Below are 56,812 nucleotides of genomic sequence, written 5' to 3' on the forward strand. Positions count from 1 at the left end.
CGGTGCCGGGCACCGGGCGGCTGCCCTCGGCCACCGACTGCGGGGGAGGGTTCCACGCGCTGGTGGGCCGGGACGCGGTGGCACGGCTGGCCGCGGAGCACGGCTGGACGGGGCCGGTCGAGGAGGCGGTGTCGGGTGCGGCCGGCGAGGGCTTCGTCGACGCGCTGGCGGAGCGGCTGGCGCTGGGCGCGGCGGCCGTCGCCGCGGTCCTGGACCCGGGCTGCCTGGTCCTGGCCGGCGGACTGGGCGAGGCGGGCGGCGCCGTCCTCGCCGCAGCGGTGGCCCGCCGCCTGACGACCCTGACCCCGGTCCCGATGGAGGTGCGGGCCACCGCCCTCGGTGACGCGGCGGTCCTGACGGGAGCGAGGCTGGCCGCCCGCGAGGCCGCCCAGGCGGAGCTCTTCACCCCCTGAGCCGCGCCGGCCGGCCGCCGGAGGTCCCGCCCCGGGCGCGCCCGGGCCGACGACGGGACGCGCTACTCGTCGTCGACGCCCTCGTCGTCGTGGAGCCGGCGCCAGATGCGGGTGCGGTGCAGTACGTAGAGCGCGCCGGCCAGGAAGAGCACCTGGAGGCCCACGGCGAGCACCCAGAAGATGACCCGGCTCTCCAGCTCGTCCGTCAGGTAGGCGAAGTTCATGCCGAAGAAGCCGGTCAGGAAGGTCAGCGGCAGAAAGATCGTGGAAACGATCGCCAGCCGGTTGATCACGCCGTTCTGCTCGCCGGACACCAGCGAGCTGTAGGTGCCGAAGCCCCTTCGGGCGGCCTCCTGGAGTGCCTCGATGTCCGTGAGGACCAGCTTCGACATGCGCTGGTACTCGCGGGCGAGCCGCTGGCGCTCCTGCGGGAAGTCGGGGTTCAGCACCCGCCGGGTGATGGCCTCCTCCGCGGCCTGGTGGTAGGGCAGGAGGGTGTGGTGCAGGAGCGCCGAGGTCCGGCGCAGCCGGGCCAGCCGGTAGAGCTGCTCGGGCTCGCGCCGGTGGAACATCTCGTCCTCCAGGTCCTCCACCTCCAGGAGGGCCTGGACGGCGGACCGCCGGTAGGTCTCCAGGGCCTCGCCCAGCAGCAGGAACAGCGTGGCCACGGCGTCGGGGGGCCGTTCGTGCGGGAGCCGGGCGATGAGGCCGTGCACCATCGCGACCGGCCCCCGGTGCACCGTGAGCAGGTACCGCTCGGTCGCCACGACGTGCAGGTGGACGACCTGGCCCGCCTCGATCGCGGGGACGACGAAGGCGGCGGCGTCGCCGAGGAACTCGGCGCGGGCGGATTCCCTCTCCCGGCCGAGCCACGGCAGGTCATCGGCCTCCAGACCGAGCAGGTGGGCGATCGGCTGCTCCCCGGGCGGTGCCTGCGCGGGCAGTTCCGCGTCCACGAACAGGAAACGTGACTCCGCGAGGCGCTCACGGGCCTCGGACACGGGGGTGCGCCGCACGGTGCCCTCCGGCATGGCCACCACTGAAACGATCATCGCCCCTCACCGTGGATCATGCCGTGGGTCATTCGTGGCGGTAACTACCACATTGTCCCCCATCGGATCCCGACCGGTGCACCGGAGGAAAGCCCCTAGCGCCGTGCCAGGAACTCCGCGAACGTGCCCTTGCCGGACGCGCGGGACGGGGCCAGGTTGCCGCCGCGGCGGAAGGCCGCGTACGCCTTCCCGGCCAGCGGCAGGGGGAGGACCCTGCGCCGGCTGCCCGTCGCCTCCAGGTACGCCCGGCCCAGCTCCACCAGCGTGTGGATCTGCGGGCCGCCCATGTCCGTGACCCGGCCCGCCGGGGTCGGCACGGCCAGTTCCGCCATCCGGTCGGCGACCTCCTCCACGGCGACCGGCTGCACCCGGACCCCCTTCGGCAGCGGCACCGGCAGCACCGGCACCTTCGTCAGCGCGTCCATCAGCATCGCCACCAGGTCGTGGAACTGCGTCGTCCGCAGGATCGTCACGCCCAGCCCCGAAGCCTCCAGCATCCGCTCGACCTCGTACTTCACCGTGTAATAGCCGAACGGGACCACGTCCACCCCGACGATCGAGATGTAGACGATGTTCGTGACCGTCCCGGCCCGCCGGGCCGCCTCGATCAGGTGCCCGGCGGCCACGTCGTCACCGCCGCGCGGGCTGCTCGCGCAGTGCACGACCACCTCGGCGCCGGCCATCGCCGCGTCCAGCCCGCTGCCGTCCCGCAGGTCGACCGGGTAGTCCTTCGCGCGGCGGCTCAGCACCCGTACGTCGTGGCCCGCCGTCCGCAGCCGGGTGACGACCAGCCCGCCGAGGTTTCCGGTGCCTCCGGTGACGAGGATCGTGCTCATGGTGTCCGTTCCTTTCCTGAAGGGTTCCGTTCACAGGTCAGGACCGGACAGCCCCCCGGAATGTGACAGCTGCCGCCGAAGGAATTCCAGCTTCTGCGGATTCGCCATGCTCCGCACCTCGCGGACCAGCCCGTCCTCGAACTCCACCTGCAGGACCACCACCCCGCCGAACAGCAGCGCGGGCTCGCCGTTGACCTCCGCGAAGGAGACCGGCAGACCGGCCCCGTACTTGCGCAGCGCGCCCACCAGGAACCGCGCCACCTTGTCCCGGCCCAGGACCGGCCGCCGGGCCGCGGACACGATCCCGCCGCCGTCCGCCACGTACCGCACGTCGGCGCTCAGCACGGACTCCAGCCGGGCCAGGTCCCCCTCGCGCGCCGCCGTCAGGAAGGTCTCCACCAGCCTCCGCCACTGGGCCGGATCCGGCGTGAACCGCGGCCGCGCCGCGGCCGCCGGTCCCGGCCCCACCCGCCCCGGTTCCGCCCGCGCCGCCTGCACCCGGCCCGCCGCCCGCCGGTAGAGCTGGCGGCAGTTGGGCTCGGTCAGGTCGAGCAGGGCGGCGATCTCGCGGTGGCCGTACGCGAAGGCCTCGCGCAGCACGTACACCGCCCGCTCCACCGGCGTCAGCCGCTCCAGCAGCACCAGCAGGGCCATGGAGACGCCGTCCCGCTGCTCGGCCGACTCCAGCGGGCCCAGTGCCCCGTCCCCGGTGAGGACGGGCTCCGGGAGCCAGGGGCCGGCGTACTCCTCGCGCCGGGCCCGCGCCGAGGTCAGGCGGTTCAGGCACAGGTGGGTGACGACCTTGGCGAGCCAGGCCCCGGGGTGTTCGACGTCCTCGCGTCCGGCGGAGCTCCACCGCAGCCAGGCGTCCTGGACGGTGTCCTCCGCCTCGGCGGCCGAGCCGAGCATGCGGTAGGCGATCCCGAACATCCGGGGCCGGTGCTCTTCGAAGTCCGCGAGCGGAGCGGGGTCCTGTGCGATCACCGCAGCAGCCTACGAGGGCCCCGGCGGCCGGACGTGCGAGGACCCGGTGGCCGCCGGGCCACCGGGTCCTCACGTCTGTTCACCTGCCCCGCGTACGAGGTCTCAACAGGCGCCCTGGTCCTTCCAGACGCCCCAGTCCCCCGTGGTGCCGGGTTCCTCGTTCTGCGTCCACCACTGGGCCTTCCAGTTGTGGCCCTTGTGCGAGACGACCTGTCCGCCCGTGTACACGCTGCCCGCGACGTACGCCGGGTTCGTGCAGGTCCCGCCCGGCGGGGTGGTCGGCGGGGTGGTGGGCGGTGTCGTCGGGGGCGTGGTCGGCGGGGTCGTGGGCGGGGTCGTCGGCGGGGTCGTCGGGCCCCCCGGCTCGACGAGCGCCGTACCGCGCGCCAGGTCCCCGGCGAGCGCGTAGGTGGTGCCGGAGATGTTCACCGTCCAGTTGGAGGGCGTGGAGACCGGCAGGTAGTAGTTGAACGCCAGGTCGACCGAGGCGCCGGGGGCCAGCGTCTGCCACGCGGGCAGCTTCAGGGAGACGCGCTGGAAGTCGCCCTTCAGCCCGCCGACGTTGGTGCCGGTGTGTCCGCTGCTGATCACCTTCGTGCCGAAACCGGACTGGTCGGAGGCGTTGTTCGGGGCCGAGGTCCCGTAGTCGAACTGGAACTCGGTGCCGCCGGGCAGCGTGGCCTTGGTGTTGTTGGTGATCTTGAGCTTCGGGGTGATCGGGTAGTTGGAGTCGCCCAGCTTGAACTCGCCGAACTCGGTCCTGATGTCCACGGCCTGGGCCGGCAGGGCGGTCGCGCCCGCCTTCTTCGCGCCGTACGGGGCGGCCGACTTGAACTTCTCGTACATCAGCGAGGTGAGCGTGTCGCCCATCTCGTACTGGCCCTTGGCGGCGTTGTACCCGTAGTCGCCCGCCAGCTCCCAGACCATCGTGCCGCCGATGCCCTTGTCCACCACGTAGTCGGCCTTGGCGGCGACGGACTGCTCGTCCTCCGTCGACAGGAAGACCTTCTTCTGGGCGTTCCACAGCCACGGCGCCACCAGCGTGGAGTCGTACTTGCGGGCGTAGGTGCCGGTCAGCGTGGTGTTCGCCGGGAAGCCGTACTTGGTGACGTAGTCGCCGACGACGCCCTTCTCCAGGTTCTTGGCGTGCCACATCGGGTTGGAGCCCGCCGGGGACTCGACCCCGTTGGTGTCCAGGTCGTGCCACAGGTTGTCGATGCCGACCGCGCCGTCACCGCACTTGGTCAGCCCCGCGCCGGCCGGGCAGGTGGTGGCCGGCGCCTTGCCCCACAGGCCGTCGGTGCCGCCCTGCACGTTCTTGAACCCGCGGGTGTAGTACGGCAGGCCCATGTTGATGCGGCCGGCCGGCATGGAGCCGCGGAAGTAGTGGTACGCCCAGTCGGAGTTGAGGTAGCCGATGCCGCCGTACTGGGAGGTGGAGTAGACCCCGGCGGCGGCCAGTTCGCCGTCCTTGCCGTCGTCGAAGAGCGAGGCGTTCGGGCCGACGTACTCGTTCCAGGCGCCGTGCAGGTCGTAGGACATGATGTTGACGTAGTCCAGGTACTTCTGCATCTGGAACGTCTCCATGCCCCGCAGCAGGTAGCCGGAGGAGGGGGCGGCGACGGAGAGCAGGTAGTGCTTGCCGTCGGCGGCGCCCGCGCGGTCCAGCTTCTCGCGCAGCGACTTCATGAGGGCGGCGTAGCCCTGGGCGAGGCCGGCCCGGCGGGCGTTGGAGAGCTGCCAGTCCAGCGGGTTGCCCGCGTCCTTCATCGTGGTCGGGTACTCGTAGTCGATGTCGACGCCGTTGAAACCGTACTTCCGGATGAACGCGACGGAGGAGTCCGCGAAGGTGTCGATGCCGGCCTGGTTGACGGAGCCGTCGGCGTTGGTGGCCATCGAGTAGAAACCGCCGGACGCGACGCGGTTGCCGTCGTCGCCGAAGTAGCCGCCGGTCTCGGCCCAGCCGCCGACCGAGATCAGCGTCTTGACGTTCGGGTACTGCTTCTTGAATTTGTTCAGCAGGTTGAAGTGGCCCTTGTACGGGAGGGCCGGGTCCATCTCGGCGCCCGCCACCCCCGGCCAGGTCATGCCGGTGGCGGCGTTGTTCGCGCCGTCGGCGCCGACGGAGATCTTGTTGTCGGCTCCGACGTGGGCGAAGGCGTAGTTCAGGTGGGTGACCTTCGACCACGGGACGTTGTTGGCGAGGTAGGCGGGGGTGCCGTCCTTGCCCGTCCGCCAGCCGGTGAAATATCCGATGACGCGGCGCTGGTGGTCGGCGCCCATCTTCTCGCGGCCCTCGGAGTCGTAGACGGAGCAGTACGGGACGTCGACGCCGGCCGTCTTGTACAGCCCGTCCGGGCGGCAGCTCTCTCCCCCGGACTCCGTCTGGGGGGACCCCCAGGCCGTGTGCGAAAAGGCCGTCGACACTGCGGGTAGTAGCAGTCCGGCGATCGCGGCGCCGGATGCCAGGAGCATCGCTCTCGTACGTGTGGGGGACAGCATGGTGCCTCCTGGGGAGGGGAGGATGGCAGACACATGGGACACAACAGGCTCAGAAGTGGTGCGTGTTGGCCCGTGACGTGCGCACATCTGACGGGCTGTCTCCCGGGGAAGATGAAGGGAACGTTAAGAGGACTAGACCAACCCGTCAATAGGTCTGGACCAATAACGGCCCCACCTGACGGACTACCGCGCGACGGGCCCCTTGTGACCCAGGCCACAGCACCTCGCCCGCATGGCCGACGATCGACCGTGGCAAACTGGCAGCAGTACCAGTAAGCAGCGCACTCCGGGGTCGGTGTAATTCCGAACCGGCGGTATAGTCCGCGACCCGTCCGCAGCCAGCGGCCGGTTGACCAGGTGAAATTCCTGGACCGACGGTGAAAGTCCGGATGGGAGGCAGTGCGCGGCGGGCCAGTGACCGGTACGCCGCCGTCGGCGGTTCCCCCGGCGCATCCCAGCGGATGCGTGCGGAAGGACCGTATTTTCGGCCTCGGCGTTCTTGCGTGTGCTGTACCGCTTCATCTGTCGTATCCCGACAGGCCCCGGAGTCCGTGCCCGATCGAGGCAGGAGGACCCGGTGGCGAACCACGCCGCGCACGCACCGTACGACGCCTTCGGCGAGGCCGAGAACCCCGCCGACGCCGGCGCCGTCGCCGACGCGCGGGCCATGCGCCGCGCAGTCGAGCTCGCCGCCCGCGGCCTCGGCTCCACCAGCCCCAACCCGGTCGTCGGCTGCGTCATCACCGACGCCGCGGGCACCGTCGTCGGCGAGGGCTGGCACGAGCGGGCCGGCGGCCCGCACGCCGAGGTCCACGCCCTGCGCGCGGCCGGCGAAGCGGCCCGCGGCGCCACCGCGTACGTCACGCTCGAACCCTGCAACCACACCGGCCGTACGGGGCCCTGCGCCCAGGCGCTCATCGAGGCCGGCGTCACCCGCGTGGTCTACGCCGTCCCCGACCCGAACCCGCAGGCCAGCGGCGGTGCCACCACCCTGCGCGCCGCCGGGATCAAGGCCGAGGGCGGCTTCCTGGAGGCCGAGGCCGCCGCCGGCAACGCCGCCTGGCTCACCTCCGTCCGCCTGGGGCGCCCGCACGTGACCTGGAAGTACGCCGCCACCCTCGACGGCCGCAGCGCCGCCGAGGACGGCAGCAGCCGCTGGATCACCGGCCCGGAATCCCGCGCAGACGTCCACCGGCTGCGCGCCGAGTCCGACGCCGTCCTCGTCGGCGGCGGCACCCTGCGCGCCGACGACCCGCACCTGGCCGTACGCGGACCCGCCGGGACCACGGCGGCTTCCCAGCCCCTGCGCGTCGCCCTCGACACCCGCGCCGGGCTGCTGCCGACCGCCCGCGTCCTCGACGACGCCGCGCCCACGCTGCTCGTCGTCGGCGAGGACGCCGACACCCGGCACCTGCCCGGGGTCGACCTCCTGCGGCTGCCCCTGCACGACGGCCGCGTCGCCGTCCACGACCTGCTCGCGCAGCTGTACGCCCGCGGCGTGCGCTCCGTGTTCCTGGAGGGCGGCCCCACCCTCGCGGGCGCCTTCCTCGAAGCCGGAGCCGTCGACCGCGTCATCGGCTACCTCGCCCCGGCCCTCCTCGGCTCCGGCCCCGCGGCCCTCGCCGACGCCGGCATCACGAACATCGCCCGCGCGGTGCGCCTCGACATCACCGAGGCCGTCCGCGTCGGCACCGATCTGCGCATCACCGCCGTACCCGTCACCGAAGCCGTCCCCACCGCCCCCAAGGAGCACTGAGTGTTCACCGGAATCGTCGAAGAACTGGGCGAGGTCACCGCCGTCGAGCAGCTCTCGGAGGCCTCCCGCTTCCGCCTGCGCGGTCCCGTCGTCACCGACGGCGCCAAGCACGGCGACTCCATCGCCGTCAACGGCGTCTGCCTGACCGTCGTGGAGACCGGCGACGGCGAGTTCACCGCCGACGTCATGCAGGAGACCCTGAACCGCTCCAGCCTCGGCGCCCTCCGGGCCGGCTCCCGCGTCAACCTGGAGCGCCCGATGGCCCTCGGCGGACGGCTCGGCGGCCACCTGGTCCAGGGGCACGTGGACGGAACCGGCGAGATCCTGTCCAGGACGCCCTCCGAGCACTGGGAGATCGTCAAGGTCTCGCTGCCGGGGAACCTGGCCCGGTACGTGGTGGAGAAGGGCTCCATCACGGTGGACGGCGTCAGCCTCACCGTGGTCGAGGCCGCCGCGGACTGGTTCACCATCAGCCTCATCCCCACCACCCTCGCGCTGACCACGCTCGGCCTCAAGCAGTCCGGCGACCCGGTCAACCTGGAGGTCGACGTCCTCGCCAAGTACGTCGAGCGGCTGCTCGCGGCGGGCGTGGACCCGCTGACCGCCAAGGAGGACCAGCCGTGAGCGCCCTGTCCTGGCTGAACTCCGAGGCCTTCACCGTCTTCGGCCAGCACATCGTGTGGTCCGACATGATCGGCAACACGATGGGCCTGATCGCCCTCGCCCTCGGCTGGCGCCGCTCCATATGGACCTGGCCGACCCAGTTCCTCTCCGGCGCGATCCTCTTCACCGCCTTCGCCGCCGGCCACCTCTCCGGCAGCGCCGGAAAGCAGGTCGTCGTCATGCTCGTGGCCGCCTGGGGCTGGCTGCAGTGGACCCGCGGCAGGCAGCAGGCCCAGGACGGCTCGCTCGCCGTCCGCTTCGCCACCTGGAAGGAGCGCGGCCTCCTCCTCGGGGCCGCCGCCGCCGGCACCCTGGCCGTCACGGGCCTGTTCACCCTCTACCCGTGGATGTCCTGGAACCCGCTGCCGGACGCCTACATCTTCGTCGGCACGATCGTCGCGATGTACGCCCAGGCCAAGGGCATGGTCGAGTTCTGGTTCGCCTGGCTGCTGGTCGACGCGGTCGGCGTACCCCTCGCCTTCACCAGCGGCTACGCGTTCTCGGCCTTCGTCTACGTGATCTACGGAGCGCTCGTCCTGTGGGGCGCCCACGACTGGTACCAGCGTTCGCGCACCACCCCCGCCCCGGCCCTGGAAGGAGCAACGGCATGACCACCCTCAAGCCCGTGCCCGACATCGACGACGTCCTCGAAGCCGTCTTCCGGCTCGACCCCGTCGAACAGGCCATCCGCGACATCGCGGCCGGCCGGCCGGTCGTCGTCGTCGACGACGAGGACCGCGAGAACGAGGGCGACCTCGTCATCGCCGCCGAGAAGGCCACCCCCGAGATCGTCGCCTTCATGATGAGCGAGTGCCGCGGCCTGATCTGCGCCCCCATGGAGGGCCCCGAGCTGGAGCGGCTCGAACTGCCCCAGATGGTCCAGCACAACACCGAGTCGATGCAGACCGCCTTCACGGTCTCGGTCGACGCGAGCGCCGCCCACGGCGTCACCACCGGCATCTCCGCCGCCGACCGCTCCACCACCCTGCGGATGCTCGCCGACGGCGTCCACGGCCCCTCGGACTTCGTACGTCCCGGCCACGTCTTCCCGCTGCGCGCCAAGCCCGGCGGCGTCCTGGTCCGCAACGGCCACACCGAGGCCGCCGTCGACCTCGCCCGCCTCGCGGGCCTGCGCCCCGTCGGCGCGATCGTGGAGATCGCCGGCGAGGACGGCGTCATGCTGCGCCTGCCCGAGCTGATCCCCTTCGCCCGCAAGCACGGCCTGACGATCATCTCCATCGAGGACCTGATCGCCTACCGCCGCTCCGCCGAGCCGACCGTGCGCCGCGAGGCCACGGTCACGCTGCCGACCGCCCACGGCGACTTCACGGCGTACGGCTACCGCTCCACGGTCGACGGCGTCGAGCACGTCGCCCTCGTCCACGGCGAGATCGGCGACGGCCAGGACATCGTGGTCAGAGTCCACTCCGAGTGCCTGACCGGCGACATCTTCCACTCCCTGCGCTGCGACTGCGGCCCCCAGCTGCACGCCTCCATGGCCCGCATCAAGGACGAGGGCCGCGGCGTGGTCGTCTACCTGCGCGGCCACGAGGGGCGCGGCATCGGACTGGTGTCCAAGCTGCGCGCGTACGAGCTCCAGGAGCGCGGCCGCGACACCCTCGACGCCAACCTGGAACTCGGCCTGCCCGCCGACGCCCGCGACTACGGCGCCGGCGCGCAGATCCTCGCCGACCTCGGGGTCAAGAGCGTCCGGCTGCTGACCAACAACCCCGACAAGTCCGGCGCCCTCGTACGGCACGGCATCGCGGTCAACGACCGGGTGGCCATGCCCACGGAGGCCGGCGAGCACAATCTGCGGTACCTGCGCACCAAGCGGGACCGGATGGGCCACGACCTGCCCTGGCTGGACCAGCCCGCCACCGCCTCCACCTGCGGCAACCAGTAGGCAGCGGCGCACCACGCGCACGAAGCACCACCAGCACGCACACCACGAACCGAACCAACCGAACCAACCGAACCAAGCACCGAGGAGCACAGCTGTGAGCGGCAAGGGCGCACCCGAACTGAGTGTCAGGAACTGCGGAGACCTCCGTGTCGCCGTCATCGCGGCGCAGTGGCACGAGAAGGTCATGGACGGGCTCGTCGACGGCGCCCTGCGCGCCCTGCACGAACTGGGCATCGACGAGCCCACCCTGCTCCGCGTCCCGGGCAGCTTCGAGCTCCCGGTCGTGGCGAAGGTACTGGCCGGTCGCGGTTACGATGCCATCGTCGCCCTCGGAGTCGTCATCCGCGGCGGCACCCCGCACTTCGAATACGTCTGCCAGGGCGTCACCCAAGGCCTGGTGCAGGTGTCGATCGACACCGGAGTCCCCGTCGGCTTCGGCGTACTGACCTGCGACAACGACGAGCAGGCGCTGGACCGCGCCGGGCTTGAGGGGTCGAACGAGGACAAGGGACACGAAGCGGTCATCGCCGCCGTCTCCACCGCTGCGACCCTGCGGTCCGTCAGCGAACCCTGGCGCTGAGTGGCGGCGGGGGACCCCGTATTCTGAGGACCATCATGGCGAACACACCCTCCAAGAGCTTCGAAGAGCTCTTCACCGAGCTCCAGCTCAAGGCCGCGAACGGCGACCCCGGTACCTCCCGCACCGCCGAGCTCGTCGGCAAGGGCGTCCATGCGATCGGCAAGAAGATCGTCGAGGAGGCCGCCGAGGTCTGGATGGCCGCCGAGTACGAGGGCAAGGAAGCCGCCGCCGAGGAGATCTCCCAGCTGCTGTACCACGTCCAGGTGATGATGGTCGCGCGCGGGATCTCCCTCGACGACGTCTACGCGCACCTCTAGGCCGGAGCTCCGCACCCCGGGCCCCCGCCCCCCAGCCCACCCCTTTCGCACTCCACGCACTGAAGGAAGCCCCATGCTGCGCATCGCCGTCCCCAACAAGGGTTCACTCTCCGGAGCGGCGTCGGCGATGCTCCATGAGGCCGGCTACCGCCAGCGCAAGGAGTCCAAGGAACTCGTGGTCCTCGACCCCGAGAACGGTGTGGAGTTCTTCTACCTCCGCCCCAAGGACATCGCGATCTACGTGGCCTCCGGCAAGCTGGACATCGGCATCACCGGCCGTGACCTGCTGCTGGACTCCGGCGCCAGCGCGGAGGAGATCCTCCCGCTGAACTTCGGGCGCTCCACCTTCCGCTACGCCACCAAGCCCGGCACCGCGAAGGGCCCCGAGGACTTCACCGGGATGACGATCGCGACCTCGTACGAGGGAATCGTCGCCAAGCACCTCGCCGAGCAGGGCATCGACGCCTCCGTCGTACACCTCGACGGCGCGGTCGAGACCGCCATCCAGCTCGGCGTCGCCCAGATCATCGCGGACGTCGTCGAGACCGGCACCAGCCTGCGCAACGCCGGCCTCGAAGTCATCGGCGAGCCGATCCTCACCTCCGAGGCCGTGGTCATCCGGGGCAACGGCGCCGACGCCGAGAACCCGCAGGCCCAGCAGTTCCTGCGGCGCCTGCAGGGCGTCCTGGTGGCCCGCAGCTACGTGATGATGGACTACGACTGCCGCGCCGAGCACCTGGAGCGGGCCGTCGCCCTCACCCCGGGCCTGGAGTCGCCGACCATCTCCCCGCTGCACAACGAGGGCTGGGTCGCCGTTCGCGCGATGGTGCCGGCCAAGGAAGCGCAGCGGATCATGGACGACCTGTACGAGCTCGGCGCGCGCGCGATCCTCACCACCTCGATCCACGCCTGCCGTCTCTGACCCGCCACACCCCGCAGAAGGCACCGAAAGCACCATGAGCGAGTCCGCCGCCCGGCCCGTACCGCCCGCCCTGCCGGTCACCTTCCGGCCGAACCGGACCCGGGCCGTCCTGCTGGGCGTCGGGTCCGCCATGTTCGTGACCATCGGATCCATCGCGTTCCTCCTGGAGAACCTGAGCCCGGGGGAGCGCGTCAGCTTCCTGGTCACCGCCGCGCTGATGACCTCCGTCCTCGTCCTGCTCAGCCGCCCCAAGGTGGTCGCCGACGAGGCGGGCGTCACCGTCGTGAACCTGACCAGCACCCGCCGCCTGGAGTGGGCGCAGATCCTGCGCGTCAACCTCCGCCCGGGCGACCCGTGGGTGTTCCTGGACCTCAGCGACGGTACGAGCCTGCCCGCCCTCGGCATCCAGCCCGGGGTGGCCAAGCAGCAGGCCATCGGCGACGCCCGCGCGCTGCGCGCGCTCGCCGAAGCCCGGGGAACCGGGCCGCACCACCACTGAGCCGTCCGCCGCATGGGCGTCCCCCTCACGGACCCCGGACGGCCGGAGCTCGAACACCCGGCGAACAGCCGTGGAACAGGCCTCGAACGGGCCTTGAGCGGCTCTCGTGCGAAGCACCGGAGCCACGGCCGACCGCTGCGTCCCATTGCGGCGGCGATCTCAGTGACTACCCTGGTGGCGGGGCGCACCCGTACGCCCCCCCACCGGCCCCGGGACCCCGAGGCCCGTGGGCACCTGCGACTTGAGGAGTGACTCCCTCCAGCAATGGACGGATCGTCCGGTAGTACCCGCGCCGCCCTCCCCACGGAGGCGGCGGCATGACCATCCCGCTACTTCTGCTCGTGGCGGCATTCGCCCTGATCCTCGCCAACGGCTTCTTCGTGGCGGCCGAGTTCGGCCTCGTCACCGTGGAACGGCCCGAGGCGGAACGCGCCGCTGCCGACGGCGACCGCCGTGCCCGCACGGTGGTCGAGGCCCTGCGGGAGCTGTCCTTCCAGCTCTCCGGCACCCAGCTCGGCATCACCATCACCTCCCTCGTGGTCGGCATGCTCGCCGAACCGGCCCTCGCCGGACTGCTGACCGGGCCGCTCGCGGCCACCGGCCTGCCCGCGGGGGCCGTCTCCGGCGTCGCCGTCTTCATCGGCATGCTGCTCGCCTCCGCCGTCCAGATGGTCGTCGGCGAGCTCGTCCCGAAGAACTGGGCCGTCTCCCGGCCGCTGCAGGTGGCCCGGTTCGTGGCCGGCCCGCAGCAGGTCTTCTCCCGCGCCTTCCGGCCGGTCATCGCGGCGCTCAACGCCGTCGCCAACCGGCTCGTACGGGCGCTGGGCGTCGAGCCGGCCGAGGAGATGGCCTCCGCCCGCACCCCCGGCGAACTGGTCTCCCTGGTCCGCCATTCGGCCCAGGCCGGCGCCCTCGAACAGGACACCGCCGACCTCTTCGTACGGACCCTCTCGCTGGGCGAGCTCACGGCCCAGCACGTCATGACCCCCCGGGTGAAGGTCAGCGCCCTCCAGCACACGGCCACCGCTGCCGACGTGCTGAACCTGACCCGCGCCACCGGGCTGTCCCGGTTCCCGGTCTACCGGGAGCGCATCGACGAGGTCACCGGGGTCGTCCACCTCAAGGACGCCCTCGCCGTGCCCGAGTCCGAGCGCGCCCGCACCACCGTGAGCCGGATCTGCGTCGCCCCGCTGCTGGTGCCCGGCTCCCTGCCGGTGCAGCCGCTGCTGGAGCGGCTGCGCAGCGAGCAGCCGATGGCCGTCGTCGTCGACGAGTACGGCGGCACCGCCGGGGTGGTCACCCTGGAGGACATCGTGGAGGAGCTCGTCGGCGAGGTCCGCGACGAGCACGACCTCGCCGAGGACGAGAGCCCCGAACTGGCCGCCGTTCCCGCCGAGGACGGCCGCCCCTCCTGGGAGGCCGACGGCAGCTGCCGGGTGCAGACCCTGCGCCGGATAGGCCTGGAGGTGCCCGAAGGCCCGTACGAGACCGTCGCCGGCCTCGTCGCGGACCTGCTGGGCCGGATCCCCGCCCCCGGGGACCGGGCCGAACTGCCCGGCTGGAAGCTGTCCGTCCGCCGGGTCGGCCGCAACCGCGCCGAACGCGTCCGGCTGGTCCGCCTCGGCACCGTCCCGGCGGCCGCCCACGGGACCGGCCCCGAGGCCGGCCGTGCGACCGTCCGGATCGACGCCGCTTCCGTACGCACGGGGCCCGGCCGGCAGGCCTCCCCCGACGCACGGTCGCCGCAGCCGGCCCAGTCGGCCCAGCTGGAAGGCGCCGGCCGATGAACGCCCTTCAACTGCTCTTCGCCCTGCTCCTGGTCCTGGCCAATGGTTTCTTCGTCGGCGCCGAGTTCGCCCTCGTCTCCGTACGGCGCAGCCAGATCGAGCCGCTCGCCAAGGAGTCCAAGCGGGCCCGCCAGGTGCTGTACGGCCTGGAGAACCTGCCGCGGATGATGGCGGCGGCCCAGTTCGGCATCACCGTCTGCTCCCTGACCCTCGGCGCGGTCGCCGAGCCGACGGTGGCCCGTCTGCTGGAGCCGCTCTTCCACGCGGCGCACATCCCGCAGGGCATGATCCACCCGCTGGGCTACGCGGTGGCGCTCGCCGCCGTCGTCTTCCTGCACCTGGTCATCGGCGAGATGGTGCCGAAGAACCTCGCCATGGCCGCGCCGGAGAGGACCGCCCTCTGGTTCAGCCCGGGCCTCGTGGCCTTCGCCCGGCTGTGCGGGCCGGTCACCAGCGCGCTGGGCTCCTGCGCGCACCTGGTGCTCCGCCTGTTCAAGGTGGAGCCCAAGGACGAGGTCGAGGCCGTCTACACCAGTGCCCAGCTCGGCCGGCTCGTCGAGGACTCCCGGCAGGCCGGGCTCCTGGAGCCCGGCGAGCAGGAGCGCCTGGAGGACGCACTGGAACTGGGCAGCCGCCCGGTCACCGACGTCCTGCTCGCCCGGGACCGGCTCGTCACGGTCGGCCCCTCGGCGACCCCGCGCCAGATCGAACAGCTCACCGTCCGCACCGGCTACTCCCGCTTCCCGGTCCGCTCCGAGAACGGCGCCTTCATGGGCTACGTGCACGTGAAGGACGTACTGGACCTGGAGGACCGGGAGCGGGCCGTACCGCAGCGGGTCTGGCGGCGGATGACCACCCTGTCCGCCACCCTCCCGCTGGACGACGCGCTCAGCGTGATGCGCCGGGACGCCACCCATCTGGCCCAGGTCGCCGACCCGGCCGGGCGGGTACTGGGCCTCGTCGCCCTGGAGGACGTCCTGGAGATGCTGGTCGGCGAGGTACGCGACCCCGCGCACCGCGTCCCGGCCCGCCGGCCCGGGCCGAGGCAGACCAGCCGCGCCGGAGTGTGAGCCGCCGCCGCCCCGCGCCGATCCGCGCGGGGCGGCGGCGCTACAGCGGCGGCGGCTCCGGCCGGTCGCGGTCCTGGGGCCCCCGGCCCGACAGGACCTCCCCGTACGCCTGCATCAGGTCCGGCAGCCGCAGCGTCGCCAGGTCGTCGCGCGAGGGCTCGCCCGGGAAGCCGGCCAGCCGCAGGTCCCGGTACGCGCAGCTCTTCTCGTACAGGGTGCGCAGGAAGCGGCCGTTGCCCAGCTCGTCGATCCAGCCCTGGTCCACCACGTGCCCGCTGATGCTGCGCAGCTCCTCCAGAGCCTCCTCGTCCCAGCAGTCCCCGTTCGAGTCCGCCAGCACCCCGCCGATCGCGGTCAGTTCCAGCGGCCGGTAGCTGGGGAAGTCCACCCGCGTGGTGAACCGCGAGGACAGACCCGGATTGGCGGCCAGCAGACGGTCCATCCCGGCCGGATAGCCGGCCAGGATGACCACGAGGTGGTCCCGGTTGTCCTCCGCCCGCTTGAGCAGCACCTGGAGCGCCTCGTCCCCGTACGCGTCGCCCTTGCTGTACCCGGTGTTGGAGAGGCTGTACGCCTCGTCCACGAACAGCACCCCGCCGATCGCGGAATCGATCAGCTCGTTCGCCTTCACGGCGGTCTGCCCGAGGAACTCGCCCACCAGGTCCGCCCGCTGGGCCTCCACCAGGTGGTCCCCGCCCAGCAGCCCGAGCGCGTAGAAGACCCGGCCCAGGATCCGCGCCACCGTGGTCTTGCCCGTGCCCGAGGGCCCGGAGAAGACGAAGTGCCGCTTCGGCGGCTGCACCGGCAGCCCCTGGCCCGCTCGCAGCCGGGCCATGTGCAGCTGCGCCGAGAGCGCCTTCACCTGCCGTTTCACCGGCTCCAGGCCCACCATCCGCTCCAGCTCCGCCAGCGCTTCGGCGAGCAGCGCCGGATCGGAGGGCCCGGCCGGCAGGCCCCCGGGCGCGGTCTGCGGGGGGACCGCCACCTTGCGGCGTACGCCCTCCACCCGGCCCGTGCCCGGGCCGCCCGGGGCGCCGAACCGCGGATCCGGATCCGGCGCCATCAGGGGGTCCGGCTCCACCTGCCCGTCCGCCGCGACGTCCTGGACGGGGCCGCCGCCGAGGGCCACCGCCGCGAAGTCCCCGCCGACGGGGGACAGATCGTGGCCCGCGTAGCCCTCGTAGCCGGACGCGGCGTATCCGGCGTACCCGTCGGCCCCGTCCACGTAGTCGCTGTCCTCGATCGCCGTCAGCCGGGCCGCCGTGTCCATGAACGCGGGGTCCACCCGGTGCACCGCCCGGTACAGCGGCAGCGCCGCCGCGCTGCGCCCGGTGCCCTCGTGCGCCCGCGCCAGCCAGTACCGCAGCTCCTTGCGCTGAGGCTGCTCGCTGCGGCAGCGCATCAGCGCCGCCGAGAGCAGCGGCTCGGCCTGCCCGTACATCTCCAGGCGGACCCGGGCCATCCCGCCGAACAGGCCCGCCTCGATGCCCAGCAGCGGATCGTCCACCAGCGGCTCGGTGTGCCGCACCAGCTGCTCCCAGTCCTTGACCAGGTAGGCCCGGCAGGCGTGCAGGAACCGGACCTGCGCATCGGCGTCCACCGGCGGCAGGGCGGCCAGCGCCTGGTCCAGCTCGGGGACGTGCCGGCCGTCCAGCCAGTGCGAGGCGTGGGCCAGCAGGAGGTCCCGACGGCTCTCCAGCACCGGCTGTACCCACCAGCCCAGCCAGTACCAGGAGTTCAGCGTCCGCCGGTGGCGGGCCCGCTGCTCGCCGAAGCGGTCGCGGTGGGCGTACATGCGCAATAAGGCGTTCGTGGTGTCCACCCGGAGCGCGTGCAGGCCCAGCCATGCGTCGGCCATCGAGGGATCCAGTCGTACGGCCGCCCGGAACTCCTCCTCGGCCTGCGGATAGGCGCCCATGGTGCAGGCGTCCACCCCGCGCAGCCAGGCGAGTTCGGCCGGGGCGTGCGTGCCCGGCGTGCCGAAATCCATCACATCCCCCACAAGCCTGCCCCCGTGGTGCACAGCAACCCCCGCGTCGCGCCCGCGAGTTGTCCACTGCGCCGATGAAATCAGGGATGCATCGTACCTGCGGCCAAGCACCATACGTAGGGTGCGGCGGGCACCGGTCGAAGGTGCACCAGGGGCGCGCGAGGTGACTCTGGGTGAAGATTTAGGGGAGGCCGGGCCCGCTCGGCGCCGGCGGGAAACCGGCCCGGGGCAGAACGAAGCCCCCGATCACGGGGGAACAATCGGGGGCTTCGCGTCCGCTGCGGCCTGGAAAGACCGCGCATTCAGAACGTAAGGCCGGTGCGGGGGCCAGGTCAAGCACGTCGGTGCGGGCCCGCGTGAGCGGAGGTCCCGATCGGCTCAGGCCCGGGGGAATCCGTCACCTTCCGTAGCCGAAGGGGCCTTTCCGGGGGTCGCATCCGTCCCGGAAGTCCACTCGTATCCCGTACCGCTCTGGCGTACCAAAGTGTCGGCGAAGGGGCGCGAAGGATCATCCGCGAAGTGTGCGAGCTCCGCGCGCTCCCATCCGTCCCAGAAGTCGGAAAGTTCACGCCCGTCCCGATTTCGCCCGCGCCCCCAGGACTGCGCGCGCGGGGTCTCCATCCACAGCAGCCGCGCCAGATGCGGGCGCAGCGCCCGTCGCCCGGCCCCGACCCCCTCGATCAGCAGGACCGGAACCGGCTCCAGCACCCGCTCGGGACCGAACCGGCGCTCCACCCAGTCGTACGGGGCCCAGTGGGCCGCCCGCCCGGCGGCGAGCGGCTCCAGCACCTGCGCGCTCAGCCGCTCCGGCCACTCGAAGAGCTCCTCGTGGGTGGCCACGTCGTCCAGGTGCAGCACCGGCACCCCGCCCAGCGCCTCGGCGAGGAGCCCGGCGAAGGTGCTCTTGCCCGACCCGGCGTGCCCGTCGACGGCGATCAGCCGCACCGGGCCCAGCGAGGGCGGCAGGGCCGCGAGCTCGCGCGCGAGTGACGTGAGCGACTGAGGTGAGCGCTTTGACCGGCTCGACGGGGGTGACTGCTGGGGCTCCACCCGGCCAGAGTAGGGCCCTGGCCTGCGCCGGTGCCCCGTCACCCCGACACGGCGCCGTGGCTTCGCCGCCCGGCGGACGGGAACTGGAAGGGTGGGGACCGACCCGCCGCACCGACCCTCTGGGGGCCACGCCGATGACCGCACCCACGCCACGCCGGGCCCTGCTGGCCCTCGCCCTCGCGGCGGCCACGGCCGCCACCGTCCCCGGGGGCCGCGCATCGGCGGCCGCTGCCCGCGGGGAAGGCGCTCCGCAGGGCGAAGGGGAACCGGCCGGGGGCGCGCCGGCCGCAGCCGCCGCGGTGGCCGGGGCCGACGCCGCCGCCGCCGCCCAGGTCGTCGACAACCGGTTCTGGTACGCGTACGCGCACTGGCGGGCCGGCACGCACCGCGGCACCGCCGCCCTCGCCGGCAGCCGGCCGGGCCTGGTGATCGACACCCCGGCCGGACGCACCGAGTACACCGACCCGCACACCGCGAAGAAGGGCACCTGGGAGTACGCGGTGTGGACCTCCCCGGTGCACCGCTCCGGCGTGCCCGGCACCGAGGCCATCGCCTCCTGGAACGCCCACACCCCGGCGGGCACCTGGATCCAGATCGAACTGCGTGCCACGTACGGCAGCGGCGCCGCCGGCCCCTGGTACGTGATGGGCCGCTGGGCCTCCGGCGACGGGGACATCCGCCGCACCTCCGTGGACGGCCAGACCGACGGCAGCACCACCGTGTGGACCGACACGCTCGCCGTCGACGCCCCCGCGAGGGCGAACGGCGTACGGATCGCCGCATGGCAGCTGCGCCTGACCCTGTACCGCAAGCCGGGCGCCACCCCGGGCCCGACGGTGTGGCTGGCCGGGGCCATGGTCTCCGACGTCCCGGACCGGTTCACCGTCCCCGCCTCCGCCCCCTCGGGCACGGCCCACGAGCTGAAGGTCCCCCGCTACTCGCAGGAGGTCCACAAGGGCCGCTACCCCCAGTACGACAACGGCGGCGAGGCCTGGTGCAGCCCCACCTCCTCCCAGATGACCATCGAGTACTGGGGCCGCAAGCCCGCCGCCGCCGATCTGGCCTGGGTCGACGCCCGCTACACCGATCCGCAGGTCTGCCACGCGGCCCGGTCCACCTACGACAGCGCGTACAAGGGCTGCGGCAACTGGCCCTTCAACGCCGCCTACGCCGCCACGTACCCCGGTCTCGCCGGGGTCGTGACCCGGCTGCGCTCCCTCACCGACCTGGAGACCCTGATCCGCTCCGGCATCCCGGTGATCACCTCGCTGTCCTTCCGCACCGAGGAACTCACCGGAGCCGGCTACGGCACCGCGGGCCACCTGATGACCGTCGTCGGCTTCACCGCCTCCGGGGACGTGGTCGCCAACGACCCGAACTCGCCCGACGACGCGGCCGTCCGCCACGTGTACAAGCGCCGGGAGTGGGAGAACGCCTGGTTGCGGACGAAGCGCCACAACTCCGCCGGAAAGGTGGCCTCCGGCTCCGGCGGCGTCTGCTACCTGTACGCCCCGGCCCGCCCGAACGCGGCTCAGATCGCGGCGCTGCGGGCCGTGGGGGTGCTGTGACCGGAGCGCCGGAAATGGGCGTTGACCGCGGACGCAGATAAGCGCAACATAAGGTCGTAAAGGGCACATAAAGGCTTCTACAGGAGGCGGCCCGCCATGACCACCCACAGCATCGAACACCACCCCGACCTCGCCGAGATGCGCTCCCGGTTCGAGCGGGTCACCAGCACCCCCGCCGCGCAGGCCGTGGAGGCACTGGCCCTCATCACGGGCCTGTACCTGGCGGCCTCGCCCTGGATCGCCGGGTTCAGCGGACTCGGCGCGCTGGCGGTCAACAACCTGATCGCCGGCGTGGCGTACTGCCTGTGCATGAGCGGACTCGGCTCCGCCTACGAACGCACCCACGCGATGGCCTGGACGGCGGTCGCCATCGGAGCCTGGACGATCGTGGCTCCGTGGGTCATCGCCGGTGACGTCAGCACCACCCGCAGCGTGGTCAGCAACGTCATCGCCGGCGGCGTCGCGCTGGTGCTCGCACTCGCCATGGCCGGCATGGCGGGCCGCAACCGCACGACCTGACCCCCGCACGCCCCGGGCCCCGACCGCGAGACGGCCGGGGCCCGGTGGCGTGCGGGGGCGCGTGATACGTGCCACGAATGGCGATCGTCCCCTACCGCGAAAGCCGCGAACGCTGTCACATTGGACGACATGACCGCATACAGCGCCTCCCTCACCGCCCGCGCCCGGAACCTCGTCAGGACCGGCGGCCCCAAGGACCACTCCAAGTGGCTTGAGCACGTGCTCGGCTGGACGCTGGTGGTCGTCGTCGCCATGTTCGTCACGCAGGTCGGCTGGCTCTGACCCGCGGGGCCTGCGGGGCTCGTGGGGCCTGCGGCTGCGACCGCCTACGAGGCCTCCAGCCGCAGGCCCTCCGTGACGATCAGGTCCGAGGTGACCAGCGCCTGCTCCGCGCTGACCCGCGTCATGAAGACGAACGGCGGGATCACCGGGGGAGCGGGCAGTCCGTCCGGGCTGAACGTGACGCACAGCAGCCCTTCGACGCAGCCGCTGAACTTCGTCAGGTACAAGGTCACGTCGCCCCGCAGCTCAAGGGAGGCGGCGGCCAGCCCGTACTCCTCGCCGCCGTCGCGGGTGCGCAGCCGGTAGTCGGTCAGCGAGGCCGCCCGCATCCTCAGCACCAGCACCCGCAGCGGTCCGTCGGCCGTCGGGAGCTCGGTGACCCCCGCGAAGGCGAAGCCCTGCGGGGCGAAGAGCGAGGTGGTGACCGTCGGGGGAGTCCGGGGGGCCGTCGGCGGCCCGTGCGGCGCCCCCGCCGCCCTGGCCGGCGGGGCTCCCGTCGCCAGTACGGCCGCCAGCAGCACCGGCAGCACCGGCAGCACGGCGAGCGCCCGCGGGCCGCTCCCGCGCGGCCGGCCCTCGTACGGACCCTCCTCCCCGGTGGCCGCGACCGGCAGCGGTGTCCACCCGAAGGCCAGTGCGCTCCCGGCGATCCCGAGCGCCATGCCGACCAGGAACCCGCCCAGGTTGGTCGCCAGGAACGAGAGCACCGACAACAGCAGGGCGTGGACGGAGACGTACGCCCGGGCCTGCGGCAGGAACCACAGGAACAGCCCCGCCACGACAAGGGCGGCGCCGATCCCGATCGCCGCGATCCCGCCGAGCCCCAGGCTGACCAGCACGGTCAGCGGGGACAGCGGTACCAGCAGCAGTTCGACCCCGCCCAGGACGACCAGCAGCCCGCCCCAGAACGGCCGGGTCCGGCGCCAGGCGCGCAGGCGCCGCCGCTGCCCGGCCAGCGGCAGCCGGGGGCGGCTCAGAAGCACTTCTCGCCGTCCAGGCCCACGCTCACCCGCATGCCCTTGAGGCGGAAGTTCCCGCCGGTCGCGGACCAGGCGTGCGATTTCACCCCGACGACCTCGATGTCCCCGGCCTGGAGCCCGAACTTGCCCGGCTCGCCCTTGACCCCGTCCACCCGGTCCAGGGTCGAGGCGTCACGGCCGATCTGCGCCGTGCCGAAGGTCGCGTCCCCGTCGAGGTCCTCGCCGTCGATGACGAGGTTGCTGGCCGTGACCTCCCCGGCCGGGCCGCCCGCCGTCAGCTTGAAGACCACCGTGCCCAGCGGGGTCCCCACCTCTGCGGACTGGCAGATGTCGGTGAGTGTGGCCTCGCCGATACCGAGCAGGGCGACCGGATGTCCCTTGCCGTCGACCGAGCGGTCCGTCTGCACGTACGAGGCCAGGCCCTTGCTGCTCAGCTTCGAGGAGGAGACCTGGAAGCTGGTGCCCGAGACGGCGAACGACGCGGCGAGCGCGCCCTGCGCCATGACGACGGCCATCGCCCCGACGGCGAGGACCGCGGGCACCGCGACGGCGGCCGACTTGCGCCAGCGCACCCGGCCTTCGCGCCCGCGCGGCGTGTCCGGGGCCGTGTCCGGGACCCTGTCCGGTGCTCCGTCGGCGCCCGTCCCGGCGCCTGTGTTCGTGCTCATGGAAGTGCCTCCCGTACGTCGTCCGTGCGCAGGGGAAGTGCATGAGGCAGGTCTGCCATACTGCGGGCATCCTGTGGCAGTTCGAGGCTAGGGCCGAATTTGAATAATAGTCAACAGCGGGGTGCGAGCGAGCGTTCGCAGGTCCGCAGGGCCGAACTCATAGCGACCGGGCGCAAGTTGTTCGCCGACACCTCGTACGACGCGCTCTCCATGGACGACATCGCCAAACAGGCCGGCGTCGCCAAGGGGCTGATCTACTACTACTTCAAGAGCAAGCGCGGCTACTACCTCGCCATCGTCGAGGACTCGGTGGCCGAGCTCGTCGCCCGCGCCGCCGGGGAGCCGGACCTGCCCAAGGCCGAGCGGGTGCGCCGGACCATCGACGGCTACCTCCACTACGCCGAGCACCACCAGGCCGCCTACCGCACGATCGTCACCGGGGGAGTGGGCTCCGACGCCGAGGTGCTCGCGATCCGCGACGCGGTGCGCGAGGAGCTGGTGGCCACGATCGCCGAGGGCGCGTACGGGAGCCGGACCGTCCCGCCGCTCGCCCGGCTCGCGCTGGTGGGCTGGCTGTCCGGGGTCGAGGGGACCACGCTGGAGTGGACCGGCGCCCTGGCCGCGGACGCCCAGGTGGATCCCGGGACGGACGGCGAAGCGGAATCCGCCGCGCGGCAGCCCGACCGGGACCGGCTCGGTGCCCTCCTCGTCCGCCAGCTGCGCGCGACGCTGACGGTCATCGGGGAGTTCGTCCCGGAGTGTCCGCCGCCGCCCCTTACCGAAGAGGCGTTCGAGTCGGCTGGTGATCTTGCCCCGGTGACGGGACGATCCTGATCGGGCATACTCAAGCCGCCCGCAGCCACTGATCTGCCGCTTCCGTGATCCGGGAGGGCAGTATCGGCTGTGAGAAGCACCGAGACCCGGCGGCCCGTCCCACACCTCACGTGCCGCCGCCGTGCCCGACGAGGGAGGAGAGCGCCGCCATGAACGACCGCGCCCCGCAGCCGGTGGACCGTCAGCTGCCCACCGAGGAGTCCCGGGACCTCCTCGCGCTCGTACGAGAGATCGCCCAGCGGGAGATCCGCCCCGTGGCCGCCGCCGAGGAGGACGCCGGGACGTTCCCGCGCGCGATCTTCACCCTGCTGTCCGAAGCCGGCCTGCTCGGTCTTCCGTACGCGGGCGAGTACGGCGGCGGCGAGCAGCCGTACGAGGTCTACCTCCAGGTCCTGGAGGAGCTCGCGGCGGCCCGCCTGACGGTGGGGCTCGGCGTCAGCGTGCACTCCCTGGCCTGCCACGGCCTGGCCGGATACGGCACCGAGGAGCAGCAGAAGGCCCACCTGCCGGCCATGCTCGGCGGCGGGCTGCTCGGCGCGTACTGCCTCTCCGAGCCCGCCTCCGGCTCCGACGCCGCCTCGCTGACCACCAAGGCCGTACGCGACGGCGACGACTGGATCATCACCGGCACCAAGGCCTGGATCACCCACGGCGGGGTCGCCGACTTCTACACGGTCCTCGCGCGCACCGGCGCCGAGGGCCCCAAGGGCATCACCGCCTTCCTGGTGCCCGGCGACGCGGAGGGCCTGACGGCCGCCGTCCCCGAGAAGAAGATGGGCATGAAGGGCTCGCCCACCGCCCAGCTCCACTTCGACGGGGTCCGGGTCCCCGACACCCGCCGCATCGGCGAGGAGGGGCAGGGCTTCACGATCGCGCTGGCCGCCCTGGACGCGGGCCGCCTGGGCATCGCCGCCTGCGCCGTCGGGGTCGCGCAGGCCGCCTTGGACGAGGCCCTCGCGTACGCCCTGGACCGCAAGCAGTTCGGGCACCCCATCGCCGACTTCCAGGGCCTGCGCTTCATGCTCGCCGACATGGCGACCAAGATCGAGGCCGGCCGGGCCCTGTACCTGGCGGCGGCGCGGCTGCGTGACGCGGGCAAGCCGTTCTCCCGCCAGGCGGCGATGGCGAAGCTGTTCTGCACGGACGCCGCGATGGCCGTGACCACGGACGCCGTCCAGGTCCTCGGCGGCTACGGCTACACCGCGGACTTCCCGGTGGAGCGCCTGATGCGCGAGGCGAAGGTGCTCCAGATCGTCGAGGGCACCAACCAGATCCAGCGCATGGTCATCGCCCGCCACCTGGCGGGACCGGAGTCGCACTGAGGGCCGGACCGGCCCCCGGGGTGCGCCCGGCCCGGCCGGCGCCGCACCGGGCGAGCTGTTCGGCGCGGCGCGGGCCGGGGCGCCGGCCCGCTTCCCCCCGGCCCGCTTCCCGCCGGCCCGCCGCCTACCGGTCGTCCCAGACGGGCAGGGGCTTCGCGTCGTGGTTGACGAAGAGGTCCCGGCGGGCGGCGGGGTGGTCGGCGGGCGGGGCGTTGGACACCGCGTTGTAGCTGATCAGGGCGAGGGTGCGGGTGTGCGGGGAGCGGTTCGGGCCCGAGCTGTGCACCAGGTTGCCGTGGAAGAGGACGACCGTCCCGGCCGGGCCGGTGGCCTCGTGGACCCCCCGGGTGCGGGCGAGCTCCTCGGCCGAGGGGTCGGGGAGCGCGTAGGCGTCCCGGCTCGACGTGATCCAGGCCCAGTCGGCCGCCCCGCCGCCGGTGTCCCCGTCGTCCCCGGAGGGGGCCGCCGTCGCCGGCCGGTCGGTGTGCGTGCCCGCGATCAGGCGCAGCGGCCCGTTCTCCCCGGTGACCTCGTCGAGGAAGACGGCGGCGGTGAGCGCCGCCGGGCGCCGCATCCCGTCGGCGGCCCGCCAGAAGTCGAAGTCCCGGTGCCACTGCCAGCGCTCGCCCCGCCGGGCCGCCTTCGGGTTCACCTTCCACTGGTACACGTACATGTCCTCACCGAGCAGCAGCCGGACCAGCGCGGTCAGCGGTGACGCCTCGGCCAGCGCCTGCCAGGGACCCCCTCTGCGGTGGAGTCCGTAGACGGCGCGTACGGTCGTGCCGTCCTCCTCGAAGAACCGCTGCGGCCCCTCCTCGGCGAGTACGGCGGGCAGTTCCTCGGTCAGGGGTCCCCAGATCTCCCGCGGGGTCAGCGGGGGTACGACGACAAAGCCGTCGCGCCGGTATTCGGCCAGGAGCCGCTTCGGGTCCGTCATGCGCCCAGGGTGCGGCCGGGCGCCGAGCCCGGGCGAGGCAGCACGGGGAGCGCACAGGGAGTGCGCCGGGTCATTTCCGGCCGCTCCCCGCGAGTTGCTCCCGCGAGCCGCTCCCCAGGAGCCGCTCCCGCCCGGGTGCCACCTACTGGCCGCCGCCGTAGAGCGGACCCGTCGGCCAGATCGGGGAGGTGGCGACCCGGGACCACTCCGGATCGCGGCGCCCCGGCAGGGTGCGTCCGTCGGCGGCCCAACGGGTCAGCAGGGCGTGGTAGATCGGTGGGTCCGGCTGCCGCTGCTGAACCGATTCTTCGTGTCGCGGAACCGATTCTTCGTAGCCGGGCGGCACCGGACGCCGCCGCCGTCCCGTTCTTGTCCCAGGGGATTCGAGCGTGGTCATACCGGGCCAACGCGCCACCCGACGCACGGGTAACCGCCCCCGCCCTCCGGGTATCCGTTCGAGATGTCCCCGACGCCGCGCTCCGCAGGCCCCGGGGTCCGGCGGCCTCCGCGTGGCCAGACGTGCCGGTCTGTCAGAGAGTGACAGGACTCTGGCCCCGGGGCCCGTATCTGACGTACCGTCATATCCGCCCGAGCCCCGCCGCCCCAGGAGGTTTGCCGTGCCCGCGGACCGACCCGTACCGCTCGACGAATACCCCGTCCACCAGGCCCCCTTGTCGATGAAGCACCTCGTGACCGGTGACCGGAACGCCTACGACCGCTGCATCTTCCACGTCTTCGACCACGCCGGCCGCGCCGTCCTCATCCTCGGCCTCGGCGTCTACCCCAACGCCGGGGTCATCGACGCCTACGCCACCCTGCGCGCCGGCGACGAACTCCTCGCCGTCCGCGCCTCCGACGCCCTCACCGACGACCGGATGAACCTCTCCGTCGGCCCGCTGCGGATCACCGTCGACGAACCCCTGAAGCGGATCACCCTGCACTGCGATCCCGACCCCGCCGACCCCGACGGGCTCTCGTACGACATCACCTGGACCGCCGAGTTCCCCGCCGTCTGGGAGCCGCACCACGTCCAGCGGCGCGCCGACCGCCTCATGCTCGAAGGCCGCCGCTTCGTCCAGGCCGGGCACGTCACCGGCACCATCCGGGCCAAGGGCGAGGAGTACGCCCTCACCCCCGGCGAGTGGACCGGCACCCGCGACCGCAGTTGGGGCGTGCGCCCCATCCCCGGCGAGGACGGCGGCCGCGCCGCCGAGGAGCACCGGCCCGAGGGCTTCCACTGGCTCTGGATACCCGTCCGCTTCGAGGACCGCTTCCTCATGGTCATCGCCCAGGAGGACGCGGACGGCCACCGCACCCTCAGCGAGGCCGTCCAGGTCTTCCCCGAGGACAGCGGCCGCCACGACGTGCAGCTCGGCTGGCCCCAGACCGAGATCCGCTACCGCCCCGGCACCCGCCACCCCGAGAGCGCCGTCGTCCACCTCGCGGACCCCGCCCGCAAACCCCTCGAACTCGGCGTCGAGATCCTGAACTCCTCCCCGCTCGCCGTCGGCGCCGGCTACCCGCCCGCCGCCGACTGGCAGCACGGCACCTGGCAGGGCCGCGGCTGGACCGACCGCCGCGTCTACGACCTCTCCGACCCCACCGCACACCCCATGGCCGCCTTCGGCGTCACCGACCACTCCGCCCGCTTCACCCTCGGCGGGCGCACCGGCTTCGGCATCTTCGAACACGGCAGCTTCGGCCGGCACGACCCCAGCGGCTTCACCGACTACGGCTCGGTCGCCCCGTAGCAGCACCCCGAGGCGGCGCCCGTACCAGCGCCCGTACCCGAACCCCGTACCCGAGCCAGGAGAAGGAAGGGGAAGTCATGGCAGCACCGGCACCACGCCCGCGCACCTCCACCCGCGAACCCGAGGAACTCGGCCGGCGCCTCGCCGCCTGGCTCGGCACCGAGCTCCCGGGCGCCGCGGTCACGGACGTCCGCGTCCCCGCGTCCAACGGCATGTCCAGCGAGACCCTGCTCTTCGACATCGAGCACCCCGACACCCCCGTGCGCGCCTGCGCCCTGCGGCTCGCCGCCGACCCGGCCGCCTACACGGTGTTCCCCACGTACGACATGCCCCGCCAGCACCGCGTGATGAGCCTGGTCGGCGCCCACACCGACCTGCCCGTCCCGCGCGTGCACTGGCTGGAAACCGACCCCGCTCCGCTCGGCGCGCCGTTCTTCGTCATGGCCCGCGCCGAGGGCCGGGTCCCGCCCGACGTCATGCCCTACACGTACGAGGGGAACTGGCTGCACGCCGCGAGCGACTCCGAACGCGCCGAGCTCCAGGAGGCGAGCGTCTCCCTGCTGGCCCGGCTGCACGACCAGTTCCCCGCCGAGGAGGCCGAGTTCCTCCTCCCCGAGGGCACCGGCAGCCCGCTGCGCCGCCACGTCGACGCCCAACGCGCCTACTACGCCTGGGTGGTAGAGGGACTCGCACCGTCCCCGCTGCTGGAGCGCGCCTTCGAACGCCTGGAGGAGCTGTGGCCCGCGGAGGAGGGCCCCTCCGTCCTCAACTGGGGCGACGCCCGCATCGGCAACGTCGTCTACCGGCCGGACGGGTTCGAGCCCGTGGCCGTCCTGGACTGGGAGATGGCGGCGTACGCCCCGCGGGAGGTCGACCTCGGCTGGACCGTCTACCTCCACCGGTTCTTCCAGGACCTGACCGTCGGATTCGGCCAGAGCGGCCTGCCCGACTTCCTGCGCCGCGCCGACATCGAGCGCCGGTACGCCGAACTCACCGGACACACCCCGCGGGACATGGAGTTCCACACCCTGTACGCCGCCCTGCGGCACGGGATCGTGATGCTGCGCATCGCCTACCGGCAGGCCCACTTCGGGGAGGTAGAGGTCCCCGCGGATCCGGACGGCCTGATCCTGCACCACGCCAGCCTCCGGGCGATGGTGCAGGGCACGTACTGGTAGGGATCCGGCGCGAGCGGCCGGAAGGCCTCGCTCAGGCGGCCTGCGCGTGCTGCCGCATCTGCGGCAGCGGCGTCGGCGCCGGCATCCGCACGGGACGCGAGCCGGGACCGCCGACGTGCGAGAAGGGCTGCGTCCGCCAGTCCAGACCCTGCGGCAGGTCCAGCAGCACGACCTCCAGCTCCTGCGGCTCGACCTGGCCCGCGCCCACCGTCGGCAGCGCCTCGGAGGCCGGGCGGCCCGTACCCGCGCACACCGTGAGCCCGAACGGGTTCCACGGGGTCAGGCAGAGCGCGTGCTCCGGCAGGTACTCCTCGTCCGCGACGAGGGCGATCGACTGGCCGCAGTCCGGGCAGATCGCGTGGTGGATCTCGAAGCCGTCGAACCCGTCGGCGTCTTCGAGGTACTCACCGTCCTCGGCGTCGAGGAAATCCAGGGGCTCCGGTTCTGTGCGACCGGCGCGCTTGGTGTTCAGCATGGATGTACTCCCCCTTGGGTGGGCCGGGCGGGCAGGTTCTACGGCCTCGGCCACACCAAGCACTTCCCGTCGCGCGGCACGAGTAACCACAACATCGCGCCGTACGCCTGCATACCCCTGTGGCCTTGGTCACATGCCCGCCGCAGGTGCCACTTGTGGGCGGACAGCACTGTGCCTGGAGCACCCTTGGGCCTTAGGTTGAGCGGCTATGAGCGCAATGGAGGAGCTGGACCGCCAGATCGTGGATCTGCTCGTGCGGGACGGGCGGATGAGCTACACGGATCTGGGCAAGGCCACGGGACTGTCCACGTCGGCGGTCCACCAGCGGGTACGCCGTCTGGAACAGCGCGGAGTGATCCGCGGGTACGCGGCCGTCGTCGACCCGGAAGCCGTCGGCCTGCCCCTGACGGCCTTCATCTCGGTGAAGCCCTTCGACCCGAGCGCGCCGGACGACATCGCCGACCGGCTGGCCGGCGTACCGGAGATCGAGGCCTGTCACAGCGTCGCCGGCGACGAGAACTACATCCTGAAGGTGCGCGTCGCGACCCCGCTGGAGCTGGAGGACCTCCTGGGCCGCCTGCGCGCCCTGGCCCACGTCTCGACCCGCACCACCGTCGTCCTCTCCACCCCGTACGAGGCGCGCCCGCCCCGCGTGTGACGCCGATGGGACCGCGCCGCCGGGGGTGCGGTCGAGGCGGAGCGGCGGACCCGCGAAACTGAGGGCATGACAGACCGCACCGCCAGCTCCGCCGATGCCGCCGGAGCCCCCGCATCCGAACGGACCGTCCTCCTGCGCGGGGGCGAGGTACACAGCCCCGCCGACCCCTTCGCCACCGCGATGGTCGTCGAACGGGGACACATCGCCTGGGTCGGCTCCGAAGGCGCCGCCGACGCCTTCGCGCAGGGCGTCGACGAGGTCGTCGACCTCGGCGGCGCGCTCGTCACCCCCGCCTTCACCGACGCGCACGTCCACACCACCTCCGCCGGCCTCGCCCTCACCGGGCTCGACCTCACCGGCGCCTCCTCCCTCGCCGAGGCCCTCGGCCTGGTCCGCGCGTACGCCGCCCGCCGCGCCGGCGACCGGGTGCTCCTCGGCCACGGCTGGGACGCCTCCCGCTGGCCCGAGCGCCGGGCCCCGCGCCGTGAGGAGCTCGACGAGGCCGCCGGCGGCCGCCCGCTGTACCTCAGCCGCGTCGACGTGCACTCCGCCGTCGTCACCACCGCCCTGCTGGACCTCGTCCCGGCCGTCACCGTCCGCGGCGACGAGCCGCTGACCCGCGAGGACCACCACGCCGTCCGCAGGGCCGCGCTCGCCGCTGTCACCCCCGCCCAGCGCGCCGAGGCCCAGCGGGCCGCCCTCGACCGCGCCGCCTCCCTCGGCATCGGCTCCGTCCACGAGTGCGGCGGCCCCGACATCTCCTCCGCCGAGGACTTCGCGGACCTCCTGAACCTCGCCCGCGAGCGGCCCGGACCGCGCGTCTTCGGCTACTGGGCGGACCGCGACCTCGAACAGGCCAAGGCGCTCGGCGCCATCGGGGCGGCCGGCGACCTCTTCGTGGACGGCGCCCTCGGCTCCCACACCGCCTGCCTGCACGCCCCCTACGCCGACGCCGGCCACACCGGCACCGGCTACCTCGACGCGGCCGACGTGGCCGAGCACGTCGCCGCCTGCACCGAGGCGGGCCTCCAGGCCGGATTCCACGCGATCGGCGACGCCGCCCTCACGGCCGTCGTCGAGGGCGTGCGCGCCGCCGCCGAGAAGGTCGGCCTCGCCCGCGTCCGCGCCGCCCGGCACCGCGTCGAGCACGCCGAGATGATGACCCCCGAGACCATCGCCGCCTTCGCGGACCTCGGACTCACCGCCTCCGTGCAGCCCGCCTTCGACGCGGCCTGGGGCGGCGAGGACGGCATGTACGCCGACCGGCTGGGCGCGGAGCGCGCCCGTACGCTCAACCCCTTCGCCGCCCTGCTGAAGGCCGGAGTGCCGCTCGCCTTCGGCTCCGACGCCCCCGTCACCCCCTTCGACCCCTGGGGTACCGTCCGGGCGGCCGCCTTCCACCGCACCCCCGAGCACCGGATCTCCGTACGGGCCGCGTTCACGGCCCACACCCGGGGCGGCTGGCGGGCCCTCGGCCGCGACGGCGCCGGCGTGCTCGTGCCCGGCGCCCCGGCCGACTACGCACTGTGGGAGACCGCCGAGCTGGTGGTCCAGGCCCCCGACGACCGGGTCGCCCGCTGGTCCACCGATCCCCGTTCGGGGACCCCCGGGCTGCCCGACCTCACCCCCGGCCGCGATCTGCCGGTGTGCCTGGCGACCGTCGTCGGCGGGCGGGAGGTATTCGTACGGCCACAGGGGTGATCCGGTCGGCCTCGGTTCGGTACGGGCGCTTCGACCCGGATAGGTTCGGCCGGGTCCACCACCGGACGTCCGTACCGGGCGGATCCGTCTGCTCAGCGCGCCCGCGCCTCGGGGGCGAGGGAAGGTTTCGCCGGGACGGGGGTCCCCTGCTCCGCAGGAGCTCTGGGGAGGTGGCCCCGGCCGGGGCCCGCGGTCCAGTAGACAACGGTCACGGCGACCCGCAGCCAGCGGGGGCCGGACCGGCCCGAAGGACCACGGGCCCCGGCCACTGTTCTAAAGTCATCCTCTGAGACAGGACGTACAAGGACACGAAGGCGGACCAGTGAGCGACGGCGGACAGCGAGGGCAGGGACCGCTCGGCACGGCCTTGGTGATCATCCCGACCTTCAACGAGGCGGAGAACATCGGGGCGATCGTCGGCCGCGTGCGCGCGGCGGTGCCCGAGGCGCACATCCTGGTCGCCGACGACAACAGCCCCGACGGCACCGGCAAGCTGGCCGACGAGCTGGCGGCCGCCGACGACCAGGTGCACGTCCTGCACCGCATGGGCAAGGAAGGGCTCGGCGCCGCCTACCTCGCGGGCTTCGCCTGGGGCCTGGAGCGCGACTACGGCGTGCTCGTCGAGATGGACGCCGACGGCTCCCACCAGCCCGAGGAGCTGCCCCGGCTGCTCACCGCACTGGCCGGCGCCGACCTCGTCCTGGGCTCGCGCTGGGTGCCGGGCGGCCGGGTGGTCAACTGGCCCAAGAGCCGCGAGTTCCTCTCCCGCGGCGGCTCGGTGTACTCCCGGCTGATGCTGGACGTCCCGATCCGCGACGTGACGGGCGGCTACCGGGCCTTCCGCCGCGAGACCCTGGAGGGTCTGGGCCTGGAGGAGGTCGCCTCCGCCGGCTACTGCTTCCAGGTCGACCTGGCCCGCCGGGCCGTGCGCCAGGGGTTCCGGGTCGTCGAGGTGCCCATCACCTTCGTCGAGCGCGAGTTCGGCGACAGCAAGATGAGCAAGGACATCGTCGTGGAGGCCCTCTGGCGGGTCACCCAGTGGGGGCTCAAGGCCCACGCGGCGAAACTGACCGGCCAGGACAAGCCCAAGGGCCCGGACGGCGGCCGGGGCAAGGAGCCCCACACCCCTTAGGGGATGTCCGGTACCTCCGGCTGAGGCCGCTTTTACACCGCCCCAGGCACACTGGTGGTATGACGACCGGCGTTCCCCTTTCGACGGCCCCCCGACGGCGCTCGCGCGCCCGCACCTTCCTTCCGCTGGCGGTCGCCGCCTGGCTGATCCTGGAGATCTGGCTGCTGAGCCTGGTCGCCGGCGCGGCCGGCGGGCTGACCGTCGCGGCGCTCCTCGCAGGCGGGATCGTGCTCGGCGTCGTGGTCATCAAGCGGGCCGGGCGCCGGGCCTTCAAGAACCTGACGAACACGTTCCAGCAGGCGCAGCAGGGGCAGCAGCCCGCCGCGCAGCAGCCGGGCGGCGGCAACGGCCTCACGATGCTGGCCGGTCTGCTCCTGATCCTGCCGGGCCTGCTCTCCGACGTGGCCGGACTGCTCCTGCTGATCCCGCCCGTCCGGGCGTGGGCCGGCCGTCGCCTGACCGGCTCGTTGCAGCGGCAGATGGCCGCCGCCCCGGCGGGCAGCTTCGGTGACGCGTTCCAGCAGGCCCGCATCCACTACCCCGACGGCAAGGTCGTCCAGGGCGAGGTCATCCGCGAGGACGGGCCGCAGCAGCCGCAGCGGCCGGGCCCCGACGCCGGGTACCGGCCGCCGCTGGCGCCCTGACACAACAAGCCGAACAAAGCGGAACAAGCCGAGGGCCCCCACCACAGTTCGTGGTGGGGGCCCTCGGCTTGTGCTCCGCGTCCGGCTGTCAGGCGGACTTGCGGCTGTCCCGCGGATGCACGGCAATGTTCATGGCGCCGGAACGCAGGACCGCCAGCCTCTCGGCCAGCACTTCCTCCAGTTCCTCGCGGGTGCGTCGCTCCATGAGCATGTCCCAGTGCGTTCGCGCAGGCTTGCCCTTCTTCTCTTCGGGCCCGTCCCCGTCAACCAGGAGTGCCATGGCGCCACACGCCTTGCACTCCCACTCCGGCGGAATCTCTGCCTCAACCGAGAACGGCATCTCAAATCGATGTCCGTTCTGGCATGCGTACTCCACCGCCTGGCGCGGGGCCAGATCGATGCCGCGGTCCGTCTCGTAGCTGGTAACCACGAGCCGCGTACCGCGGAGAGCTCGCTCACTCATGAATCGTGCCTCCCGGGCTTGTCGCCCACAGGACAGGTGTCGCTGTCGTCGTCATCCGGTCAACGTCCGGTCGGCGGTATAGATTCCCGCTCCGGGTGATGCGTCGCCCGTCGTGCCGCCCCTTGTTGTACCCACCAGTGCCCGTTTTGTCACATCTGGCAGCAGATGTCACCCAACGTCTTCAGTTCTTCAGCGCGCAGTAACGGTCCGGCTGGCAGGCCAAAGGCGTACACTACCGGCCCTTCGCTTCAACGTCGAAATCCGTTCGGAATTCGTATGAAGATCCGGGTCCGCACCGCCGCCCGACCTCCTCCGGTGCGCCTCGTGGATCCGTTCGGAGCCGCTCAGATCCGCTCGGGAACAGGATTCCCCGCCGCCGCGATCGCGCGCCGCACCGGCACTCGCGCCAGCAGCACGAAACCCAGTGCGAAGAAGGCCACCAACGAGATGATCGCGTCCCGGTAGCTGCCCGTGACCTGGTACGTGATCCCGAACACCAGCGGTCCGATCCAGCTCACCCCGCGGTCGCTCATCTCGTACGCCGAGAAGTACTCGGCCTCCTTGCCGGCCGGCACCAGGTGCGAGAACAGCGAACGCGACAGGGCCTGGCTGCCGCCCAGCACCAGCCCGATCATCGACGCCAGGGCGAAGAACCACACCGGCGCGCCCGCCGGCAGGAAGTACCCGGCGGCCAGGGTCACGGTCCAGGCCACCAGTGATCCGAGGATGGTCTTCTTCGCGCCGTAGGACACGGCCAGCCGGCCCATCGCCATCGCGCCCGCCACGGCGAGGATCTGCACCAGCAGCACCGCCGTGATGAGCGTCGAGTCCTCCAGCCCCAGCTCCTGCTTGCCGTAGACGGAGGCCTGCGAGATCACGGTCTGGATCCCGTCGTTGTAGACCAGGTAGGCCAGCAGGAACGACAGCGTCAGCGGGTGCCGGCGCATGTCCTTGAGCGTGGCGACCAGCTGCTTCCACCCCGACCCGGCGGCCGGGTGGCCGGTCCCCGACCGGACCACCGCCCGGTCCCGCAGCCGGCGCAGCGGGATGATCGCGAACGCGCCCCACCACAGGCCGGCCGAGGCCAGGCAGATCCGCACCGCCGCGTCCTTGGAGACGCCGAAGGACTCGTGCGACTGGAACAGGACCAGGTTCAGGATCAGGACGAAGGCACCGGCCGTGTAGCCGAACGCCCAGCCGCGCGAGGAGACGGTGTCCCGCTCGTGCGGCTCCGCGATCTGCGGCAGGTAGGAGTTGTAGAGCACCATCGACACCGACATCGCCGCGTTCGCCACGATCAGCAGGAAACCGCCCAGCAGATAGCGGTCCCCGCCCAGCAGGAACATCGCGGTGGTCGCCGCCGCGCCCGTGTACGCCGCCGCCGCGAGCAGCGGCTTCTTGCGGCCCGTACGGTCCGCCGCCGCGCCCACCAGCGGCATCGCCAGGACCGCGACGATCACCGACATCGAGACGGCGTACGCGAAGAACGAGCCGGACCGGACCGGGATCCCCAACGGGTGGACGTACCCCTGGGCGTCCTGGGCGGCCTCGGCCATCGTCGACAGGTACGGGCCGATGAACACCGTCAGCACGGTCGAGGAGTAGACCGAGCACGCGAAGTCGTAGAAGTACCAGCCCCGCTGCTCGCGCTTGCGCTCGGCCGCGCCCGGCGCCGGCCCCTCGGGCGCGGTCCCCGCGCCCTGTTCCGTCGTCTCCGCACTCACCGGTTCCCCCTCGTTCCCGTTCGGCACGGGGAGGGTGAGCCGGCGGTTCTGGCAGGTCAGGCCCAGGCTCCGCGCTGGTCCAGCACCGTGCGCAAGATGTCGATCCGGTCGGTCATGATGCCATCCACACCGAGGTCGAGGAGAGCCTCCATACGTTGCGGTTCGTTCACGGTCCACACGTGCACCTGGAGCCCGCGTGCGTGCGCGGCGCGCACGAACCTGCGGTCGACCACCCGGATGCCCGCCTGGGTCTCCGGTACCTGCGCCGCCACCGCCCCCACCCGCAGCGCCGCCGGGATCGCGTACGAGCGCAGCCGCAGGCCGACCACGCCGCGGACCCCGTACGAGGTCGCCAGCCGGGGACCGGCGATCTTCTGGGCCCGGGCCACCCGGCTCTCGGAGAACGAGCCCACGCACACCCGGTCCCAGACGCCCGCCCGCGCGATCAGGTTGACCAGCGGGTGCAGGGCCGACTCGGACTTGATGTCGATGTTCCAGCGGGCCTCGGGGAACTCCTCCAGGAGCTCCTCGAAGAGCGGCAGCGGCTCGGTGCCCGCCACGCGCGCCTCGCGGACCTTGCTCCAGGTCAGCTCCGCGATCCGGCCCCGGCCGTCGGTGACCCGGTCGAGGGTGGAGTCGTGGAAGGCGACCAGCTTGCCGTCCGCGGTCGCGTGCACATCGGTCTCGAAGTACCGGTAGCCCGCGTCGGCGGCCCGCCGGAAGGCGGCGGTGGTGTTCTCCAGGCCGTCCGCGGCACCTCCCCGGTGTGCGAAGGGGATCGGAGCCGGGTGGTCCAGATACGGATGGCGAAGGCGTACGTGCGTCACCCGTCGCAGTATGCCCCGTGTGCCCGGTGGGGAGGGAGCGACCGGATGGCCGCACGGTGGTCGCACGGTGAACGGGGCGGCGCCCCCTGGTCCCGGTGGATCCCGGCATGACAGTCTGGGGCTGCGGAAGCGATCCAATACCGGCCCCGCCCGGGGTCGGGCGGGGCCAATTCGACGAAGGTGGACCGGACAGCATGGCAGAGTGGACCTCGGCGGTGGGTGCCGCACAGCTCGCCCGTCTCATCACCTCGCAGCAGGACCGGCCCGGTGTGCCCGGCGCGCGCAAGCTGCCGGCCTACCGGACCCTCGCCGACGGCATCCGGCTGCTCGTCCTCGAAGGCCGCGTCCCCGTCGCCGCCCGGCTGCCCGCCGAACGCGAGCTGGCCGTCTCCCTCTCCCTCTCCCGCACCACCGTCGCCGCCGCGTACGAGGCCCTGCGCGGGGAGGGATTCCTGGAGTCCCGCCGCGGCGCCGGCAGCTGGACCTCCGTACCGGCCGGGAACCCGCTGCCCGCCCGCGGCCTGGAACCGCTGCCGCCCGAGTCCCTCGGCTCGATGATCGACCTCGGCTGCGCCGCGCTCCCGGCCCCCGAGCCCTGGCTCACCAAGGCCGTGCAGGGCGCGCTGGAGGAGCTTCCGCCGTACGCGCACACCCACGGGGACTACCCCGCCGGGCTCCCCGCGCTGCGCCGGATGCTCGCCGACCGCTACACCGAGCGCGGCATCCCGACCATGCCCGAGCAGATCATGGTCACCACGGGCGCGATGGGCGCCATCGACGCCATCTGCAGTCTCTTCGCCGGGCGCGGGGAGCGGATCGCCGTCGAATCCCCCTCCTACGCCAACATCCTCCAGCTCATGCGCGCCGCCGGGGTGCGGCTCGTACCCGTCGCGATGGCCGACGGGCTGGCCGGCTGGGACATGACGGTGTGGCGGCAGGTGCTGCGCGACGCCGCGCCGCGCCTGGCGTACGTCGTCGCCGACTTCCACAACCCGACCGGGGCGCTGGCCTCGGACGAGCAGCGCCGCGCCATGGTGGAGGCGGCCCGCTCGGCCGGCACCGTGCTCGTCGTCGACGAGACCATGGCCGAGCTCCAGCTGGACCCGGAGCTTCGGATGCCGCGCCCGGTCTGCTCCTTCGACCCGGCCGGGTCGTCCGTGATCACCGTCGGCTCCGCCAGCAAGGCCTTCTGGGCCGGCATGCGGATCGGCTGGGTCCGCGCGGCGCCCGACGTGATCCGCAGCCTGGTCGCGGCCCGCGCGTACGCCGACCTCGGCACGCCGGTGCTGGAGCAGCTCGCGGTGAACTGGCTGATGCGCACCGGCGGCTGGGCGGAGGCCGTGCAGATCCGCCGTGACCAGGCCCGGGAGAACCGGGACGCGCTGGTGGCCGCGGTGCGCCGGGAGCTGCCGGACTGGGAGTTCGACGTGCCGCAGGGCGGGCTGACCCTGTGGGCGCGGGCGGGCGGCCTGTCCGGCTCGCGGCTGGCCGAGGTGGGCGAGCGGGTCGGCGTACGGGTCCCCTCCGGGCCGCGGTTCGGCGTCGACGGGGCCTTCGAGGGCTACGTCCGGCTGCCGTTCACCGTCGGCGGGCCGGTGGCCGAGGAGGCGGCGGTCCGCCTCGCGGCGGCCGCCCGCCTGGTCGGCACGGGCGCGGCCGGCAGCACGGCGGAGCCCCCGCGCACCTTCGTGGCGTAGGCCCCCCGCGCCGCCGACGGCCGTCGGCTCCTGCCGTGGGCGGCCGGTCCGGTCCGCTCAGGGGCCCACCGGCCAGGGGCCGCGGGCCGGCGGGGTCTCGGCCGGGACCTCCTCGATGTCGTCGTACGCCTCGAACTCCTCGTCGTCGAGGGAGTCCTCCTGCGCCCGGGCCGGGGGATGGACGATGTGCAGCGGCTTCGCGAGCGCCACCCGGCCCGGCCCGCCCGGGGACGGCAGCTGACGCCCCGGCAGCAGCTCCTGCACCGCCTGGCGGTGTCCCGGGTGCGCGGCGTCGTCGTACGGGTCCGGCGTGGCGGGTACCTGCAACCGGTGCACGGGACCCGAGCCGAGCCGCGCGTATCCCCGCCCCGGCGGCACCTGCGCCGTCGGCGTGGTGTTCGGCGCCAGCCCCAGTACGTCGGTGATCTGCTGGGCCGCGGCCGGGCCGAGCACGACCCGGGCCCGGGTGTGCTGCCAGACGGCGTCGTTCAGCAGCTCCAGGTGGTCGAACTGCTCGGCCACCACGACCGTGACGTGCGCGGCGCGCCCGTGCCGCAGCGGCACCTGGAGGTGGACGAGCGGGTCAGGGCCGCCCTCGGCGGTCGCGAGGTGGGCGAGCACGCTGGGCCGGTCCAGCAGGATCCACAGCGGCCGCCGGGTGTCCTCCGGCGCCGGCCGCCCGGCCTCGCGGGCGCGGTGCGCGGCGATCAGCCGCCGCTCGGTCTCGCGCGCGGCCCACTCCAGCGTGGCCAGCGCCCCCGCCGGGCCGCACTCCACGGCCAGGACGCCCGTACGACCGGACAGGCAGGCGAACTCCCCGCTGCCGCCGCCCTCGACGATCAGCACCTCGCCCCCGTGGTGCAGGGCCTGCAGGGCGATCGAGCGCAGCAGGGAGGAGGCTCCGCTGCCGGGCCGGCCGACGGCCAGCAGGTGCGGTTCGGTAGAGCGGGGGCCGGTGCGCCAGATCACCGGCGGCGCGTCGCGCGGCTCGCCGTCCTCCAGGACGGGCAGGGTGCGCTGCACCGCGGTGGCGTCGGTGAAGCCGAGCACGGTCTCGCCGGGCGAAGTGACGAACGGCTGCGCCGCGATGCCCGTCGGCAGCGGCGCGAGCACCGTCAGGTCGAGCTGGTTGCCCTCCTCGTCCCAGTCGAAGAGGTACTCCCGGCCCCGCCCGGACTTGGCGTGCAGCAGGGTCTCGATCCGGGCCCGCGAGGCGGCCTCGCCGTCGGTGAAGTACGCGGGATAGCGGATCCGCAGCCGGGTGATGCGGCCCGCCTCGTCGAAGGCGTAGCCGCTGAAGGCCGTGTCCCACTCCCCGCCGTGGGCGAAGAGCGGGTTCGGGTCCTCGGGGATGGAGAAATACGGCACGAGCGCCTCGTACAGGGCGCCGAGCCGTTCGGTCTCGGCCTCGCTCGGCCCGGTCCTGACCGGGGTCCGGTCGCGGCCGTGCCAGGCCGCCGCCGCCATCAGGGTGACGAGGGTGAGCAGGGGCCCGTACGGGACGAGCGCGAGCACGAGGACGCAGGCGGCGCCCAGGAACAGCGCGGGACCACGCTTGTCCTTGGGCGTCCCGGCCCATTTGCGACGCCCGGCCGAGGCCAGCACGCGCAGGCCGCGTCCGATGACGAGGAGCGGATGGAAGACGTCCGTGGCGCTGTCGGCGGCCGTGCGAGCGAGGTCGCGGCCCCGTGCCAGCGACGTGGTGCCGTTGCTGAGGATGCGGGGGAGTGGGCGCCGGGCCACGGTCGTCTCCTGGAGTCGGGTGGTGCGGAACGGTGGGGCCGGGGTCAGAGCTTGATCCCGCCGAGGAGGCTCGCGAGGCTCGCCGTGCTCGCCGTGATGCTCGGGGCGATGGCGGAGCCGGCCAGGAAGAAGCCGAACAGCGAGCAGACGAACGCGTGGGACAGCTTCATCCCGTCCTTCTTGAAGAAGAGGAAGGCGATGATGCCGAGCAGGACGACGCCTGAGATGGACAGGATCATGAGAGGTTCTCCTGGTGGGTGGGGACGGTCACCATCAGTTGTTCCAGGCTCACAGGAAGTATCAATGCGATAAAAGGTGCATACGGGTGAATCGCGGCTTTTTTCACTTGACCGGCGCAGCCCGGCTGGCGCGTCCGCGGCGAAGGGGATCCTTGCCTCGGCAGGGCCCCCGTATGTGCAGGTCCGGGCGCTACTCTGGCGATTCACCCGTACGGTCGCTGTGCCGTACGCCCCCCTGCCCGCCCGGTCCGGGGAATCTCACGTCAACAGCGAGTGGAAGGCGGTACGACAGATGAGCGAGCACGAGCCCACCCAGGGCGGCTCCCAGGGCGCTCCCGACGAGGACGTCATCGAGCTGGCCACCAAGATCTTCGACCTCGCCCGGCAGGGTGAGACCGAGACGCTCACCGCGTACCTGGACGCCGGAGTCCCGGCCAACCTCACCAACGACCGGGGCGACACCCTCGTCATGCTGGCCGCCTACCACGGCCACGCCGCCACCGTCTCGGCCCTGCTGGCCCGCGGCGCCGAGGCCGACCGCGCCAACGACCGCGGGCAGACCCCGCTCGCCGGCGCCGTCTTCAAGGGCGAGGAGACCGTCATCCGCGCGCTGCTCGACGGAGGCGCCGACCCGACCGCCGGAACCCCCTCCGCCGTGGACACCGCCCGCATGTTCGCCAAGGCCGACCTGCTGGAACTCTTCGGAGCCGAGTAGTCCGTTTTTGCCCGTGACCTGGCAGGGTCCGACCGGTCCGCCACCTCACGGAATGGTCACGGCGGCCGTAAATGTGGTCGCGGTGCACAAACCGGCTGGGTCATCATGGCGACGGATTCGATTCGCGGACACGACGGACGGGCAGGAGCGGGCAGGACACGACGGGTGTCCGGACCCAGCCCCTGCGCGAACCCGGCCGACGTGGTCGCGGAGCACCGACGAGAGTGAGAAGGCAATGGTCTACATCGAGCGGAACATGACGGCGGACGTCCTCACATGCTGTTACGCGGCCCTGTGAATCCCGATTCCCGGTTGCGTCCCCAGCTTGATTTGAGGCCATTCCCATGTTCGAACCAGTCATAGCGCCAAGCGGCACCCTGCTCGGGCTCCTCCAGCGGGGCCGCGGCGACGGCACGCTGCACGCCCTGGCGGCGCCCCGGGCGGAGGCCCTCGCGGCCCTCAACCAGTGCGTGGTCAGCGACCCGCGCCAGGACTGGCAGGTCGAGAACCGCTCGCTGTACTACGCCCGCCTGTACCTGGACCTCGACGGCCCCCTCGGTGCCATCGAGAACCACCTCTTCAGCGCGGACGACCTCGTCGACGACTCGGACCACCGGACGGGCCTCGCCCTGTCCGTCCTGGGCCACCTGGCCTCGTACGGCCGCGACGACGCCCTCATGCTGCTGCGCCGCTACGCCGCCTCCGGCGCCAACTGGGCCTGGGCCCTCGACGAGCTCGCCCTGCGCGACGACGACGAGGGGCTGCGCGGGCTCGCCGCGCCCGTGCTCGCCAGATTCCCGGCCGGTGCCGAGGGCGAGGCGCGGCTGGCCGCCGCCGTCCGCGACGCCTACGAGCCCCGGCCCTGGTGTCTGTGGGAAGAGTCACCCGACCACGGCGACCGCCTGCGCGCGGCCCGCCAGCAGGGCTCCTTCGACCGCTGGCAGCGCCAGCTCACCCCGAACGGGCCCCGGCCCGGCTGGGGGGTCCAGGCCGTGTTCGACTGGGCCGCCGACGGCCTCCGCCGCGGCACCCCGCTGCACGTGCCCGCCGCGCGCTGCCTCGCCGCCGTGGCCGCGCCCGAGGACCGCTCCGCGATCCTCGCCGCCGCCGCCGGAGCGGGCGGCGAGGCCGCCCGGGCCACCGCCCTGCACCACCTCGTCCTCGCCGAGCCGGAGAACCCGGCCGTACTGGACCTCATCGAAGCCGCCGGTGACGAGCCGGCCGTGGCCGCCTACGAGCGCATGTGCGGCCCCGCCGCCGTCGACCGGGCCCGGCAGTGGATCCACCGCCCCGACGCGCTGGGCGCCGCCGCCGGCGCCCTCCTGGCCGCCCGCGGCGGGCCCGAGGACACCGCACTCGTCCTGGGCGCCCTGCGCTCGACGGTCCGCGGCTCCGGCCCGGACGCCCAGCGGCTGTTCGCCCTGGTCGACGGCGCCGGCCGGCTGTCCATCGGCTGCGCGGCGCCGGTCCTGCGCCACATCTACCGCGAGACGGCCTCGTCCCACCTGCGCGGGCGCGCGGCGCGCGCCCTGGCCAGCACGGACCCCTCCTTCGCGGCGGGCTTCGCCGTCGAATGCCTCTGGGACTGCGAGGAGACCACCCGCGAGGTGGCCGCCCGCCACGCGGAGACGGCCGACGCCCGGGTCGCCCCGCGCCTGCGCCGTCTGGCGGCCGATCCCGCCGAGGAAGAGGACGTCCAGTCGGCGGTACGCAGCAGGATCGCCCCGGAATCGGCCGTGTAGACCCCGGCCGTACACGCCCTCGGCCCGGCCCCCCGGCGAACGGGAGGCCGGGCCGAGGCGCGTCAGGGCCGCGCCGGTGGTGCTCCGGGGGAGGACGGCTGCCCGGCCGAGAAGTCGATCTCGCAGGAGGGCACCTTCTCCGTCGCGATGACGCCGACCGAGACGCCGTCGACGCGGGGCGCGGGCTTCGCGGCGCGTGCGAGGACGAGGGTGTGTCCCTCGGGGACGGTCTTGGCGGTGATCCGCAGCATCCGCTGGTCGCCGTCCATGACGAACGGCAGCGCGTCCGGGTCCTGTTCCTTCCACTTCCCACTCGCCGGGTCGTACTCCGGGCCGAGGTGTCCGCCGCCCGGATCCGAGCACTCGCCCGGGGGCCTGCGCTGGACCATCGCGACCCGGACCCCGAGTGCCCGGAGCTTGTCCACGGTCTCGGGCACGCCCTCGTACGAGGGCCAGGCGACCAGGATCGTGCCGTCGCCCCGCACGACCGGTTCGGTCGCGGACGACGTGCCCGCCGGCCGCGAGCCCCCGCCGCCCCCGCCGCCCGGAAGGGCCACCAGCCCGAGCACGGCGGCGGTCGCCAGGCCCACGGCGAGCGGAACTCCGTACCGCCGGACGAAGGAGCGGGCCGGCGTGGGCGCGGGCTCCTCCGGAAGGCGGGCCAGCAGGGCGGCCTTCAGCCGGTCCTCGAACCCGTGCGGCCTGCCGCCGCCCGGCGCGCTGCCGGTCGGCCGGTTGCCGGTCGTCATGTTGTCGTTCGGCCCGTTGTCGTTCATCGGACTGCCTCCAGCCGGTTCTCGTGGACGGGGCCCGGCGTGCGCAGGGCGCGGCGGGCACGGTGCAAACGGACGCGGACCGTCGCCTGGGTGACGCCCAGCGCCTGCGCGGCCTCGGCGGGACTCAGCTGGTCGACCACGACCAGGTCGAGGGCCGCGCGCAGCGGCTCGGACAACGCCGCATGGCGCTCGGCGAGCACGCGGAAGGCGCGCTGGGCGTCGATCCGCTCCTCCAGCGCGGCCACGTCCTCGTCGTCGAGGAGCCTGCGGCCGCTGAGCCGGGCCAGGGCGCCGCTCTCCCTGGCCCGGCCGCGGGCGTGGCCCGCCAGTACGTTGCGGGCGATGCCGAACAGCCAGGCGACCGGCACTCCCCTGTGGTGCCGGTACCCCTTGGCCGATGCCATCGCGGCGAGGAAGACGTCCGCCGTGAGGTCCGCCGCCAGATGGGCGTCGCAGACCCGGCGGGTGACGAACCCGAGGACGGCGTCGACGTGTTCCTCGTAGAACGCCGCGAACCCGTCGGGCGTGGTGAGATCCGGCGGTCCGGTCTCCTGGCGTGGGCTGCGCACCCGGTTCCTCCCTTGTGCCGGGGGCCCGGTCGGCCCCCCTCACCCGGTACTTGGCCGCAAACCCCGCAACCGTTTCACCGGGCCCGCACGAACCTCACCGGCACCCCCGGCCGGGCCTGGGCCGCCGCGTCGAGCGCCGGGCCCGGAGGGACCACGCCCACCACCGGGTAGCCGCCCGTCACCGGGTGGTCGGCCAGGAAGACCACCGGGAGGCCGTCCGGGGGGACCTGGACGGCCCCCAGGACCATGCCCTCGCTCGGAAGCTCGCCGCCGCGGGCGCGCTCCAGCCGTGGCCCGGCCTCGGTGCGCAGGCCGATGCGGTTCGACGCCGGCGAGACCCGGAACGCGGCGCGCCACAGCGCCGCGAGCGAAGCCGGCTCGAACCAGTCCGCCCGCGGCCCCGGCCGCAACGGCAGCACCAGTCCGGCCCGCGTCCCCGGCACCCCGGGCACCCGCAGCGCGTCCGCCCCGCGGACCGGATCCGGACCGGCCGGGCCCACCGGCAGGACCGTCCCGGCCGACAGGACGGCCGGCCCCAGCCCCGAGAGCAGGTCGGTCGAGCGGGAGCCCAGGACCGGCGGTACGGCGAACCCGCCCCGCACCGCGACGTAGCTGCGCACCCCCGGCTCCGCCCGGCCCACCTCCAGCTCCGCGCCGGCCCGGAGCCGTACCGGGGCTCCCCATGCCACCGCGCGCCCTGACACCCGTACGGCGCAGGGCGCGCCCGTGACCGCCACCGTCACGGGGGCCAGGGCCCGCAGACCGACCCCGTCCAGGGTGGTCTCCAGGGCGGCGGCCTCCGGCGGATTGCCGAGCAGCCGGTTGGCCAGCCCGAGGGCGCCCGCGTCCAGCGCCCCCGACCGCGGCACCCCCAGGTGCGCGTACCCGGGCCGGCCCAGGTCCTGGACCGTGGTCAGCGCCCCCGCCCGGACGACCTCCAGCGCGGCCCCCGTCATCGCGACGCCTCCTCGAACCGCACCCGTACCCCCGGCGCGAACAGCGCCGCCGGCTCCCGCTGCGGGTCCCACAGCACCGCGTCGGCCGTCCCGACCAGCTGCCAGCCGCCGGGGGAGGAGCGCGGGTACACCCCGGCGTACTCGCCGGCGAAGGCCAGCGAGCCCGCCGGCACGGCCGTACGGGGTGTCGCCCGCCGGGAGAGGTGGAAGCGCTCCGGAAGCCCCGTCAGGTAGCCGAAGCCCGGCGCGAACCCGCAGAAGGCCACCCGGAAGACGGTGTCCCCGACGACCCCGGCGACCTCCCGCTCCGCGACCCCCCACAGCCGGGCCACCTCCGCCAGGTCCGGCCCGTCGTACCGCACCGGGACCGTGACCAGCGGCCCCTCGGTCTCCGCGAGCGGCGGCACCTCCCAGCGCGCGATGCGCTCCGCCAGCGCGCGCGGTCCGCGCACGCCGTCCAGCAGCACCGTCCGCGCCGCGGGCACCACGTCCCGTACGGCGCCCAGCTCGCCCGCGTCCCGACGCCGCAGCAGCTCGGCGTGGAGCGCCGCCACCTCCGCCGCCGAGTCCAGCTCGATCAGCAGCGCCTCGCCGCCCACCACCAGCGGCCTCACGCGAAGGCCTCCACGCGGACGCCCGCCGCGGCCAGCGCCTCGCGGACCCGCAGGGCGAGTCCGGCCGCCCCCGGGGTGTCCCCGTGCAGGCACAGCGAGCGCGCCGCGACCGCCACCCGGGAGCCGTCGGCGGCGGACACCGCGCCCTCGGCCGCCATCGCGACCGCGCGGGCGACCACGGCGTCCGGGTCGTGCACCACCGCCCCCGGCTCGCCGCGCGGCACCAGCGTTCCGGCGGCCGTGTACGCCCGGTCGGCGAAGGCCTCCGGCACGGCCGCGAGCCCCGCCGCCTCGGCCGCGGACAGCAGCAGCGAGCCCGGCAGGCCCAGGACGGGCAGGCCGGCGGCCCCCGCCGCCATGCGCACCCCGGCGACGACGGCGCCGGCCTGGTCGGGGTCGTGGACCGTGCGGTTGTACAGCGCCCCGTGCGGTTTCACGTACGACACCCGGGAGCCGGCCGCACGGGCGAAGACCTCCAGCGCCCCGATCTGGTACGCCACCTCGTCGGCCAGTTCGGCCGCCGGCACGTCCATCGAGCGCCGCCCGAAGCCCGCCAGATCGCGGTACGAGACCTGCGCGCCGATCCGTACCCCCCGCTCCGCGGCCAGCGCGCAGACCCGCCGCATGATGGACGGATCACCGGCGTGGAAGCCGCACGCCACGTTGGCGCTCGTGACGACGGACAGCAGGGCCTCGTCGTCGGTCAGCGTCCAGCGCCCGAAGCCCTCGCCGAGATCGGCGTTGAGGTCGATCAGAGATGTGATCATGGAAGCCATGCGGTGAGCGTAGAACGTGCGGACGCCGGACACGGCGTGTCCGGCGGGAACGCCCGGCTGTCCCCGGGACCGATCGGCCCGAACCATGCCGTTTGGGATGTTGTCCGTGTCAGCGCCTAGTCTTTGTCCGTGACTCTCCCCGCCCCGGCGAAGACCCTTCCGTCCCCGGCGCCGGGCCCGGCCGCCGACGAGGGCCTGGCCCGGCGGCTGCGTGCGCTCGCCTGCACCGCCCCGCTGCACGACCTCGACGTACGCAAGGCCAATCTCGCCGGCGAGTACGGGATCTACGCGATGGCGGAGGTCGCGCTGGCCGCGATCGACCTGGTCACGCTCAACATGGACTTCGACACCGGCGCCGACCACGAGCAGATAGTGGCCAGGCTGCTGCCGCGCGTCGCCGCGCAGGCACCGCACCGCCCGGCGGCCGAGCACGAGCGGGTGGCCCGCTGGGTGCTGGAGAACCTGATCAACGTCGGCAGCGTCGACCGGGGCTTCCGCGCGATCTACGGCACGTTCGGCCCCGACGGGGTGTACGTCCGGCGGGACTACGACTTCAAACTGATCGAAGAGGTCCCCGGCTACGGCGGGGCCGTCTACCTCCGCACGACGGACGAAGCCGTCAACGTGCTGGTCGGCGCCCTCGACACGGACGTCACCAGCGCGCAGATCGCGGCCGAGGTGAAGCTGGAGGTCCTGATCAGCCGGGGCCGCCTCGCCGACGCCCAGCTCGCCGCCGAGCAGGCCCGCTACCGCACGGTGCAGTACGCGGAGACCCTGCGCCGCACGCTGGACGCGACCCGGCGCAACGTCCGGGCGGTGGACTGGCTGCAGTCGGTGCCGGACATGATCGAGGAGGCCCTCGACCACGTCGCCGACCGCTACCGGCACGAGAACGCGATCCTGACCAACATCCGCCGGGCGCGCGACGAGGCGGAGGAGCCCGAGAACAAGCGGCGCGCCGCCGAGCTCGTCGACATCGTCAAGGACTGCATCCGCCGCCACACCCAGCTCCAGTCGAGGCTGCTGGACGCGGGCCCGCTGTTCCGCGCCGAGCAGGACCGGCAGGCCTTCGCGGCCCCCGCGCCGCGCTCCGGGATCGACCTGTACGGGCAGCTCGTCGCGCCCGTGCTGCCGCTGCCGCTCGCCCGGGCCTCCCGGGTCACGGACGCCTTCTTCGCCTCGGCGGTCGGCCTGCGGACCCCGGTCTCGGTGCGCGTCACCGACCTGGTCGAGATACTGCTGACGCCGCCGGTGGAGCGGGAGCACCTGGGCGCGGAGATGCCGGAGCCGGACCTGATCGCGACCCCGGACGACAGCCGGTTCAGCGAGGAGCAGCTCGCCGCCGCGATGGAGCTCCTGGACCTGCCGCACGACGCCCCGCGCAGGCTGTCGGGACTGCTCGCCGAGGCCCGGCGCAGCGACCCGGACCTGCCGTACCTGGTGGCCCTGCTGGCCGTCCACGCGGCGAGCCCGGCCGTCGGCACGGCCTACCGCCAGGGCGAGGAGCGGCTGCTCTTCGCCGTGGACGACGGCACGCAGCTCGAAGACCCCGAGTTCGGCGGCGCGGACCTGATCGTCGGCACGGCCCTCCTGGACGCGGCCGCGATGACCGCGGACCGCACGGAGGCGGTATGACCCCCGCCGCGCCACCGTTCGGGGCTGCTCCCGCACCCGGGCCCGCTCCGGCACCCGGGCCCGCCGCTGGGCTCCGTAGTGCTGTTGGACCCCGGTCCGCCTGTCGGCGCCGGGCCGTGGCGGGTGGCCCCGGCCGCGTCGCCGCACCGCCGGGCGCCCGCCGGGCCCGGCCCGCAGGCCGCACCGGCACCGCCCCCGCCCGCCCCGCACCCCGCATCCGTACCGCCGAGGAGACCCACCCGTGAGCGACCACCACGCCGAGCACCCCGCGTGGAGCGAGCCCGACGCACCGTCGGCTCCCGTCGCGCCCGCCGCGGGCGGGTCCGCCCCCGCGGGGCACGCCTCCGCAGGGGCCGTCACCCCCGCCGACGCCGCGGACGCGGCCCGGCTCGTCGCGTTCGGGCTCCAGCCCAAGCTGCTCCCGGCCCGCGACGCCGAGTACTCCGAACTGCTGCGCCGCTACCGCGAGGAGCCGGCCTTCGGCCGCCTCGCCGACGCCGTCGCCACCGGCCTCGGCCTCGTCGTCCTGGAGGTGTCCCCGCGCGCCGGCATGGCCGTCGCCGCCGGCGAGGACTCCGTCTTCGCCGTCCGGATGGGCGACTACGCCCGCCGTACCACCGCCGACTCCGCCGACCGGTTCCTGCACGGCCTCGCCCACCTCGCCGTCGCCGCCCTCGCCTTCCCCCGCCCCGAGGACCTCGCCGACGACGGCTACATCGGCCGCGTCACCGTCAACGGGGTCGACGCCTTCGTCCGGCAGACCTGCCGCCGCCTGGAGGAGCGCGCCGAGGAGCTCGGCGAGAACACCGACCCGGCCACCGACGCCCCCGGCCTGGAGGCCGCCTGGCGCGTCTACGCCCGCCGCAGCGCCACCGGCGCCACCAAGGACGCCCGCCGCCTCGCCGGCTCCACCACCGGCATCGTCGGCAAGGCGGCCGCGTTCCTCACCGACTCCGGCTTCCTCCAGCGCACCGGCGACGACGCCGGCGGCACCTACCGCACCACCCCCCGCTACCAGCTCCAGGTCCGCGACATGGCGGGCAGCGCGGCCATGGCCGAGCTCCTGGAACTCGGCGTGGTCCCCGTCAGCGACGGCTCCGCCAGCCTCCTGCCGCCGCCCGAAGGCGACGACCTGGAGCTCGCCGCCGACGCCGGCCTGCCCTTCCACGCCTGAGTCCGCGCCCCACCCGTACGCACGACCTACGAGAGACCACGAGAGTCCGCCGCCATGTACGAGCTGTCCCGGATCCGCCTCTACTCCATCGGGCCCGCCGGCGCGCGCTACGCCGACACCGTGCTCGACCTGCGCGGAGTCGGTGAGCCGGTGCCCCACCCGGCGCCCGCCCAGGCGGAGTTCTTCGAGGACGAGCCCACCGGTCCGCCGCGCCGCCCGGCCCCCGCCGGCGTGCTCTTCCTGGAGAACGGCGGCGGCAAGTCCGTCCTGCTCAAGCTGATCTTCTCGGTGATGCTGCCCGGCCACCGCAACACCCTCGGCGGCGCCAGCTCCGGCGTGCTGCGCAAGTTCCTGCTCGCCGACGACTGCGGCCACGTGGCCCTGGAGTGGCAGCACACCCAGACCGGCGAGTGCGTGGTCGTCGGCAAGGTCAGCGAATGGCGCGGCCGCCAGGTCTCCAACGACCCGCGCAAGTTCGCCGAGGCCTGGTACTCCTTCCGCCCCGGCCCGGGCCTGAGCCTGGACAACCTCCCCGTCGCCGAGGCCACCGCCGTGCGCCCGCCCGTCGAAGGCGTCTCCGGCGCCCGCGGCCGCCGCCGCACGATGAAGGGCTTCCGCGACGCCCTCACCGAGGCCGGCAAGGCGTACCCGCACCTGGAGGTGTACTTCGAGGAGATCCACGACCGCTGGAACGAGCACCTCACCGAACTCGGCCTCGACCCCGAACTCTTCCGCTACCAGCGCGAGATGAACGCCGACGAGGGCGAGGCCGCCGGCCTCTTCGCGGTCAAGAAGGACTCCGACTTCACCGACCTGCTGCTGCGCGCGGTCACCGACACCCGCGACACCGACGGCCTCGCCGACCTGGTCCACGGCTTCGGCAACAAGCTCGGCCGCCGCGCCGAGCTCATGGCGGAACGGGATTTCACCGCCGGCTCGGTGGACCTCCTCACCAAGATCGTCGAGGCCGCCGAGACCCGCTCCCGGCTCCGCGACGTCCACGCGGGCGCCGAGCGCCGCACCCGCACCCTCGCCCGGCGGCTGTCCGCCCGCGCCGCCGAGGAGCGCGGCCGCGCCGCCGACCTCGCGCAGCGGGTCACCGGCGCCGCCCACGGCGTCACCTCCGCCGAGTCCGCGCGGGCCCGCAGCGCCGCCGTCTCCGCCGAACTCGCCTACCGGCACGCCTCGCTGGCGCTGACCGTCGCCGACAAGGCCGCCGCCGCCCAGCGCCGCGAGCTCCTCGAAGCCCGCACCCTGCACTCCGCGTGGCAGGCCGCCGAGATCGTGCTGCGCCACCGCGCCGCCGCCGACCGCTCCGCCCGGGTCGCCGCCGCGATCCTGGAGGCCGAGCGGGACGCCGCCCCGGCGCTCGCCGCCCGGGCGAGCGCCGCCGCCGCTCTCGTACGGGCCCTGCACACCGCCGCCGAGAACGGGGAGCGCGTCGCCAACGAGGAGGAGGAGCGGTCCGCCGCCCTCCAGGAGGCGGGCGAGGCCGCGCACCGCGACGCCACCGCCGCCGCCACCGGCGCCCAGCGGGCCCGCAGCGAGGCCGAACACCTGCGGGCCCGACTCGCCGAGGTCCAGCAGGAGACCGCCGAGGCCGTACGGGCCGGCTGGCTCGACGACTCCGCCCCCGACGCGGACCCGGCGCGCGCCGCCCTGGCCGCCTCCGACGCCGAGAAGACCACCGTGGCCGCCTGGGACGAGTCCCGCGAGGCCGCCCGGGCCACCGCCGACGCCGCCCGCGAGGCCGCCGCGGCCGAGTCCCGCGCCGAACTCACCGCCGCCCGCGCCGCGGACGCCGCCGACGCGGCCGAGGCCGCCCACGACGCCGAGCACCGGGCGGCCGCCTCCCTGGCCGCCTCCCCCCGCCTGGCGGAGCTGCTGGGCCTCCCGACGGCCCCCGAAACCTTCCTCCCCCACCCGCGTACGGGCACCCCGGAAACCGGTACGCCCGCCGGGCCGGCGGCCCCCGGCGCCGCCGGCTCCCGCACCGCCGACGCGAACGCCGCGGGCGGCGGGCTCACGGTCGAGGACCTCGACCGGAACGCCGACGAACTGCGCGAGATGCTCACCCGCGGGGTCGGGGCGGCCGAGCGGCAGCTGTTCGAACTGCGCACCGCCGCCGCCGACGACGCCCGCATCCTCGGCGCCCTCGGCGACGGCGGGCTGCTGCCGCCCGGCCCCGACGTCCTCGCCACCGTCGAGTACCTCGGTGAACACGGCATTCCGGCCCTGCCCGGCTGGCGCTACCTGGCGCAGTCCGTGGACCCGGCCGACCACGCCCGCGTCCTCGCCGCCCGCCCCGAGCTCGTCGACGGCGTCGTCATCACCGACCCCGACACCCACGCCCGGGCCCGCGAGGTCCTCTCCGCGGCCGCCCTGCTGCCCCGCTCCGCCGTCGCCGTCGGCACCGCCGCCGCCCTGCTGGCGCCGGTGCCGCCCGCCCACGGCGAGGGCACGGACACGGGGGTGTTCCTCGTACCGCCGAACCCGGCCATGCACGACGAGCACGCCGCCGACGAGGAACGCCAGGCGCTGCGCACCCGCGCCACCGCCCGCGACACCGAGATCCGCGACCTGGCCGCCCGCCTCGCCGGCGACCGTGAACTCGCCGCCCGCCTCGCCTCCTGGCGCACCGGCTGCCCGCCCGGCCGGCTCGCCGAGCTCGCGCAGCAGGCCGAGGCCGCCCGCGCCTTCGCCGAGGAGGCCGACGCCGAGCTCGCGGAGGCCCGTACCGTACGGGCCGAGGCCGACGAGGCCGCCGCCGACGCCGCCCGCGTCCGCGACGAGCGCCAGGACGCCGCCCAGCGGGCCCGCCGCGCGGCCGACGCCCTCGCCGGGCTCGCCTTCCGGCTGCGCGAGCGCGCCGGCTGGCAGGCCAAGGTGCGCGAACTCGCCGACGACGCCGCCGAGTGCGAGGCCCGCGCCGAGGTCTGCCTGGACCGGGCCCGCGCCGCCGACGAGGACCGCCGCGCCGCCCAGCGCGCCGCCGACGACGCCCGGCGCACCGCCCGCGCGCTGCGTGCCGAGCGCGCCGAGATCGCCGGCGCCCCCGAGACCCTGCCCGAGGACGACGGCGCCGCCAAGGCACCCCTGCCCGACCTGCGCGAGGCCTACCGCGCCGCCTCCCGGCTGTACGAGAAGGTCGGCGTCGGCGCCGACCTGCGCGCCGAACAGGCCCGCGCCGAGAGCGACGAGAGCGCGGCCCTCGCCGAACTCGACCGGCTCACGAACAAGGTCCGCACGCGCGCCGCGCAGCTGCTCGAAGGAACCGACGGCGCCGACGGACCCTCCCGGCAGGCGGCCGCCGCCCGCGCCGAGTCCCTCGTACAGATGCTGGAGACCCGCGCTCAGGTCGCCAGCGAGCAGCTCGGCCGGCTGCGCGGCGAGGCCGAACGGCACGCCCCCACCGAGGGCGAGGCCCACACCGACCTGCCGCAGGAGATGATCCCGGGCGACGTGGAGCAGGCCCAGGCCATGCTGCGCACCGCCACCGCGCAGCTGGCCGCGCACACCGCGGCCGTGGAGAGCGCCCGGGCCGCCCACGCCGACCTGCTGCGCGCCCACCGCACCGCCGAGGACGGCGCCGGAGGCTTCGACGAGACCGCGGCCATGCTGCGGGACCTGCTGCGCGACCACACCCACCAGGACGACGAGCAGGAGCCGGCCGCCCACCCCGGCACCCTGGAGGAGGCCCGGCAGTCCGCCGCCGAGGCCCGCCGCTCCCTGCGCGGCTGCGCGGCCGACCTCTCGGCCGCCGAGGCGGCGGTGCGCGAGGCGAGCGACATCCTGGTGCGTCACGCCAACGCCAACCGCTACGAGCAGGTACGCACCCCCGCGCGCCAGCAGATCCGCGAACTGCCCGCCTCCGCCCTGCCCGAGCACGCCGCGGCCTGGGCCGCCGCCTTCGCGCCCCGGCTGCGCGTCCTGACCGACGAACTGGCCCAGCTGGAACGCAACCGCGACAGCATCGTCGACCGGCTGCGCGGACTCGTGGAGTCCGCCCTGGCCACCCTGCGCTCCGCCCAGCGGCTCTCCCAGCTTCCCGAGGGGCTGGGGGAGTGGTCGGGGCAGGAGTTCCTGCGCATCCGCTTCGAGGAGCCGGACCAGGCCACCCTCACGGAGCGCCTCGGCGAGGTCATCGACGAGGCGACCCGCGCGGCCGTGAAGAAGAACAGCAGCGCCTCCTTCGGAGAGGGCCGGCGCGACGGCATGTCCCTGCTCCTGCGCGGAGTCCAGGCGGCCCTGGAGCCCAAGGGCATCTCCGTCGAGATCCTCAAGCCGGACGCGGTGCTGCGCGCCGAGCGCGTCCCGGTGGGGCAGATGGGCGACGTGTTCTCCGGCGGCCAGCTGCTGACCGCCGCGATCGCGCTGTACTGCACGATGGCGGCCCTGCGCAGCAACGACCGCGGCCGCGACAAGCACCGCCACGCGGGCACGCTGTTCCTCGACAACCCGATCGGTCGCGCGAACGCCACGTACCTGCTGGAACTCCAGCGGGCCGTCTCGGACGCGCTCGGTGTCCAGCTGCTCTACACGACCGGCCTGTTCGACACCACGGCCCTCGCCGAGTTCCCGTTGGTCATCCGGTTGCGCAATGACGCGGACCTGCGGGCGGGGCTGAAGTACATCAGCGTCGAGGAGCACCTGCGCCCGGGCCTGCCCCAGCAGTCCCCGGAGGAGGAGACCATCCACGGCGAGATCACGGCGACCCGCATGTTCCGCCGCTCCGCGACCGTTTCCTGACCGCGCACCGCGCACCGCGCACCGCGCACCGCGCACCGCGCACCGCGCACCGCGCACCGCGCACCGCGCGCCGCGCGCACCGGGCAGCCCGGACACCCCGGGCGCCCCGGCCCGGGCAGGCCCCGGCGGCCCCGTACGGGCCTCAGCCCCGGCCCGAGCTCGCCCGGTAGCGCCGGTCCGCACCGGGCGGCGGCCACGCGGCCGGGCGGGCGCCCGCGGGCGCCCCACCGCTCCGCGGTATTCGGCCCGGCCCGCCGCCCGGCTGCCGGCGGGCCTCCGCACGGGCCTCCTGGCGGGCCCGGCGCTGCTCGCGCCGACGGCCGCGCGCGGTACTGCTCGGCTCCGACACCACCCCGTACCGCTGGTTCCACATCTGCCGGGTGATCAGCACGTCCAGCACGCCCCACGTGGCCACCACCGTCCCGGCTATCGCGCCGAGCGCCATCGGCAGGGCCAGCCAGGAGCCGGTCAGCGTCAGGAAGAAGGTGACCGTCGCCTGGGTCAGCGTCACGGCCACGATCAGCACCGCCCGCACCGCCGAGTCCCGCACCGGATCCGGCATCCGGCGCCGCCGCGCCGGCTCCTCCTGCCACAGCGACCGCCCGCGCGCGCCCACCATCACACCGTCGTCCTCGTACATCCCCATCCCACGCTCCCCCTGGCCCGTCCCCTCAACCAGCTAGACGTTCGAAACCGCCGAGAGATTCCCGTTTCCAACTGACTTCTCCCCAGCACCTGCCCATCCCGGAACGAAGAATTCCAGCCATCCATTCGGTTGCGGGAACCGACGCCCCACCAAGTGTCATCTGCCACATAACGGACCGCTCTTGACCGGATGTGTCGGACAACTGCTGATCTACGCCCCGGCACCCGGCCGAAAACGTCCGGACACGCCTTCGAAGCCGCTCCCCGGCAGTAGTAGGCTCACGCCGTTTAAATGACGGAACACCGACCCCTGCCAACGGGGTTGAGCTGGGGGAGGCTGGGGAGGCCATGCGCTTTCGCGGGAAGTCCATCCGCCGGAAGATCGTGGCGTTGCTCCTTGTGCCGCTCGTCTCCCTCACCGCCCTCTGGGGCTTCGCGACCGTGCTCACCGGGCGCCAGGCCGTCGAACTCCTCGACGTCGCCTACGTCATCGACAAGGTCGGCTACCCCGTCGAGGACGTCGTCCGCGTCATCCAGAAGGAGCGCCGCCAGAGCCTCGTCGTCCTCGGCGACCCGCGCGCCTCCACCGCGACCGCCGAACTCGCCAAGCGCCGCGCCGCCACCGACGAGCTCGTGGACCGCATCGGCAAGAACGCCAAGGACCCCGAGGTCTCGGACGAACTCGCCCCGGCGGCCGCCCAGCGCCTCGACTCCATCCTCGACGCCTTCCACGGCATCGGCGCCCTGCGCCGCTCCGTCGACCAGAACACCCTCGACCCGAGCCAGGCGCTGGAGCTCTACAGCCGTCTCGTCGACCCCTGCTACGACTTCCTCATGAACCTCCACGCCCTGGAGAACGTGGAGATGGACAAGCAGGGCCGCGCCCTGGTCGGCATCACCCGCGCCCGCGAGGCACTCTCGCGCGAGGACGCCGTCGTGGCCGCCGCCCTCGCGGCCCGCAACGTGACCCCCGCCGACGTCCGGCACGTCTCCGACTTTGCCGCGAACCGCGCCCTGCTCTACGAGTTCAACCTCGCGATCCTCCCGTCCGACGACCGCGAGCAGTTCGAGCAGTACTGGGGTGGCCCCGACACCAAGCCGCTGCGCGACCTGGAGGAACGGTTCGTCGCCGGCGGTCCCGGCAAGAACCCGCGCATCACCGCCGCCCAGTGGGACGAGGCCGCGGGCAAGGTCCTCGACGACCTCGCCACCATGGGCACCGCCGCGGGCGACCGCTACCAGAAGCGCGTCGAACCCGTCGCCATGGACGTCCTCGTCCAGGCGGCCATCGCCGGCGTCCTCGGCTTCATCGCCCTCGTCTTCTCCGTCGTCCTCTCCGTGCGCATCGGCCGCGACCTGGTCCGCGACCTGTCCCGGCTCCGCAAGGAGGCCCACGAGGTCTCCGGCGTCCGGCTGCCCGCCGTCATGCGCCGCCTCGCCGCCGGCGAACACGTCGACGTCGAGACCGAGGCCCCGCGCCTGGAGTACGAGAAGGACGAGGTCGGCCAGGTCGGCCAGGCCCTCAACACCCTCCAGCGCGCCGCCGTCGAAGCCGCCGTCAAGCAGGCCGAGCTCCGCCGGGGCGTCTCCGAGGTGTTCGTCAACCTCGCCCGCCGCAACCAGGTCCTTCTGCACCGCCAGCTGACCCTGCTCGACACCATGGAGCGGCGCACCGAGGACGCCGAGGAACTCGCCGACCTCTTCCGCCTCGACCACATGACCACCCGCATGCGCCGTCACGCCGAGGGCCTCGTGATCCTCTCCGGCGCGGCCCCCTCCCGCCAGTGGCGCAAGCCCGTCCAGCTCATGGACGTCGTACGGGCCGCCGTCGCCGAGGTCGAGGACTACGAGCGCATCGAGGTGCGCAGGCTGCCGCGGCTCGGCATCGCCGGCCCCGCCGTCGCCGACGTCACCCACCTCGTCGCCGAACTCCTGGAGAACGCCACCGTGTTCTCCCCGCCGCACACCGCCGTCCAGGTCCACGGCGAACGCGTCGCCAACGGCTTCACCCTCGAAATCCACGACCGCGGCCTCGGCATGAACCCGGAGGCCCTGCTCGACGCGAACCTCCGGCTCGCCGAGACCCCCGAGTTCGAACTCTCCGACACCGACCGCCTCGGCCTGTTCGTCGTCAGCCGCCTCGCGCAGCGCCACGCCGTCAAGGTCGTCCTCCAGCCCAGCCCGTACGGCGGCACCACCGCCGTGGTGTTCCTCCCGGCGGCCCTGCTCACCGAGGCCCCCGAGACCAACGGCACCGGCCTGCGCCTGGGCGACGGCAAGGGCGGCCGGCCCGGCCTCGGCACCAAGAACCGGCAGGGCCCCGCCCGGCCCGCCCCGGCCGCCATGGAGCGCGCCCCGGCAGGCCGCACGCTCGCCGCCCCCGAACTGCGCGGTCCGGTGGAACTGGAGGCCCCGCTCGGCGCCCTCGGGCTGGACGGGCTCGACGACCCGGCCCCCCTCGACGAGCTCACCACCGGGATCGCCGGCCTCACCGGCGTCGGCGGCCGCCCCGCCATGGCCACCCTCGACGACGAGACCCCGCCGAACGGCACCCCGCGCAGCGCGCTGCTGGGGCTTCGCCCCGCGGACCGGGCCCCGCACACCGACCGCAAGGGCGGCCAGGAGCGCAAGGGCGGCAAGGACCGCGAGCCGCTGGCCCCCACCGGCCCGGTCCGCCTCGACAGCCACCGCACCGATCCGGTCCGCGGCGCCCGCTCCGACGCGTCCCGCTCCCAGGGCGGCGCCGTACCGCTGCCGCGCCGCAGGCCCACCCCGACCCTGGTCGCCGAGCA

The 56,812-nt window shown here is 73.8% G+C and carries 50 protein-coding genes and 1 riboswitch (2 of these 51 running past the window's edge); of the genes, 29 read left to right on the forward strand and 21 right to left on the reverse strand.

Annotated elements, in window-relative coordinates; translation table 11 throughout:
* Positions 1-413: the end of an ROK family transcriptional regulator gene (locus CP980_RS27650; protein ID WP_150529295.1), read on the forward strand. 745 nt of this gene lie to the left of the window's left edge; the window shows 413 of its 1,158 coding nt (coding positions 746-1,158); its start codon lies off the left edge, out of view; the stop codon is at positions 411-413.
* 62 nt (positions 414-475) lie between these two features.
* On the opposite strand, the gene CP980_RS27655 is transcribed toward CP980_RS27650, so the two are convergent.
* From CP980_RS27655 to CP980_RS27670, 4 genes are all read right to left on the reverse strand, one after another.
* Positions 476-1,465 carry a magnesium transporter CorA family protein gene (locus CP980_RS27655; RefSeq protein ID WP_229907407.1) on the reverse strand — a complete coding sequence of 330 codons (990 nt, stop codon included), beginning with the start codon at positions 1,463-1,465 and terminating at the stop codon, positions 476-478.
* A gap of 95 nt (positions 1,466-1,560) precedes the next feature.
* Positions 1,561-2,301: an SDR family oxidoreductase gene (locus tag CP980_RS27660; RefSeq protein WP_150529296.1), complete on the reverse strand. Its 741-nt coding sequence runs from the start codon at positions 2,299-2,301 to the stop codon at positions 1,561-1,563.
* Positions 2,302-2,331: 30 nt separating this feature from the next.
* Entirely contained in the window at positions 2,332-3,285 is a 954-nt protein-coding gene (gene sigJ, locus CP980_RS27665) for an RNA polymerase sigma factor SigJ (RefSeq protein WP_268257475.1), read from the reverse strand.
* A gap of 102 nt (positions 3,286-3,387) precedes the next feature.
* A complete protein-coding gene (locus CP980_RS27670; protein WP_150529297.1) occupies positions 3,388-5,787 on the reverse strand; it encodes a chitinase C-terminal domain-containing protein in 2,400 nt (799 codons plus the stop codon).
* Between the two features lie 277 nt (positions 5,788-6,064).
* A riboswitch (FMN riboswitch) is annotated at positions 6,065-6,194 on the forward strand.
* Between the two features lie 260 nt (positions 6,195-6,454).
* Between CP980_RS27670 and ribD the strand changes: the two genes are divergently transcribed.
* From ribD to CP980_RS27720, 10 genes are all read left to right on the forward strand, one after another.
* Positions 6,455-7,543, forward strand: coding sequence for a bifunctional diaminohydroxyphosphoribosylaminopyrimidine deaminase/5-amino-6-(5-phosphoribosylamino)uracil reductase RibD (gene ribD, locus CP980_RS27675; RefSeq protein WP_150530376.1), 1,089 nt, complete (start codon positions 6,455-6,457; stop codon positions 7,541-7,543).
* Positions 7,544-8,167: a riboflavin synthase gene (locus CP980_RS27680; protein ID WP_132761202.1), complete on the forward strand. Its 624-nt coding sequence runs from the start codon at positions 7,544-7,546 to the stop codon at positions 8,165-8,167. It abuts the gene before it with no gap.
* Positions 8,164-8,817, forward strand: coding sequence for a nicotinamide mononucleotide transporter family protein (locus tag CP980_RS27685; protein ID WP_229907406.1), 654 nt, complete (start codon positions 8,164-8,166; stop codon positions 8,815-8,817). The genes CP980_RS27680 and CP980_RS27685 overlap by 4 nt, the downstream gene beginning before the upstream one ends.
* Complete coding sequence (locus CP980_RS27690) at positions 8,814-10,112, forward strand: bifunctional 3,4-dihydroxy-2-butanone-4-phosphate synthase/GTP cyclohydrolase II (RefSeq protein WP_132761203.1); 1,299 nt, start codon at positions 8,814-8,816, stop codon at positions 10,110-10,112. Before CP980_RS27685 ends, CP980_RS27690 begins: the two co-directional genes overlap by 4 nt.
* A gap of 94 nt (positions 10,113-10,206) precedes the next feature.
* Entirely contained in the window at positions 10,207-10,692 is a 486-nt protein-coding gene (gene ribH / locus CP980_RS27695; RefSeq protein ID WP_048475497.1) for a 6,7-dimethyl-8-ribityllumazine synthase, read from the forward strand.
* Positions 10,693-10,727: 35 nt separating this feature from the next.
* A complete protein-coding gene (locus tag CP980_RS27700; protein ID WP_099893831.1) occupies positions 10,728-11,009 on the forward strand; it encodes a phosphoribosyl-ATP diphosphatase in 282 nt (93 codons plus the stop codon).
* Positions 11,010-11,082: 73 nt separating this feature from the next.
* The gene (hisG, locus tag CP980_RS27705; RefSeq protein WP_099893832.1) at positions 11,083-11,931 is read left to right on the forward strand and encodes an ATP phosphoribosyltransferase; all 849 of its coding nucleotides are present in this window, start codon (positions 11,083-11,085) and stop codon (positions 11,929-11,931) included.
* A 34-nt stretch (positions 11,932-11,965) separates the two neighbouring features.
* The gene (locus tag CP980_RS27710; protein ID WP_123515414.1) at positions 11,966-12,430 is read left to right on the forward strand and encodes a PH domain-containing protein; all 465 of its coding nucleotides are present in this window, start codon (positions 11,966-11,968) and stop codon (positions 12,428-12,430) included.
* A 317-nt stretch (positions 12,431-12,747) separates the two neighbouring features.
* Positions 12,748-14,217, forward strand: coding sequence for a hemolysin family protein (locus tag CP980_RS27715; RefSeq protein ID WP_167535884.1), 1,470 nt, complete (start codon positions 12,748-12,750; stop codon positions 14,215-14,217).
* Positions 14,214-15,287, forward strand: a complete 1,074-nt coding sequence (locus CP980_RS27720) for a hemolysin family protein (protein WP_132761204.1) — start codon at positions 14,214-14,216, stop codon at positions 15,285-15,287. Before CP980_RS27715 ends, CP980_RS27720 begins: the two co-directional genes overlap by 4 nt.
* Positions 15,288-15,327: 40 nt before the next feature.
* Here CP980_RS27720 and CP980_RS27725 read toward each other — a convergent pair whose 3' ends face one another.
* Both CP980_RS27725 and CP980_RS27730 read right to left on the reverse strand, forming a co-directional pair.
* On the reverse strand, positions 15,328-17,277 hold the full coding sequence (locus tag CP980_RS27725) for an AAA family ATPase (protein ID WP_132761205.1): 1,950 nt from the start codon (positions 17,275-17,277) through the stop codon (positions 15,328-15,330).
* A 378-nt stretch (positions 17,278-17,655) separates the two neighbouring features.
* Positions 17,656-18,327, reverse strand: a complete 672-nt coding sequence (locus tag CP980_RS27730; RefSeq protein WP_150529298.1) for a uridine kinase family protein — start codon at positions 18,325-18,327, stop codon at positions 17,656-17,658.
* A 134-nt stretch (positions 18,328-18,461) separates the two neighbouring features.
* Between CP980_RS27730 and CP980_RS27735 the strand changes: the two genes are divergently transcribed.
* The 3 genes from CP980_RS27735 (at position 18,462) to CP980_RS27745 (ending at position 20,696) form a co-directional block, all read left to right on the forward strand.
* Positions 18,462-19,895: a peptidase C39 family protein gene (locus CP980_RS27735; RefSeq protein WP_150529299.1), complete on the forward strand. Its 1,434-nt coding sequence runs from the start codon at positions 18,462-18,464 to the stop codon at positions 19,893-19,895.
* A gap of 96 nt (positions 19,896-19,991) precedes the next feature.
* Positions 19,992-20,414: an SPW repeat protein gene (locus CP980_RS27740; RefSeq protein WP_132761208.1), complete on the forward strand. Its 423-nt coding sequence runs from the start codon at positions 19,992-19,994 to the stop codon at positions 20,412-20,414.
* 129 nt (positions 20,415-20,543) lie between these two features.
* Positions 20,544-20,696, forward strand: coding sequence for an SCO1431 family membrane protein (locus tag CP980_RS27745; protein WP_106977289.1), 153 nt, complete (start codon positions 20,544-20,546; stop codon positions 20,694-20,696).
* A 44-nt stretch (positions 20,697-20,740) separates the two neighbouring features.
* On the opposite strand, the gene CP980_RS27750 is transcribed toward CP980_RS27745, so the two are convergent.
* Together CP980_RS27750 and CP980_RS27755 are read right to left on the reverse strand one after the other, a co-directional pair.
* A complete protein-coding gene (locus tag CP980_RS27750) occupies positions 20,741-21,679 on the reverse strand; it encodes a DUF6114 domain-containing protein (protein ID WP_150529300.1) in 939 nt (312 codons plus the stop codon).
* Positions 21,670-22,191: a DUF6230 family protein gene (locus CP980_RS27755; protein ID WP_229907411.1), complete on the reverse strand. Its 522-nt coding sequence runs from the start codon at positions 22,189-22,191 to the stop codon at positions 21,670-21,672. Before CP980_RS27755 ends, CP980_RS27750 begins: the two co-directional genes overlap by 10 nt.
* Before the next feature lie 252 nt (positions 22,192-22,443).
* Here CP980_RS27755 and CP980_RS27760 point away from each other — a divergent pair, with 252 nt between their 5' ends.
* Positions 22,444-23,178 (forward strand): TetR/AcrR family transcriptional regulator, encoded by a 735-nt coding sequence (locus CP980_RS27760; RefSeq protein ID WP_150529301.1) that lies wholly within the window; start codon positions 22,444-22,446, stop codon positions 23,176-23,178.
* A 149-nt stretch (positions 23,179-23,327) separates the two neighbouring features.
* On the forward strand, positions 23,328-24,500 hold the full coding sequence (locus tag CP980_RS27765) for an acyl-CoA dehydrogenase family protein (protein WP_132761210.1): 1,173 nt from the start codon (positions 23,328-23,330) through the stop codon (positions 24,498-24,500).
* A 124-nt stretch (positions 24,501-24,624) separates the two neighbouring features.
* On the opposite strand, the gene CP980_RS27770 is transcribed toward CP980_RS27765, so the two are convergent.
* Complete coding sequence (locus tag CP980_RS27770) at positions 24,625-25,437, reverse strand: phytanoyl-CoA dioxygenase family protein (protein WP_150529302.1); 813 nt, start codon at positions 25,435-25,437, stop codon at positions 24,625-24,627.
* Positions 25,438-26,054: 617 nt separating this feature from the next.
* Here CP980_RS27770 and CP980_RS27780 point away from each other — a divergent pair.
* Positions 26,055-27,188, forward strand: coding sequence for an Rv3169 family protein (locus CP980_RS27780; RefSeq protein ID WP_150529303.1), 1,134 nt, complete (start codon positions 26,055-26,057; stop codon positions 27,186-27,188).
* A gap of 77 nt (positions 27,189-27,265) precedes the next feature.
* Positions 27,266-28,366: a phosphotransferase family protein gene (locus tag CP980_RS27785; RefSeq protein ID WP_132761214.1), complete on the forward strand. Its 1,101-nt coding sequence runs from the start codon at positions 27,266-27,268 to the stop codon at positions 28,364-28,366.
* 31 nt (positions 28,367-28,397) lie between these two features.
* Here the strand turns inward: CP980_RS27785 and CP980_RS27790 are convergent, their stop codons facing one another.
* Positions 28,398-28,841: a hypothetical protein gene (locus CP980_RS27790; RefSeq protein ID WP_132761215.1), complete on the reverse strand. Its 444-nt coding sequence runs from the start codon at positions 28,839-28,841 to the stop codon at positions 28,398-28,400.
* A gap of 217 nt (positions 28,842-29,058) precedes the next feature.
* On the opposite strand from CP980_RS27790, the gene CP980_RS27795 reads away from it, so the two are divergent.
* The 4 genes from CP980_RS27795 to fxsA all read left to right on the forward strand — a co-directional run bounded on the left by CP980_RS27795 (position 29,059) and on the right by fxsA (position 32,976).
* On the forward strand, positions 29,059-29,499 hold the full coding sequence (locus CP980_RS27795; RefSeq protein WP_030011705.1) for an Lrp/AsnC family transcriptional regulator: 441 nt from the start codon (positions 29,059-29,061) through the stop codon (positions 29,497-29,499).
* Between the two features lie 66 nt (positions 29,500-29,565).
* Positions 29,566-31,200 carry an amidohydrolase gene (locus CP980_RS27800; protein WP_132761216.1) on the forward strand — a complete coding sequence of 545 codons (1,635 nt, stop codon included), beginning with the start codon at positions 29,566-29,568 and terminating at the stop codon, positions 31,198-31,200.
* A gap of 322 nt (positions 31,201-31,522) precedes the next feature.
* A complete protein-coding gene (locus tag CP980_RS27805; RefSeq protein ID WP_132761217.1) occupies positions 31,523-32,332 on the forward strand; it encodes a polyprenol monophosphomannose synthase in 810 nt (269 codons plus the stop codon).
* Between the two features lie 59 nt (positions 32,333-32,391).
* Complete coding sequence (gene fxsA / locus CP980_RS27810) at positions 32,392-32,976, forward strand: FxsA family membrane protein (RefSeq protein WP_150529304.1); 585 nt, start codon at positions 32,392-32,394, stop codon at positions 32,974-32,976.
* Between the two features lie 88 nt (positions 32,977-33,064).
* On the opposite strand, the gene CP980_RS27815 is transcribed toward fxsA, so the two are convergent.
* The 3 genes from CP980_RS27815 to CP980_RS27825 all read right to left on the reverse strand — a co-directional run bounded on the left by CP980_RS27815 (position 33,065) and on the right by CP980_RS27825 (position 35,990).
* The gene (locus CP980_RS27815; RefSeq protein WP_007262928.1) at positions 33,065-33,439 is read right to left on the reverse strand and encodes an RNA polymerase-binding protein RbpA; all 375 of its coding nucleotides are present in this window, start codon (positions 33,437-33,439) and stop codon (positions 33,065-33,067) included.
* 344 nt (positions 33,440-33,783) lie between these two features.
* Positions 33,784-35,163 carry an MFS transporter gene (locus tag CP980_RS27820; RefSeq protein WP_132761219.1) on the reverse strand — a complete coding sequence of 460 codons (1,380 nt, stop codon included), beginning with the start codon at positions 35,161-35,163 and terminating at the stop codon, positions 33,784-33,786.
* Between the two features lie 56 nt (positions 35,164-35,219).
* Entirely contained in the window at positions 35,220-35,990 is a 771-nt protein-coding gene (locus tag CP980_RS27825; RefSeq protein WP_150529305.1) for a glycerophosphodiester phosphodiesterase family protein, read from the reverse strand.
* 194 nt (positions 35,991-36,184) lie between these two features.
* Here CP980_RS27825 and CP980_RS27830 point away from each other — a divergent pair, with 194 nt between their 5' ends.
* Positions 36,185-37,687 (forward strand): SCO1417 family PLP biosynthesis transcription factor, encoded by a 1,503-nt coding sequence (locus CP980_RS27830; protein ID WP_132761221.1) that lies wholly within the window; start codon positions 36,185-36,187, stop codon positions 37,685-37,687.
* Between the two features lie 57 nt (positions 37,688-37,744).
* On the opposite strand, the gene CP980_RS27835 is transcribed toward CP980_RS27830, so the two are convergent.
* On the reverse strand, positions 37,745-39,430 hold the full coding sequence (locus CP980_RS27835; protein ID WP_150529306.1) for a P-loop NTPase family protein: 1,686 nt from the start codon (positions 39,428-39,430) through the stop codon (positions 37,745-37,747).
* Between the two features lie 44 nt (positions 39,431-39,474).
* Positions 39,475-39,669, reverse strand: coding sequence for a hypothetical protein (locus tag CP980_RS27840; protein WP_048475521.1), 195 nt, complete (start codon positions 39,667-39,669; stop codon positions 39,475-39,477).
* A gap of 292 nt (positions 39,670-39,961) precedes the next feature.
* On the opposite strand from CP980_RS27840, the gene CP980_RS27845 reads away from it, so the two are divergent.
* Together CP980_RS27845 and CP980_RS27850 are read left to right on the forward strand one after the other, a co-directional pair.
* On the forward strand, positions 39,962-40,384 hold the full coding sequence (locus CP980_RS27845; protein WP_150529307.1) for an ankyrin repeat domain-containing protein: 423 nt from the start codon (positions 39,962-39,964) through the stop codon (positions 40,382-40,384).
* 344 nt (positions 40,385-40,728) lie between these two features.
* Positions 40,729-42,126, forward strand: a complete 1,398-nt coding sequence (locus CP980_RS27850; RefSeq protein WP_150529308.1) for a HEAT repeat domain-containing protein — start codon at positions 40,729-40,731, stop codon at positions 42,124-42,126.
* A 62-nt stretch (positions 42,127-42,188) separates the two neighbouring features.
* Here the strand turns inward: CP980_RS27850 and CP980_RS27855 are convergent, their stop codons facing one another.
* The 5 genes from CP980_RS27855 to CP980_RS27875 all read right to left on the reverse strand — a co-directional run bounded on the left by CP980_RS27855 (position 42,189) and on the right by CP980_RS27875 (position 45,796).
* Positions 42,189-42,902, reverse strand: a complete 714-nt coding sequence (locus CP980_RS27855; protein ID WP_132761225.1) for a hypothetical protein — start codon at positions 42,900-42,902, stop codon at positions 42,189-42,191.
* Positions 42,899-43,471, reverse strand: a complete 573-nt coding sequence (locus CP980_RS27860; RefSeq protein ID WP_132761226.1) for an RNA polymerase sigma factor — start codon at positions 43,469-43,471, stop codon at positions 42,899-42,901. The genes CP980_RS27855 and CP980_RS27860 overlap by 4 nt, the downstream gene beginning before the upstream one ends.
* Before the next feature lie 74 nt (positions 43,472-43,545).
* Complete coding sequence (locus CP980_RS27865) at positions 43,546-44,427, reverse strand: 5-oxoprolinase subunit C family protein (protein ID WP_132761227.1); 882 nt, start codon at positions 44,425-44,427, stop codon at positions 43,546-43,548.
* The gene (locus CP980_RS27870; protein ID WP_150529309.1) at positions 44,424-45,041 is read right to left on the reverse strand and encodes a 5-oxoprolinase subunit B family protein; all 618 of its coding nucleotides are present in this window, start codon (positions 45,039-45,041) and stop codon (positions 44,424-44,426) included. Before CP980_RS27870 ends, CP980_RS27865 begins: the two co-directional genes overlap by 4 nt.
* The gene (locus tag CP980_RS27875; protein WP_132761253.1) at positions 45,038-45,796 is read right to left on the reverse strand and encodes a LamB/YcsF family protein; all 759 of its coding nucleotides are present in this window, start codon (positions 45,794-45,796) and stop codon (positions 45,038-45,040) included. Before CP980_RS27875 ends, CP980_RS27870 begins: the two co-directional genes overlap by 4 nt.
* 150 nt (positions 45,797-45,946) lie before the next feature.
* Here CP980_RS27875 and CP980_RS27880 point away from each other — a divergent pair, with 150 nt between their 5' ends.
* The 3 genes from CP980_RS27880 to CP980_RS27890 all read left to right on the forward strand — a co-directional run bounded on the left by CP980_RS27880 (position 45,947) and on the right by CP980_RS27890 (position 53,375).
* Complete coding sequence (locus CP980_RS27880; RefSeq protein ID WP_229907405.1) at positions 45,947-47,452, forward strand: hypothetical protein; 1,506 nt, start codon at positions 45,947-45,949, stop codon at positions 47,450-47,452.
* A 241-nt stretch (positions 47,453-47,693) separates the two neighbouring features.
* Positions 47,694-48,626, forward strand: a complete 933-nt coding sequence (locus CP980_RS27885) for a hypothetical protein (protein ID WP_132761230.1) — start codon at positions 47,694-47,696, stop codon at positions 48,624-48,626.
* Between the two features lie 54 nt (positions 48,627-48,680).
* The gene (locus CP980_RS27890) at positions 48,681-53,375 is read left to right on the forward strand and encodes a hypothetical protein (RefSeq protein ID WP_150529310.1); all 4,695 of its coding nucleotides are present in this window, start codon (positions 48,681-48,683) and stop codon (positions 53,373-53,375) included.
* Positions 53,376-53,517: 142 nt separating this feature from the next.
* On the opposite strand, the gene CP980_RS36000 is transcribed toward CP980_RS27890, so the two are convergent.
* Entirely contained in the window at positions 53,518-54,021 is a 504-nt protein-coding gene (locus CP980_RS36000) for a hypothetical protein (protein ID WP_229907404.1), read from the reverse strand.
* A 383-nt stretch (positions 54,022-54,404) separates the two neighbouring features.
* Here CP980_RS36000 and CP980_RS27900 point away from each other — a divergent pair, with 383 nt between their 5' ends.
* A protein-coding gene (locus CP980_RS27900) for a sensor histidine kinase (RefSeq protein WP_425281772.1) crosses the window boundary here: on the forward strand, positions 54,405-56,812 show its 5' portion. Its footprint extends 334 nt past the window's final position; only the first 2,408 of its 2,742 coding nucleotides appear in the window; the start codon lies at positions 54,405-54,407; its stop codon lies beyond the right edge, outside the window.

The sequence above is a fragment of the Streptomyces vinaceus genome (assembly GCF_008704935.1).
In the GTDB taxonomy this organism is placed as follows: domain Bacteria; phylum Actinomycetota; class Actinomycetes; order Streptomycetales; family Streptomycetaceae; genus Streptomyces; species Streptomyces vinaceus.

What these genes read in the sequence shown, in the direction of transcription:
- CP980_RS27655 (WP_229907407.1), bottom strand. Translation starts at nt 1,465, where the DNA reads ATGATCGTTTCAGTGGTGGCCATGCCGGAGGGCACCGTGCGGCGCACC.
- CP980_RS27660 (WP_150529296.1), bottom strand. Translation starts at nt 2,301, where the DNA reads ATGAGCACGATCCTCGTCACCGGAGGCACCGGAAACCTCGGCGGGCTG.
- CP980_RS27670 (WP_150529297.1), bottom strand. Translation starts at nt 5,787, where the DNA reads ATGCTGTCCCCCACACGTACGAGAGCGATGCTCCTGGCATCCGGCGCC.
- ribD (WP_150530376.1), top strand. Translation starts at nt 6,455, where the DNA reads ATGCGCCGCGCAGTCGAGCTCGCCGCCCGCGGCCTCGGCTCCACCAGC.
- CP980_RS27690 (WP_132761203.1), top strand. Translation starts at nt 8,814, where the DNA reads ATGACCACCCTCAAGCCCGTGCCCGACATCGACGACGTCCTCGAAGCC.
- CP980_RS27700 (WP_099893831.1), top strand. Translation starts at nt 10,728, where the DNA reads ATGGCGAACACACCCTCCAAGAGCTTCGAAGAGCTCTTCACCGAGCTC.
- hisG (WP_099893832.1), top strand. Translation starts at nt 11,083, where the DNA reads ATGCTGCGCATCGCCGTCCCCAACAAGGGTTCACTCTCCGGAGCGGCG.
- CP980_RS27710 (WP_123515414.1), top strand. Translation starts at nt 11,966, where the DNA reads ATGAGCGAGTCCGCCGCCCGGCCCGTACCGCCCGCCCTGCCGGTCACC.
- CP980_RS27715 (WP_167535884.1), top strand. Translation starts at nt 12,748, where the DNA reads ATGACCATCCCGCTACTTCTGCTCGTGGCGGCATTCGCCCTGATCCTC.
- CP980_RS27720 (WP_132761204.1), top strand. Translation starts at nt 14,214, where the DNA reads ATGAACGCCCTTCAACTGCTCTTCGCCCTGCTCCTGGTCCTGGCCAAT.
- CP980_RS27725 (WP_132761205.1), bottom strand. Translation starts at nt 17,277, where the DNA reads ATGGATTTCGGCACGCCGGGCACGCACGCCCCGGCCGAACTCGCCTGG.
- CP980_RS27735 (WP_150529299.1), top strand. Translation starts at nt 18,462, where the DNA reads ATGACCGCACCCACGCCACGCCGGGCCCTGCTGGCCCTCGCCCTCGCG.
- CP980_RS27740 (WP_132761208.1), top strand. Translation starts at nt 19,992, where the DNA reads ATGACCACCCACAGCATCGAACACCACCCCGACCTCGCCGAGATGCGC.
- CP980_RS27745 (WP_106977289.1), top strand. Translation starts at nt 20,544, where the DNA reads ATGACCGCATACAGCGCCTCCCTCACCGCCCGCGCCCGGAACCTCGTC.
- CP980_RS27755 (WP_229907411.1), bottom strand. Translation starts at nt 22,191, where the DNA reads ATGGCCGTCGTCATGGCGCAGGGCGCGCTCGCCGCGTCGTTCGCCGTC.
- CP980_RS27765 (WP_132761210.1), top strand. Translation starts at nt 23,328, where the DNA reads ATGAACGACCGCGCCCCGCAGCCGGTGGACCGTCAGCTGCCCACCGAG.
- CP980_RS27770 (WP_150529302.1), bottom strand. Translation starts at nt 25,437, where the DNA reads ATGACGGACCCGAAGCGGCTCCTGGCCGAATACCGGCGCGACGGCTTT.
- CP980_RS27785 (WP_132761214.1), top strand. Translation starts at nt 27,266, where the DNA reads ATGGCAGCACCGGCACCACGCCCGCGCACCTCCACCCGCGAACCCGAG.
- CP980_RS27790 (WP_132761215.1), bottom strand. Translation starts at nt 28,841, where the DNA reads ATGCTGAACACCAAGCGCGCCGGTCGCACAGAACCGGAGCCCCTGGAT.
- CP980_RS27795 (WP_030011705.1), top strand. Translation starts at nt 29,059, where the DNA reads ATGGAGGAGCTGGACCGCCAGATCGTGGATCTGCTCGTGCGGGACGGG.
- CP980_RS27800 (WP_132761216.1), top strand. Translation starts at nt 29,566, where the DNA reads ATGACAGACCGCACCGCCAGCTCCGCCGATGCCGCCGGAGCCCCCGCA.
- fxsA (WP_150529304.1), top strand. Translation starts at nt 32,392, where the DNA reads ATGACGACCGGCGTTCCCCTTTCGACGGCCCCCCGACGGCGCTCGCGC.
- CP980_RS27815 (WP_007262928.1), bottom strand. Translation starts at nt 33,439, where the DNA reads ATGAGTGAGCGAGCTCTCCGCGGTACGCGGCTCGTGGTTACCAGCTAC.
- CP980_RS27830 (WP_132761221.1), top strand. Translation starts at nt 36,185, where the DNA reads ATGGCAGAGTGGACCTCGGCGGTGGGTGCCGCACAGCTCGCCCGTCTC.
- CP980_RS27840 (WP_048475521.1), bottom strand. Translation starts at nt 39,669, where the DNA reads ATGATCCTGTCCATCTCAGGCGTCGTCCTGCTCGGCATCATCGCCTTC.
- CP980_RS27845 (WP_150529307.1), top strand. Translation starts at nt 39,962, where the DNA reads ATGAGCGAGCACGAGCCCACCCAGGGCGGCTCCCAGGGCGCTCCCGAC.
- CP980_RS27850 (WP_150529308.1), top strand. Translation starts at nt 40,729, where the DNA reads ATGTTCGAACCAGTCATAGCGCCAAGCGGCACCCTGCTCGGGCTCCTC.
- CP980_RS27855 (WP_132761225.1), bottom strand. Translation starts at nt 42,902, where the DNA reads ATGAACGACAACGGGCCGAACGACAACATGACGACCGGCAACCGGCCG.
- CP980_RS27865 (WP_132761227.1), bottom strand. Translation starts at nt 44,427, where the DNA reads ATGACGGGGGCCGCGCTGGAGGTCGTCCGGGCGGGGGCGCTGACCACG.
- CP980_RS27890 (WP_150529310.1), top strand. Translation starts at nt 48,681, where the DNA reads ATGTACGAGCTGTCCCGGATCCGCCTCTACTCCATCGGGCCCGCCGGC.
- CP980_RS36000 (WP_229907404.1), bottom strand. Translation starts at nt 54,021, where the DNA reads ATGGGGATGTACGAGGACGACGGTGTGATGGTGGGCGCGCGCGGGCGG.